47 protein-coding genes and 4 tRNA genes are annotated in these 53,020 nt (G+C 73.1%); 35 read left to right on the top strand and 16 right to left on the bottom strand.

From position 1 onward, the window contains the following. Positions 1-1,338, top strand: a 1,338-nt coding sequence (locus tag QRN56_RS21210; RefSeq protein WP_502928823.1) for a lipase family protein, incomplete at its 5' end; no start/stop codon positions are given. Between the two features lie 11 nt (positions 1,339-1,349). Here QRN56_RS21210 and QRN56_RS21205 read toward each other — a convergent pair. Continuing rightward, entirely contained in the window at positions 1,350-1,757 is a 408-nt protein-coding gene (locus QRN56_RS21205) for a phage holin family protein (RefSeq protein WP_285106591.1), read from the bottom strand. Between the two features lie 14 nt (positions 1,758-1,771). Between QRN56_RS21205 and hisC the strand changes: the two genes are divergently transcribed. Next, positions 1,772-2,860 carry a histidinol-phosphate transaminase gene (hisC, locus tag QRN56_RS21200; protein ID WP_285106590.1) on the top strand — a complete coding sequence of 363 codons (1,089 nt, stop codon included), beginning with the start codon at positions 1,772-1,774 and terminating at the stop codon, positions 2,858-2,860. Between the two features lie 57 nt (positions 2,861-2,917). Here the strand turns inward: hisC and QRN56_RS21195 are convergent, their stop codons facing one another. After that, positions 2,918-3,817 carry a helix-turn-helix transcriptional regulator gene (locus tag QRN56_RS21195; RefSeq protein WP_285106589.1) on the bottom strand — a complete coding sequence of 300 codons (900 nt, stop codon included), beginning with the start codon at positions 3,815-3,817 and terminating at the stop codon, positions 2,918-2,920. Between the two features lie 102 nt (positions 3,818-3,919). Between QRN56_RS21195 and QRN56_RS21190 the strand changes: the two genes are divergently transcribed. Next, positions 3,920-5,440: an MFS transporter gene (locus QRN56_RS21190; RefSeq protein WP_285106587.1), complete on the top strand. Its 1,521-nt coding sequence runs from the start codon at positions 3,920-3,922 to the stop codon at positions 5,438-5,440. A 44-nt stretch (positions 5,441-5,484) separates the two neighbouring features. Here QRN56_RS21190 and QRN56_RS21185 read toward each other — a convergent pair whose 3' ends face one another. After that, complete coding sequence (locus QRN56_RS21185) at positions 5,485-6,495, bottom strand: acetylxylan esterase (protein ID WP_285106567.1); 1,011 nt, start codon at positions 6,493-6,495, stop codon at positions 5,485-5,487. A 303-nt stretch (positions 6,496-6,798) separates the two neighbouring features. Between QRN56_RS21185 and pdhA the strand changes: the two genes are divergently transcribed. The 3 genes from pdhA to QRN56_RS21170 are packed head-to-tail and all read left to right on the top strand — an operon-like array spanning position 6,799 to position 10,481. Beyond that, entirely contained in the window at positions 6,799-7,968 is a 1,170-nt protein-coding gene (pdhA, locus tag QRN56_RS21180) for a pyruvate dehydrogenase (acetyl-transferring) E1 component subunit alpha (RefSeq protein WP_285106565.1), read from the top strand. Between the two features lie 5 nt (positions 7,969-7,973). Continuing rightward, complete coding sequence (locus QRN56_RS21175) at positions 7,974-9,005, top strand: alpha-ketoacid dehydrogenase subunit beta (RefSeq protein WP_285106563.1); 1,032 nt, start codon at positions 7,974-7,976, stop codon at positions 9,003-9,005. Positions 9,006-9,029: 24 nt separating this feature from the next. Next, the gene (locus QRN56_RS21170) at positions 9,030-10,481 is read left to right on the top strand and encodes a dihydrolipoamide acetyltransferase family protein (protein ID WP_285106594.1); all 1,452 of its coding nucleotides are present in this window, start codon (positions 9,030-9,032) and stop codon (positions 10,479-10,481) included. Positions 10,482-10,724: 243 nt separating this feature from the next. Here QRN56_RS21170 and QRN56_RS21165 read toward each other — a convergent pair whose 3' ends face one another. Continuing rightward, the gene (locus tag QRN56_RS21165) at positions 10,725-11,006 is read right to left on the bottom strand and encodes a WhiB family transcriptional regulator (RefSeq protein ID WP_312877184.1); all 282 of its coding nucleotides are present in this window, start codon (positions 11,004-11,006) and stop codon (positions 10,725-10,727) included. A gap of 158 nt (positions 11,007-11,164) precedes the next feature. On the opposite strand from QRN56_RS21165, the gene QRN56_RS21160 reads away from it, so the two are divergent. Both QRN56_RS21160 and QRN56_RS21155 read left to right on the top strand, forming a co-directional pair. After that, positions 11,165-13,210, top strand: a complete 2,046-nt coding sequence (locus tag QRN56_RS21160; protein WP_285106562.1) for a bifunctional copper resistance protein CopD/cytochrome c oxidase assembly protein — start codon at positions 11,165-11,167, stop codon at positions 13,208-13,210. Positions 13,211-13,258: 48 nt separating this feature from the next. Beyond that, entirely contained in the window at positions 13,259-15,436 is a 2,178-nt protein-coding gene (locus tag QRN56_RS21155; protein ID WP_285106561.1) for a S9 family peptidase, read from the top strand. A gap of 69 nt (positions 15,437-15,505) precedes the next feature. On the opposite strand, the gene QRN56_RS21150 is transcribed toward QRN56_RS21155, so the two are convergent. Then, on the bottom strand, positions 15,506-15,850 hold the full coding sequence (locus tag QRN56_RS21150; RefSeq protein WP_285106560.1) for a hypothetical protein: 345 nt from the start codon (positions 15,848-15,850) through the stop codon (positions 15,506-15,508). Between the two features lie 261 nt (positions 15,851-16,111). Beyond that, positions 16,112-17,167, bottom strand: a complete 1,056-nt coding sequence (locus tag QRN56_RS21145; RefSeq protein WP_285106558.1) for a chymotrypsin family serine protease — start codon at positions 17,165-17,167, stop codon at positions 16,112-16,114. A gap of 258 nt (positions 17,168-17,425) precedes the next feature. Between QRN56_RS21145 and QRN56_RS21140 the strand changes: the two genes are divergently transcribed. Both QRN56_RS21140 and QRN56_RS21135 read left to right on the top strand, forming a co-directional pair. Continuing rightward, positions 17,426-17,641, top strand: coding sequence for a hypothetical protein (locus QRN56_RS21140; protein ID WP_285106556.1), 216 nt, complete (start codon positions 17,426-17,428; stop codon positions 17,639-17,641). Positions 17,642-17,651: 10 nt separating this feature from the next. Further along, complete coding sequence (locus tag QRN56_RS21135; protein WP_285106554.1) at positions 17,652-19,586, top strand: NHL domain-containing thioredoxin family protein; 1,935 nt, start codon at positions 17,652-17,654, stop codon at positions 19,584-19,586. 4 nt (positions 19,587-19,590) lie between these two features. Here the strand turns inward: QRN56_RS21135 and QRN56_RS21130 are convergent, their stop codons facing one another. Then, positions 19,591-20,235, bottom strand: coding sequence for an HAD family hydrolase (locus QRN56_RS21130; protein ID WP_285106552.1), 645 nt, complete (start codon positions 20,233-20,235; stop codon positions 19,591-19,593). Between the two features lie 43 nt (positions 20,236-20,278). Continuing rightward, the gene (locus tag QRN56_RS21125) at positions 20,279-20,764 is read right to left on the bottom strand and encodes a PTS sugar transporter subunit IIA (protein WP_285106550.1); all 486 of its coding nucleotides are present in this window, start codon (positions 20,762-20,764) and stop codon (positions 20,279-20,281) included. Positions 20,765-20,896: 132 nt separating this feature from the next. On the opposite strand from QRN56_RS21125, the gene ptsP reads away from it, so the two are divergent. From ptsP to QRN56_RS21110, 3 genes are all read left to right on the top strand, one after another. Next, complete coding sequence (ptsP, locus tag QRN56_RS21120; RefSeq protein ID WP_285106548.1) at positions 20,897-22,546, top strand: phosphoenolpyruvate--protein phosphotransferase; 1,650 nt, start codon at positions 20,897-20,899, stop codon at positions 22,544-22,546. Positions 22,547-22,604: 58 nt separating this feature from the next. After that, positions 22,605-23,483 (top strand): sugar phosphate isomerase/epimerase family protein, encoded by an 879-nt coding sequence (locus QRN56_RS21115; protein WP_285106546.1) that lies wholly within the window; start codon positions 22,605-22,607, stop codon positions 23,481-23,483. Positions 23,484-23,798: 315 nt separating this feature from the next. Further along, positions 23,799-24,932 carry a magnesium and cobalt transport protein CorA gene (locus tag QRN56_RS21110; protein ID WP_285106544.1) on the top strand — a complete coding sequence of 378 codons (1,134 nt, stop codon included), beginning with the start codon at positions 23,799-23,801 and terminating at the stop codon, positions 24,930-24,932. Between the two features lie 52 nt (positions 24,933-24,984). Here QRN56_RS21110 and QRN56_RS21105 read toward each other — a convergent pair whose 3' ends face one another. Together QRN56_RS21105 and QRN56_RS21100 are read right to left on the bottom strand one after the other, a co-directional pair. Then, positions 24,985-26,331, bottom strand: a complete 1,347-nt coding sequence (locus QRN56_RS21105) for an MFS transporter (protein ID WP_285106542.1) — start codon at positions 26,329-26,331, stop codon at positions 24,985-24,987. Positions 26,332-26,502: 171 nt separating this feature from the next. Further along, on the bottom strand, positions 26,503-27,114 hold the full coding sequence (locus QRN56_RS21100) for a TetR/AcrR family transcriptional regulator (RefSeq protein WP_285106540.1): 612 nt from the start codon (positions 27,112-27,114) through the stop codon (positions 26,503-26,505). Positions 27,115-27,502: 388 nt separating this feature from the next. Between QRN56_RS21100 and QRN56_RS21095 the strand changes: the two genes are divergently transcribed. Continuing rightward, positions 27,503-28,435 carry a hypothetical protein gene (locus QRN56_RS21095; protein ID WP_285106538.1) on the top strand — a complete coding sequence of 311 codons (933 nt, stop codon included), beginning with the start codon at positions 27,503-27,505 and terminating at the stop codon, positions 28,433-28,435. Positions 28,436-28,944: 509 nt separating this feature from the next. Then, positions 28,945-29,985, top strand: a complete 1,041-nt coding sequence (locus QRN56_RS21090) for a pirin family protein (protein WP_285106536.1) — start codon at positions 28,945-28,947, stop codon at positions 29,983-29,985. Here QRN56_RS21090 and QRN56_RS21085 read toward each other — a convergent pair. Then, complete coding sequence (locus QRN56_RS21085; protein WP_285106534.1) at positions 29,954-30,730, bottom strand: NUDIX hydrolase; 777 nt, start codon at positions 30,728-30,730, stop codon at positions 29,954-29,956. The two genes, QRN56_RS21090 and QRN56_RS21085, sit on opposite strands and share 32 nt — an antisense overlap. A 90-nt stretch (positions 30,731-30,820) precedes the next feature. On the opposite strand from QRN56_RS21085, the gene QRN56_RS21080 reads away from it, so the two are divergent. Both QRN56_RS21080 and QRN56_RS21075 read left to right on the top strand, forming a co-directional pair. Next, complete coding sequence (locus QRN56_RS21080) at positions 30,821-31,876, top strand: SPFH domain-containing protein (protein ID WP_285106532.1); 1,056 nt, start codon at positions 30,821-30,823, stop codon at positions 31,874-31,876. Between the two features lies 1 nt (position 31,877). Beyond that, a complete protein-coding gene (locus QRN56_RS21075) occupies positions 31,878-32,771 on the top strand; it encodes a diacylglycerol kinase catalytic domain-containing protein (RefSeq protein ID WP_285106530.1) in 894 nt (297 codons plus the stop codon). Between the two features lie 18 nt (positions 32,772-32,789). On the opposite strand, the gene QRN56_RS21070 is transcribed toward QRN56_RS21075, so the two are convergent. Beyond that, complete coding sequence (locus tag QRN56_RS21070; protein WP_285106528.1) at positions 32,790-33,509, bottom strand: GntR family transcriptional regulator; 720 nt, start codon at positions 33,507-33,509, stop codon at positions 32,790-32,792. 140 nt (positions 33,510-33,649) lie between these two features. On the opposite strand from QRN56_RS21070, the gene QRN56_RS21065 reads away from it, so the two are divergent. The 4 genes from QRN56_RS21065 (at position 33,650) to QRN56_RS21050 (ending at position 35,852) form a co-directional block, all read left to right on the top strand. Continuing rightward, the gene (locus QRN56_RS21065) at positions 33,650-33,949 is read left to right on the top strand and encodes a hypothetical protein (RefSeq protein ID WP_285106526.1); all 300 of its coding nucleotides are present in this window, start codon (positions 33,650-33,652) and stop codon (positions 33,947-33,949) included. Further along, positions 33,946-34,320, top strand: coding sequence for a hypothetical protein (locus QRN56_RS21060; RefSeq protein WP_285106524.1), 375 nt, complete (start codon positions 33,946-33,948; stop codon positions 34,318-34,320). The genes QRN56_RS21065 and QRN56_RS21060 overlap by 4 nt, the downstream gene beginning before the upstream one ends. A 141-nt stretch (positions 34,321-34,461) precedes the next feature. Beyond that, a complete protein-coding gene (locus QRN56_RS21055) occupies positions 34,462-34,962 on the top strand; it encodes a hypothetical protein (protein ID WP_285106522.1) in 501 nt (166 codons plus the stop codon). A 74-nt stretch (positions 34,963-35,036) separates the two neighbouring features. Next, positions 35,037-35,852 (top strand): DUF1206 domain-containing protein, encoded by an 816-nt coding sequence (locus QRN56_RS21050; protein ID WP_285106520.1) that lies wholly within the window; start codon positions 35,037-35,039, stop codon positions 35,850-35,852. A 93-nt stretch (positions 35,853-35,945) separates the two neighbouring features. On the opposite strand, the gene QRN56_RS21045 is transcribed toward QRN56_RS21050, so the two are convergent. Next, positions 35,946-36,019: transfer RNA gene (locus QRN56_RS21045), tRNA-Gly, on the bottom strand. A gap of 156 nt (positions 36,020-36,175) precedes the next feature. Here QRN56_RS21045 and QRN56_RS21040 point away from each other — a divergent pair. The 3 genes from QRN56_RS21040 (at position 36,176) to QRN56_RS21030 (ending at position 38,528) form a co-directional block, all read left to right on the top strand. Continuing rightward, positions 36,176-36,631 carry a TM2 domain-containing protein gene (locus QRN56_RS21040; RefSeq protein WP_285106518.1) on the top strand — a complete coding sequence of 152 codons (456 nt, stop codon included), beginning with the start codon at positions 36,176-36,178 and terminating at the stop codon, positions 36,629-36,631. A gap of 93 nt (positions 36,632-36,724) precedes the next feature. Then, positions 36,725-37,300, top strand: a complete 576-nt coding sequence (dcd, locus tag QRN56_RS21035) for a dCTP deaminase (protein ID WP_285106516.1) — start codon at positions 36,725-36,727, stop codon at positions 37,298-37,300. Positions 37,301-37,406: 106 nt separating this feature from the next. Beyond that, positions 37,407-38,528, top strand: a complete 1,122-nt coding sequence (locus QRN56_RS21030; RefSeq protein ID WP_285106514.1) for a hypothetical protein — start codon at positions 37,407-37,409, stop codon at positions 38,526-38,528. Positions 38,529-38,590: 62 nt separating this feature from the next. Here the strand turns inward: QRN56_RS21030 and QRN56_RS21025 are convergent, their stop codons facing one another. Then, the gene (locus tag QRN56_RS21025) at positions 38,591-39,223 is read right to left on the bottom strand and encodes a bacterial proteasome activator family protein (protein WP_285106512.1); all 633 of its coding nucleotides are present in this window, start codon (positions 39,221-39,223) and stop codon (positions 38,591-38,593) included. Between the two features lie 94 nt (positions 39,224-39,317). Next, positions 39,318-40,295 carry an NAD(P)H-quinone oxidoreductase gene (locus QRN56_RS21020; protein WP_285106510.1) on the bottom strand — a complete coding sequence of 326 codons (978 nt, stop codon included), beginning with the start codon at positions 40,293-40,295 and terminating at the stop codon, positions 39,318-39,320. A gap of 142 nt (positions 40,296-40,437) precedes the next feature. Here QRN56_RS21020 and QRN56_RS21015 point away from each other — a divergent pair, with 142 nt between their 5' ends. From QRN56_RS21015 to QRN56_RS20995, 5 genes are all read left to right on the top strand, one after another. Beyond that, positions 40,438-44,589 (top strand): HAMP domain-containing sensor histidine kinase, encoded by a 4,152-nt coding sequence (locus QRN56_RS21015; RefSeq protein WP_285106507.1) that lies wholly within the window; start codon positions 40,438-40,440, stop codon positions 44,587-44,589. A 36-nt stretch (positions 44,590-44,625) separates the two neighbouring features. After that, positions 44,626-45,075 (top strand): roadblock/LC7 domain-containing protein, encoded by a 450-nt coding sequence (locus QRN56_RS21010; RefSeq protein WP_020017525.1) that lies wholly within the window; start codon positions 44,626-44,628, stop codon positions 45,073-45,075. Positions 45,076-45,085: 10 nt separating this feature from the next. After that, positions 45,086-45,496: a DUF742 domain-containing protein gene (locus tag QRN56_RS21005; RefSeq protein WP_020017526.1), complete on the top strand. Its 411-nt coding sequence runs from the start codon at positions 45,086-45,088 to the stop codon at positions 45,494-45,496. A 91-nt stretch (positions 45,497-45,587) separates the two neighbouring features. Continuing rightward, entirely contained in the window at positions 45,588-46,307 is a 720-nt protein-coding gene (locus tag QRN56_RS21000; protein ID WP_285106592.1) for a GTP-binding protein, read from the top strand. A 119-nt stretch (positions 46,308-46,426) separates the two neighbouring features. Then, a tRNA-Ser gene (locus QRN56_RS20995) sits at positions 46,427-46,511 on the top strand. Positions 46,512-46,572: 61 nt separating this feature from the next. On the opposite strand, the gene QRN56_RS20990 is transcribed toward QRN56_RS20995, so the two are convergent. Beyond that, the gene (locus QRN56_RS20990; RefSeq protein ID WP_285106505.1) at positions 46,573-48,294 is read right to left on the bottom strand and encodes a GMC oxidoreductase; all 1,722 of its coding nucleotides are present in this window, start codon (positions 48,292-48,294) and stop codon (positions 46,573-46,575) included. A gap of 239 nt (positions 48,295-48,533) precedes the next feature. On the opposite strand from QRN56_RS20990, the gene QRN56_RS20985 reads away from it, so the two are divergent. The 6 genes from QRN56_RS20985 (at position 48,534) to QRN56_RS20960 (ending at position 52,665) form a co-directional block, all read left to right on the top strand. Continuing rightward, positions 48,534-48,625 (top strand) — tRNA-Ser (locus QRN56_RS20985). Positions 48,626-48,811: 186 nt separating this feature from the next. Further along, positions 48,812-48,884, top strand: a tRNA-Arg gene (locus QRN56_RS20980). A 333-nt stretch (positions 48,885-49,217) separates the two neighbouring features. After that, a complete protein-coding gene (locus tag QRN56_RS20975) occupies positions 49,218-50,012 on the top strand; it encodes an IclR family transcriptional regulator domain-containing protein (RefSeq protein ID WP_285106503.1) in 795 nt (264 codons plus the stop codon). 72 nt (positions 50,013-50,084) lie between these two features. Further along, positions 50,085-51,278 carry a thiolase family protein gene (locus QRN56_RS20970; protein ID WP_285106501.1) on the top strand — a complete coding sequence of 398 codons (1,194 nt, stop codon included), beginning with the start codon at positions 50,085-50,087 and terminating at the stop codon, positions 51,276-51,278. Then, on the top strand, positions 51,275-51,988 hold the full coding sequence (locus QRN56_RS20965) for a 3-oxoacid CoA-transferase subunit A (protein ID WP_285106499.1): 714 nt from the start codon (positions 51,275-51,277) through the stop codon (positions 51,986-51,988). The genes QRN56_RS20970 and QRN56_RS20965 overlap by 4 nt, the downstream gene beginning before the upstream one ends. Next, on the top strand, positions 51,985-52,665 hold the full coding sequence (locus tag QRN56_RS20960) for a 3-oxoacid CoA-transferase subunit B (RefSeq protein ID WP_285106497.1): 681 nt from the start codon (positions 51,985-51,987) through the stop codon (positions 52,663-52,665). The genes QRN56_RS20965 and QRN56_RS20960 overlap by 4 nt, the downstream gene beginning before the upstream one ends. Positions 52,666-53,020: the final 355 nt, after the last annotated feature.

Here is a 53,020-nt window from a genome sequence, read left to right as displayed (position 1 = left end):
GCCTGGCCGGGCGCGACCGGGTGCGCGCCCGGCGCCCCCGCGCCGGCGGCGCCGGCGGCACTGGCCCTGGACGAGGCGGTGCGGGATGCGGCACGCTCCCTGGCGGAGCGGGCCGACCGGTGCGACCTCCTGGGCTGGCGGCTGCTGCGCGCGGCGGGCCTGTACGAGGAGGCGGAGTCGACCGCGCACCGCCTGGTCGGTGCGCTCGTCACGGCCGGCGCGTTCGGTACCGGGGTGGCGTTCGGCAGCCTGGGCTGGGCGGCCCTCGTGGGGGTCGGCGCCGCGGGCGGGGCGGAGGTCGCGGTGCGCATCGCCGGCGGTGCGGTCACCCGAGGCCTCTCCACCTCGGTCACGGGGTGGGCCGGGGCGGGTGCGACCCGTGGTCTGGCGCCCTGGTCGGACGAGGTGTTCGCGGGTCTGGGCGGCGGCGTCGCGCTCACCAGGCCAGGGCTCGCCCGGGACCGTCCGGGCGTCGCCGGAGGGGCCGGTGTGCTCGCGCACGTGGCGCGCGAGGTGCCGGTGCTCGGCAACGACGGTGAGGGGCTCCGGCTCACGCGGCTCGGGCCCCAGGACTTCGCGCACGGCGCCGTCCCGGCGTGGTCGACGAGCGGGGCGCGGTCGGTGCAGGAGGCGCTGGCCAGGATCGACGACCTCTACCCGGGCCCCGGCGGCGCGCCCACGGCCACGATCGCGGTCCAGCGCGTGACGGCGGCGGACGGCGCGGTGTCCTGGACGGTGCTGGTACCGGGCACCCAGTCCGCGCTGCCCGCCGACCACCCCTGGGACGGTCGGACCGACCTCGAGCTGGTCGCGGGCGAGCTCGACGGCGCCACGGCCGCGATCGAGAGCGCGCTGGCGGACTCCGGCGTCGGGTCCGACGAGCCCGTCACCCTCGTGGGCCACAGCCTCGGCGGGATCGCGGCCACCGCGCTGGTGTCGCGGGCGGGGTTCGCCGAGCGCTACCGGGTGGGCGGGCTCGTCACCGCCGGTGCGCCGACGGGCCTGCTGACCACCCCGCCCGGCGTCCCCGTGCTGCACCTGGAGACCCCGGAGGAGCTGGTCTCGCACACCGACGGCCGGTCCGCCGTGGAGAACCCCCGCACGCGCGACCGCCTCACCGTGGTCCGGTCGCTGCGGGACTCGGCAGCGGCGGGCGACCGGGCGGCGTCGGGCAGCCTGCCGCAGGCACACGCTGTCTCAACGCACGTCCGGACCCTGGACCTCGCCGTCGCGTCGGGCGATCCCCGGGTGACGGAGACGGCCGACCGGATCGGCGCACGGCTGGACGGGCCGGCCGCGAGCACCGTGTTCTACCGCGCGGAACGGACCGGGTCGTGACCCGGGACGGATCAGTCCGAGATCCGCTTGGGCAGGAGGGCCAGCAGGATGGTCTGCACCACCGAGATCACGATGGCCGCCAGCACGTACCACCAGAAGCCGCCGTTCACCTCGAGGCCCCAGTTGGGGGTGTCCGAGAACCAGGTCTGGTTCGTGATGAGCGTGGTGATCCACAGCATCAGCGCGTTGATCAGCACCGACACCAGGCCGAGGGTCAGGATGTAGAGCGGGAGCGAGATGAGCTGGACGATCGGCTTCACGATCATGTGGACCAGGCCGTAGACGATGGCGACCACGATCACGGCGAGGGTCGTGCCGAGTGTGGTCCCGTTGCTCACGACGTCCATGTGAGAGCCGAGGATCAGGGCCGACAGCCCGATCGCGAGTGCGGTGATGAGGATGCTGGCCACGAGCTTCATCCGGTCATCGTGGCATGCTGACCCCCGTGGAAGAAGCATTCGTACCGCTCCGCGCGGCCGTGTCGGCCCTCCCCGCCTACGTTCCCGGCGCCCGGGTCGCCGCCGGCGCCCAGGCCTGGAAGCTCTCGTCCAACGAGAACCCGTATCCGCCGCTGCCGTCCGTGCTGGACGCCATCGCGCGTGGCGCGGCCGAGGTGAACCGTTACCCGGACATGTACGCCGGCGAGCTCGTCGAGGCGCTCGCGGCCCACACCGGTGTGGCGCCCGAGAACGTGGTGGTCGGCAACGGCTCGGTCGCCGTGCTCGCGCACGTGCTGCAGGCCGTCGTCGAGCACGGGGACGAGGTAGTGTTCCCGTGGCGGTCCTTCGAGGCGTACCCGATCGCGGTCGCCGTGGCAGGCGGCAGGGCGGTCACCGTCCCCGTGCAGGAGGACACCGGCCGGCTCGACCTGCCCGCGATGGCGGCCGCCGTCACGCCCGCCACCCGCGTGGTGCTCGTCTGCACGCCGAACAACCCGACCGGCCCCGCGGTGCACGCCGCCGAGCTCGAGACCTTCCTCGCGGCCGTGCCCCGGGACGTGCTCGTCGTCGTGGACGAGGCCTACCTGGAGTTCGTCCGTGACCCCCAGGTGGCCGACGGCGTCGACCTGCTGCGCCGCCACCCGAACGTGGTGCTGCTGCGCACCCTGTCCAAGGCCTACGGGCTGGCGGGTCTCCGCGTGGGCTACGCCGTCGCCGAGCCCCGGCTCGCCGCGGGCATCCGCGCGGTGTCCACGCCGTTCGGCGTCTCGCACCTGGCCCAGGTCGCCGCGCTGGCCTCGCTCGCGCCCGCCGCGCAGAGCGAGCTGATGGAGCGGGTCGACGCGCTGGTCACCGAGCGCACGCGGGTCACCGGCACCCTGCGGGAGCAGGGCTGGGACCTCCCGGACACGCAGGCGAACTTCGTCTGGTTCGGGCTCGGCGAGGCGACGGTGCAGCGCGCCGCGGAGGCGAAGGAAGCGGGCGTCCTGGTGCGCCCGTTCGCGGGCGACGGGCTCCGCGTGAGCATCGGCGAGACCGAGGCGAACGACGCGTTCCTCGAGATCGCGGCGACCTGGCGCTGACGGACGACCCTGACGGACGACCCTGACGGACGACGCTGCCGGACGAACTGAGCCGGCTCAGCCGATCAGCGCGTCCGCCAGCACACCGTCCCGGGCGGTCCAGGCGGGCGCGGCGCCCACCAGGGAGTCGAGGCGCTCCAGCCGGCGGGCCGAGTCGGCGTCGGCGGGGGTGAGCACGACCATGCGCTCGCCCCGGTCGCGGTCGAGCCACAGGCTCTGGAAGACCGTGTCGAGCCTGCCCACCCGGGAGGACAGGTAGCGGCGCAGCTGTCCGGGCCGGTCGCCGCGCACCTCGTGCTCGTCCCAGTACCGCACGAACTCGGGCGAGTGCTCGCGCAGGCCGCCCAGCAGCCCGCTCCACCTCGGGTGGTCCCGGAACTCGGCCTCCCGGGCGCGCAGCCGGCCAGCGAGGTCGCGGAGCACAACGTCTGGCTCCACGAGGCTGTCGCGCCACTCGTCGTTCATGAACAGGAGCCAGGCGCAGTTCCGGTCGGCAGGATCGACCGCGTCGAGGTCGCCGAACAGGAACCGGTAGCTGCGGTTGGCCGCGACCAGGTCGTACGTCGCGGTCTGGATGGCGGCGGGAAAAGGCAGCAGCCGCTCCAGGAGCGCGATGTGCTCGGGGCGGACAACCATGAGCGGGTTCGGCGCGTCGGCCCTGGTGTCAGCTGCCCGGCCGGCCAGGATCATGAGGTGCCGCCGCTCCTCGGGGCGCAGGCGCAGCGTCCGTGCGACGGCGTCGAGCACCTGGTCCGACGGGTTGGGCGCCCGCCCCTGTTCGAGCCACGTGTACCAGGTGACGCCCACCCCGGCGAGCTGGGCCACCTCCTCGCGGCGCAGTCCGGGGGTCCGGCGCCGGCCGGCCTGCGGCAGCCCGACGTCGGCCGGGGTCACGCGGCCGCGGCGCTCCCGCAGGAAGGCCCCGAGCGCCTTGTGGTCCGGTGCGGTACTCGTCACCGGACCAGTGTCACCCCGCAGGGCGCGGGCAACCAGGTGGTGTCAGTACCCGTATGAACAGGCTCCTGGTACCAGGATGTCGAACGGCGCACGGTCGAGGACATGACGACATCCCTCCGCGCGGCGGTCGACCACGGTGCGCTGCTGGACCACCCGGGAGTTCCGGCCCGGCCCCTCCCCGCCGCGGCGCCGGCGCTGACCGCCGGCGGCCTCGCCGTGCTGCTGCTCGCCTTCCTGCCCGTGAACTTCACGTTCGGCGCGGTGAACCTGCTGGTCCCCGCGATCGCGGCGGACCTGGGCGCCGGCCCGTCCGGTGGGGCGCTCGTGCTGTCCGCCTACACCACCACCTTCGCCGCCGGACTGGTGGTCTCGGGACGGCTGGGTGACCGCTACGGCCGCCGGAGGCTGCTCAGGATCGGGCTGATCGCCTTCGGGGCGCTGGCCGTCCTGACCGGGCTCGCCCAGGACGTGGTCTCCCTCGTGGCCCTGCGCGCGGCACTGGGCCTGGCCGCCGGGCTGTTCACGCCCCAGGTGCTGACGAGCATCCAGGCCACGGCGCCCGACAGGCTCCGCACCCGCGGGATCATCCTGTTCACGGCGGCCGGCGCGATCGCCTCGATTGCCGGCCAGGTCGTGGCGGGTGCGACAACCGTCGCGCTGCCGGAGCACCTGGCCTGGCGTGCGGTCCAGGCGATCACGGGTCTGATCGCCCTGCTGGCGCTGCCCGGCCTGCGCGCCGTCCCGGAGTCCCGCTCGCCGGCGCCGCTCGGACTCGACCTGCGGGGCGCGGCGCTGCTCGGGGGCGGGCTCGTGGCGCTGGTCGTACCGCTGACCCTCGGCCCGACGGCGGGGTGGCCGGCCTGGTCGCTCGGCCTCCTGGCCGTCGCCGCGGTCACCCTGACGGCCTTCGGCCTCGCCCAGCGCGCCACCGAGCGACGGGGCGGGCTGCCCGTGGCGCCGCCGAGCGTGCTGCGGGTCCCGGTGGTGCGGATCGGCCTGACCATGACGCTGCTGTTCTTCGTCTCCTACGGTGCGTTCCTCTACGAGGTCTCGGAGTACTCGCAGACCGCCTGGGGCGCCGACGGCTGGGACGTCGCGATGCTGACGCTCGGCTTCGGCGGAGGATTCTTCGTCGCCGCGCTGCTGCTGCCGGGCGTCCTGCGCCGGGTGGGGGCGCGCATCATGGTCTACGCCGCCACCGGTCAGGCGGCGGCGCTGCTCGCCATCGCGCTGGTCATCGGGCTCGACGACGGCCGGACCGCCCCGCTGGCGCTGCAGCCGCTGCTCGTCGGGCTCGGTGCCGCGCAGGCGTTCATGTACGGGCCCGCGCTGCAGACCGTGCTCTCGCGTACCCCCGGCTGGGCGGCCGGCGTCGCGGGCGGGCTGCTGACCACGCTGCAACAGCTCGGGATCGGGCTGGGCGTGGCGCTGCTGGGCGGCCTCTTCCACGCCGTGGCCGGCCTGGCGGGTGGGGCCGCCGGCGGTACCGCCGCGGCGGACGCCACCGGGACCGGGTCGGGTCTCACCGTCGGCCTGGTCACCGCCCTGGCCGTCCAGGCCGGGTGCGCCGTCTTGTTCGCCCTGCTGGCGCACCGCGTCGCGCACCACAGCGCCGCGGGCTGACCGGTGCGACGCCCGGAGGCCCGGAGGCCTGGCCGGCGCCCGGGTCAGCCCGCCAGGCAGCGCGCGATGTGGGCCCGGGTCGCCGCGGCCGCCCGGGCGTCGAGGTCCTGGTCGCCGGGGTAGTCGGCGTGCCCCGCCGGCAGGGTCTCCAGCTCCAGCGTGGGGCAGGCCGGTCCGCCGGCCCGGGTCGCGGCCACCGCCGTCACCGCGTTCGCCACGGCGAACTGCCCGGGCGGCGGCACGGCCGCGTCCCACAGGGCGCACTCGCAGCGCACGGGGATGCGCAGGTACCCGGCCGCCGTCGACGTGTCGAAGTAGCGCAGCACGTCCCGCGCCTCCGGGTGCTCGGCGACGTACCGGCGCACGGCCTCGCCGCTGCCCGTGCACTCCAGGCCGAGGCGCACGTCGTACTGCCCGAAGCTCGGCACCACGAAGGTCGCGCCCACGAACCGGCGGTCCCAGGGCACGGCCAGCGCCCCGATCCCGCCGAAGCTCGCGCCCACGTAGTAGAGCGGCAGGTCCCCGGCGATCTCGACGAGGGCGTCGGCCGCGTGCCACAGGTCGACGGCGCAGCGGCCCAGCGCGTAGGTCTCCACCGAGCCGATGCCGTGCACCACGTGCTCGGCGGCGTTGTCCGGGGCGCCCACACCGACGTTGAGCGCCCCGAGCCCGCGCGCCACGGGGAAGACGACGGCGGCGTCGTCGGGCACGCGGGCGAGGTCCGGCGCGTCCCGGCCGCCGTACCCGTGGCCGTGCACCACGCCGACCCGGGCCGCGCCGTCGGACGGGAGGGCGAGCCAGCCCCGCAGCCGCAGCCCGCCCGCGCCCGTGTGCTCCAGCTCGTAGAGGTCGTGCGCGCCCTGCCGGCCGAGCGACGTCAGCCGCGGCTCGGGACGAACGGCGCGCGAGGCCACGAACCACCCGTGCCACAGCTCGGCGAAGCCCGCGGGCGCCGGGACCGGCTCGACGGCGAGCAGCGCGTCCAGGTCGTAGCCGTAGGTGCCGTCGATCGCGGCGTCGGGAAACCAGGCGTCGTACGGCTCGGGCAGCGGCATCGGACCAGTATCGGCGTGGGGCCCGCCGAGACGCGGACGCCGCGCGGAGCACGCCGCGGCCTGGTCGCCGATACCCGGTCGCACCCTTGGTGGGTTCCGACAAACGGTCCCGGGAGAGATTGGGGGACATCGCGGCAGACCTACCTACGGAGCCGTAGCCTACGCTTGCGTAGGCTACGAGAGCGTAGGTTGCGGATCGGCCAAATTTCCGGCTGGACCCGTGCCAGGATGGAAAGGTCCCCGGAACGGACCGGGCGTCTCCGCATGTGCGGGCGCTCGCGTCCGCAGGTGAAGGAGGAAAGTGTGACTACCACCAACGGCTCCAACGAGGCGATCCCGACGTTGCAGCTACTCGATCCCCAAGGGAACCGCGTCACGACGCGCGGGACCAAGGGCTATCGCGACCGCGCCGCGACCCTGACCACGGAAGACCTCCGTGGCATGTACCGCGACATGGTCCTGACTCGCCGTTTCGACGACGAGGCGACCTCGCTCCAGCGGCAGGGCGAGCTCGCCCTGTTCGCGCCCGCTCGTGGCCAGGAGGCCGCGCAGGTCGGCAGTGCCTACGCCCTGCGGCCGCAGGACTACGTCTTCCCGTCCTACCGGGAGCACGGTGTGCTGCACGTCCGTGGGCTTGACCCTGTCGACCGGCTGCGGTTCTTCCGCGGTTCGGACCACGGTGGGTGGAACCCCACCGAGCACAACACGGCCGTCTACACCATCGTGATCGGCGCGCACACGCTGCACGCCGCCGGCTACGCGATGGGCGTCCAGCGGGACGACACCCCGCTCGACAAGCGCGACGGCACCGCGGTGATCACGTACTTCGGCGACGGCGCCACCTCGCAGGGCGACGTCAACGAGGCCATGGTCTACGCGGCGGTGAACAACGCCCCGGTCGTCTTCTTCCTGCAGAACAACCAGTGGGCGATCTCCGAGCCGACGACCCGCCAGACCAAGGGTCCGCTCTACAAGCGCGGCGAGGCGTTCGGCATGCCGAGCCTGCGCGTCGACGGCAACGACGTGCTCGCCGTGTACGCGGCGACGCAGGAGGCGCTCGAGCGCGCCCGCCTGGGCGAGGGCCCGAGCTTCATCGAGGCGTTCACCTACCGCATGGGCGCGCACACGACGTCGGACGACCCGACCCGCTACCGCACCTCCGAGCAGGAGGAGCAGTGGCGGCGCCGCGACCCGATCGACCGCCTCGGCGCCCTGCTGCGGGCCGAGGGCGGGCTCGACGACGACTTCGAGGCCGAGATCAAGGCCGCGGGGGACGAGCTGGGCGCAAAGCTGCGCACCGGCGTCCGCGCCCTCGACGGCGGCCCCGCCGTCTCCAGCACGTTCGACGACGTCTACGCCACCCCGCACGGCGTCGTCGCCGCCGAGCGGGCCTGGTACGAGGCCTACGACGCCGGTGACCCGCCGGCCCCCCAGTACGCGATCGCGGACTCAGCGCAGGGAGGCGCACGATGACAACCATGGCGGAACGAACGCACACCACCGGCGGCGCCGCGGAACCGGCGTCGGGCACCCAGACGCTGTCGCTGGGCAAGGCGATCAACGAGGGCCTGCGCGCCGCGATGCGGCGCGACGACAAGGTCATGCTCATGGGCGAGGACATCGGCCCGCTCGGCGGCGTCTTCCGCGTGACCGACGGGCTGCAGGCCGAGTTCGGCGAGCAGCGGGTCGTCGACACCCCGCTGGCGGAGTCCGGCATCGTCGGCACCGCCATCGGCCTGGCCATGCGCGGCTACCGGCCGGTCTGCGAGATCCAGTTCGACGGATTCGTCTTCCCGGCGTTCAACCAGATCACCACGCAGCTGTCCAAGATCCACAACCGGACGCGCGGCGCGGTGCAGATGCCCGTCGTCATCCGCATCCCGTACGGCGGCGGCATCGGCGGCGTCGAGCACCACGGCGAGAGCCCCGAGGCGCTGTTCGCGCACACCGCCGGACTGCGCGTGGTCTCGCCGAGCACCCCGCAGGACGCGTACACGATGATCCAGGAGGCCATCGCCTCCCCGGACCCCGTGCTGTTCTTCGAGCCGAAGAGCCGCTACTGGGGCAAGGGCGCGGTCGACCTCGACACCCCGCTCGGCACCGACACGCTCAACGCCGCTCAGGTGGTCCGCCAGGGCACCGACGTCACGCTCGTCGCCTACGGGCCGTCCGTCGTGACCGCGCTCAAGACCGCCGACGCGCTCGCGGAGGAGGGCCGGTCCGCCGAGGTGATCGACCTGCGCGCCATCTCGCCGATCGACACCGCGGCCGTGGTGGCGAGCGTGCGCAAGACCGGCCGCTGCGTCGTGATCCACGAGGCCCCCGTGTTCTTCGGCGCCGGCGCCGAGATCGCGGCCCGGGTCACGGAGGAGTGCTTCTACGCGCTGGAGGCGCCCGTGCTCCGCGTGGGCGGCTTCCACACCCCGTATCCCGTGGCCAAGCACGAGCACGAGTACCTGCCCAGCGTGGACCGTGTGCTCGACGCCGTCGACCGTGCCTTCGCGCACTGACCCAGGAGTGAACCGAGAGTGAGCTTGAACATCCAGAGGTTCCCGCTCCCCGACGTCGGCGAGGGGCTCACCGAGGCCGAGATCGTCGAGTGGCAGGTCGCCGTGGGCGACACCGTCGAGGTGAACCAGACGATCGTCGAGATCGAGACGGCGAAGTCGCTCGTCGACCTGCCGTCGCCCTGGAACGGGACCGTCTCCGCACTCCTCGTGGAGTCGGGCACCACCGTCGACGTCGGCACCCCGATCATCGAGATCACCGTGTCCGACGGCGGTGGCGCGCCCGCCCCCGCGTCGAACGGCACCTCCTCCGCGGCACCCGCGGCGGCCGCCCCGGGCGCCCAGGAGGAGAGCTCCGGGTCCGTGCTCGTCGGCTACGGCACCGCCGAGGCGAAGGCGAGCGGACGGCGTCGCCGGCACCAGGCGGCGGTCGCCACGACGACGGCTCCGGCCGCGGTCGTGGCCGCCCCGCCCGCCCCGGCTCCGGCACCCGCCCCCGTGGCGGCCCCGCCGGCTCCGGCACCCGCCCCGGTGGCGGCCCCGCCGTCGGACACCGGGACGACGACGGCCGCACGCGCCCGCGTGCTCGCCAAGCCGCCCGTCCGCAAGCTCGCCAAGGACCTCGGTGTGGACCTGGCGGGCGTGCACGCGTCGGGTCCCGGCGGCATCGTGACGCGCGAGGACGTGGTCGCCCACGCCGAGCGCTCCTCGGTGCAGAAGCTGACCAGCTACCCGGACGACGAACCGTGGCTCGCCCAGGGCGTCGTCTCACCGGACGGGCGTCAGACGCGCGTCCCGGTGCGGTCCGTGCGCAAGCGCACGGCCGAGGCCATGGTGGCCAGCGCCTTCACCGCGCCGCACGTGACGGTGCTGCACACCGTCGACGTCAGCAGGACCATGAAGCTCGTGGCCGCGCTCAAGGAGGACCGTGACTTCACGGACGTCAAGGTGACGCCCCTGCTCGTGGCGGCCAAGACGGTGCTGCTCGCCGTGAAGCGGCACCCGCAGATCAACGCCTCGTGGGACGACGCCGCCCAGGAGATCGTCTACAAGCACTACGTGAACCTGGGCATCGCCGCGGCGACGCCGCGGGGCCTCGTGGTGCCGAACATCAAGGACGCGCACACGCTCGACCTGCTCGGCATCGCCAAGGCGCTCGCGGGGCTGACGGCGACCGCGCGGGCCGGGCGCACCTCGGTCACGGACATGTCCGACGGCACCATCACCATCACCAACCTGGGTGTCTTCGGCATCGACACGGGTACGCCGATCCTCAACCCGGGCGAGTCGGGCATCCTCGCCTTCGGTGCGATCCGCAAGCAGCCGTGGGTGCACAAGGGCAAGGTGAAGCCGCGCTGGGTGACCACGCTGAGCTTCAGCTTCGACCACCGGCTGGCCGACGGCGAGCTGGGCGCCCGGTTCCTGTCCGACGTCGCGCGGGTCCTCGAGGACCCCTCGCGCGGCCTCGTCTGGAGCTGAGCCGCTCCACCAGAAACGTGTCAGACCCCCAGGTCACCCGGGTGACCTGGGGGTCTGACACGTCTACGGGCTCCTCGGCGGGCCGGGACTCTGGAACGATCCAAGACGCGGGACGGCCGGAGCAGCGCGCCTGTCCGGATCGGTCTGGGCGATCCGCGGTACGGACGGGCGCACTGCTCCGACATTCACGGCAGCCGGACTCGGCCACCGTGCCCCGGGCGACGTCTGGTGCTCACACGGCCGTCACGCCACGCGCATGCCGCCGATCGAGCGCGGGCGTCCACGACGACGCTTGCGGCTGCGTACGGTGCCGTCCACGACGATCTCTCCGCCCCACACGCCCCACGGCTCGCGGCGTGCGAGTGCGCCCGCCAGGCACTGCGCCTTGAGCGGGCAGGCGGCGCAGGCGCGCTTCGCCTCCTCGAGGTCCGCCGGATGCTCCGCGAACCAGAGCTCGGGCTGTTCCGAGCACGGCACGGAGTCGTCGGTCTCGGTGATGATGTTCGCGAGGTCCACACTGGTCACAACGCAGAAGAGGGCTAAAGGGTTGGGTTTGGTGCATAATCCCTCCCAACTTTTCCTGAATTTCTTCGAAAGTCCCGGTGGCGGTATGCCCGCGGTGTGGTCAACGGGACGTCCGCGGGCGGTCAGAACCGCTGCCCGGCGCGCCTAGGCTGGACCGTGTGACACCCACCGACGCCCGGAACGGGACCAGCAGAACCGCCCGGAAGAGCACCGAGAGCGGCCCGACCAGCCCCTCGTGGCTCGGCGTGGCCCTGCCCGTCGCGGGGCTCGTGGCGCTGGCCGCCCTCTTCGCGGCCGGCGCGTTCTCCGGGGCGTTCACCGCGTTCGCCAACTTCGCGGACCCGGGTGTGCTGGTGCGCTGGGGCGTGCCCGTCGCCACCGTGACCACCGAGCTGGCCGTGGCCGTGACCGTCGGCACGCTCGCGCTGGCGGCCTGGGTGCTGCCGCGCGGGCCGCTCGTGGACCGCGCGATCGGGGTCGCGGGCGTGGCCGCCGGAGTGTGGACCGTCGCCGCGCTGGTGCAGCTCGTGCTGCGGTTCTCGTGGTCCACGTACCTGCCCCTGGACTCGCCGACGTTCGGCCCGGCCCTGATGGAGTACGTCTCGACCATACCGGTGGGCCGTACCTACCTGGGGATCGTGATCGTCGCCGCGCTCACCGCCGCCGTCGCACTCCTCGTGCGGGGCTCGGTCGGCGCCCTGTGCACGATGGCGCTGCCGCTGGTCGCCCTCGGCATGCAGTCGTCCACGGGCCACGCCGCCGGCGCCGCCAGCCACGACCTCGCGATCTCGGCCCTGTTCCTGCACCTGGGCGGCGCCGCCCTCTGGATCGGTGGGCTGGCCGCGATCGTCCTCGTCGGGCTGCGGTACGCCGCGACCGCCGACGTGATCCGGCGGTACTCCGCGATCGCGATCTGGTGCTTCGCCGCCGTCGCCGTCTCCGGCCTGGTCAGTGCCTGGATCCGGATCGGGTCGCTCGACCAGCTCGGCACCGACTACGGCATCCTGATCGTGGTCAAGGCCGTGCTGCTGATCGTGCTGGGCGGCCTGGGCTGGCTGCACCGCAGCACCGTCGTCGCGCGCCTGTCCGCCGGCACCACGAGGAACGCGGCGGTCGGCCTGTTCTGGCGCCTCGCCGCGGTGGAGGTCGGGGTGATGGGCGCGGTGTCCGGCGTGGCGGTCGCCCTCGGCTCCACGGCGCCTCCTGTGCCCGACGACGCGATCACAGACCCGACCCCGGCCGAGATCGTCACCGGCCACCCGTTGCCGCCCGAGCCGACGGCGCTGCGGTGGCTCACCGAGTTCCAGTGGGACGTCATCGTGGCGTTCGCGTGCGCGGCCGCCCTGATCGTGTACGTCCGGTGGGCGCTCCGGCTGCGCAAGCGCGGGGACGCGTGGCCGGTGGGCCGCACCGTCTCCTGGTGCCTGGGGATCGTGGTGCTCTTCTGGGCCACGAACGGCGGCGCGGCCGTCTACGGCCACGTGCTGTTCAGCGCCCACATGGTCCAGCACATGATCCTGGCCATGGTGGTGCCGATCTTCCTCGTGCTGGCCGCGCCGGTCACCCTGCTCGCCCGGGCCGTCCCCTCGCGCAAGGACGACTCCCGCGGGCCTCGCGAGTGGATCCTGCTGCTGGTGCACTCGGCCTGGGGCCGGTTCCTCGCGAACCCGATCGTGGCCGCCGTCCTGTTCGCCGGCGGGATGGTCGTCTTCTACTTCACGCCCCTGTTCGAGCTGGCCCTGACCACCTACGCCGGCCACCTGTGGATGATCCTGCACTTCACGCTCGTCGGATACCTCTTCGCGAACGCGCTGATCGGCGTCGACCCGGGCCCGTCCCGGCCGGGGTACCCGATGCGGCTCGTGCTGCTGTTCGCCACGATGGCCTTCCACGCGTTCTTCGGCGTCACGCTGACGTCGGGCACGGCCCTGCTCGTCCCCGACTGGTTCGGGCTCATGGGCCGCCCGTGGGGACCGAGCGCGATCGTGGACCAGCAGAAGGGCGGCGCCGTCGCGTGGGGCATCGGCGAGCTGCCGACCCTGCTGCTCGCCGTCGGCGTCGCGATCTCCTGGACCCGGTCCGACGCGCGCGAGGCCCGGCGCACCGACCGCAAGGCGGAGCGGGACGGCGACGCCGAGCTGGAGGCGTACAACGAGATGCTCGCCAAGAAGGCGGAGCAGGCGGCGCGGCGCGGGGAGGGCTGACGACGTAAATCCGTGCCCGGCCTCGTTCCGGCGTGATAGGACGGCCGCGTGAGCGAATCTCCGCAGACCCCGCAGACCCCGTTCCACGACCTCGACCAGTACGTGGCGATCCCGCGCCTCACCGGCCTCACCGCCAGTCCGGACGGCACCCGGCTCGTCGCCACCCTGCAGACGCTCGACGGCGAGCGCACGGCCTACCGCACCGCCCTCTGGGAGGTGGACCCGGCGGGCGAGGCACCGGCACGGCGGCTGACCCGGTCCGCGAAGGGTGAGTCGTCCGCCGTCTTCACGCGGTCCGGCGACCTCCTGTTCACCTCGGCCCGGCCCGACCCCGACGGCAAGGGCGCCGACGAGCCCAGGTCGGCGCTCTGGCTCCTGCCGGCGGGCGGCGGCGAGGCCCGCGTGATCGCGTCCCCGCAGGGTGGCGTCTCCGGCCCGCTCGTGGCGCGTGACGCCGACACGGTGAGCGTCGGCGCGAGCCTCCTGCCCTCCGCGAAGGACCTGGCACAGGACGCCGAGCTCCGGAAGGCCCGCAAGGACCAGAAGGTCTCGGCGATCCTGCACAGCGGTTACCCGGTGCGGCTCTGGGACCACGACCTGGGCCCGGACGAGGAGCGGCGCCTGGTCGGCGACCTCGCGTCGCTCGTGGACGAGCCCGCGGCCCCGCTGCCGAAGGCCCCGCGTGCCGAGGGAGCCACCCCGGCGGCCGACGAGGAGACGCCGGGCAAGCACCTCCACCTGCGCGACCTCACCGGCGCGGGGCGGCACCTGACGGACCACGCCGCGGACCTGTCCGCCGACGGTACGACCCTCGTCACCACCTGGAACGTGAGCGACCCCGGCGCGGCCGTACGCGGCACCCTGGTCGTGCACGACACCAGCACCGGCGAGCGGCGCGTCCTGGTGGACGACCCGGACGCGGACACCGGCGCCCCGCGCATCTCGCCCGACGGCGCCTGGGTGGCCTACGTGACCGAGTCGATCTCGTCCCCGGACGAGGCGCCCGTGGTCCGGCTCGCCCTGGTGCCGACGGACGGCTCCGCGGAGCCCGTGGTCCTCGCGGACGACTGGGACCGCTGGCCCGGTCGCCCCACCTGGCTCCCGGACGGGAGCGGCCTGCTGGTCCAGGCCGACGACGACGGCCGCGGCCCGGTCTTCCTGCTCACGTTCTCGGGGTCGCTGCCCGGCGCCGACGTGGTCGTCGAGAAGGTGACGTCGGACGACGCGGTCTTCTCGGACCTCTCCGTCACCCCCGACGGCGCGACCCTCTTCGCGCTGCGGAGCTCCTACGCGGCTCCCGCGGAGCCGGTCCGCGTCGACCTGGCGGCGTTCGCCGCGTCGGGTGCCGCGGGGGAGCGGACGCCGGTCGCGGCGACCCTCCTGCGCTCGCCCGTTCCGGCCCCGGCCCTGCCGGGCACGCTGACGGAGGTCGAGACCACCGCCGAGGACGGCACGCGCGTGCGCGCCTGGCTCGCGCTGCCCGCCGACGTCGGCCCGGAGGCCAAGGCCCCGCTCCTGCTGTGGATCCACGGCGGCCCGCTGGGCTCGTGGAACGCGTGGAGCTGGCGCTGGAACCCCTGGCTGATGGTCGCCCAGGGCTACGCCGTGCTGCTGCCGGACCCCGCGCTGTCGACCGGGTACGGCCAGGAGTTCGTGCAGCGCGGCTGGGGTGCCTGGGGCAGGGCGCCGTTCACGGACCTGATGGCGATCACGGACGCCGCGGAGGCGCTGCCCGAGATCGACGAGACCCGCACGGCCGCGATGGGAGGCTCGTTCGGCGGGTACATGGCCAACTGGGTGGCCGGGCACACCGACCGGTTCCAGGCCGTCGTGACGCACGCGAGCCTGTGGGCGCTGGACCAGTTCGGCCCCACCACGGACGCCTCGTTCTACTGGGCGCGCGAGATGACGCCGGAGATGGCGCTGGAGAACAGCCCGCACCTGGCGGTGGGTGACATCCGGACCCCGATGCTCGTGATCCACGGGGACAAGGACTACCGGGTCCCGGTGGGCGAGGGCCTGCGCCTGTGGTTCGAGCTGCTCACGAAGTCGGGCCTCCCGGCGTCCGACGACGGCGAGACCGTGCACCGGTTCCTGTACTACCCGGACGAGAACCACTGGATCCTGACCCCGCAGAACGCCAAGGTCTGGTACCAGGTGGTGTCCGCCTTCCTCGCCGAGCGGGTGCTCGGCGAGACGCCCGAGCTGCCGGCGACGCTCGGCTGACCGAACGTTGCGCCGGGGTGGAGCGGGTGATGCGTCCGCTCTGCTCCGGCGCCGGGCCGGCTCCGGGCGTCAGCCCGCCCGAACGGCGCCCACGACGCGCACGCGCACCGCGACGTCGTCGATCTCCTCGGGGATCTTGTCCACGAGACGGGCGTCCGTCACGTTGACCTGCAGCACCCAGCTACCGCCGGGTCCTGCCACCTGTTCGACCAGCTCGTCCTCGGAGAGCACTTCGACCGGCGACCTGCCGGACGTGCCGGGCTGCGCTTGCTTTCGAGCGAGATTCTCACGTGGTGGCTGGCCGATTGACGCCGTGAACTCTGGGGCGACGCCAACCCCGATCACACCGTCGAGCCCGGCGACGTTTTTCCGCAATGCGGCTTTTGCCGACCGAGCCTCGTCGAGTGTTGCCATCCCGATCACCTCCTGGTCATCCATTGTGTCCCCCGTGTCTACCCCCTTCCACCGGGGCCGGAAGGGGCCGCGGGGCACACCGGGGCACCCTGGGCAGCGCCGCAGGTCAGCAGGGTTGCAGGCCGCGACGCGCCGTGCGGACACGCCCATCGCCCCGGCCGCCGAACGCGACACGCCCGACGGGGGAAACGCTGGTGCGCATGCCGAACATCACCCGAGACGCCCGGGCTCGTCCGGGGTGGATGCGGGCCGTCGCGGACCTCATGCGAACGGATGCGCCTGCTCCCTCGCCAGCTCCACGCCCAGTATCTCAAGGACCTGGTCGATCGGGTTGGCGTAGGTGAGTCCCTTGCCGCTGCGCCCGCCGGACTCCGACCCGGCGAAGAGCAGACCGACGGCCACGCCGTCCTCCCGGTAGACGAGCGCGCCCGAGTCCCCGCCGCGGGAGAACGGCCCGTCGTCGAGGCTCTCGATCTCGATCTGGTCGTCGAAGTTGAGGGCGCCGAGGTCCTCGTAGCCGACGACGACGTCGTCGAGCTCGATGGCCGTGACGCGCCCGCGCGTGGTCGCCGTCGTGCGGCCCACCTTGCCGACGATCTCACCGCCCAGGGCGCGGGCGGTCTTGACCACGCGCCCCACGGGGTAGTCGAAGCTGACCGGGACCCGGTCGAGGCGCGCGATCGCGGCGTCCGTGTACGACGGTTCGGTCGAGTCCAGGTCCACCACCTGCGTGAGCTCGCCGATCCGGTCTCCTGGCGCCAGCCCGCCGTCCGCCGGCCCCGGCTGCAGGACGACGTCGCCGGGCCGCGCCTCCGGGGACCCGGCCAGCACGTGGTAGTTCGACAGCGCGTACAGGTGGCCGTCGCCGGGCACGGCGCGGGTCACGAAGGCACCGAGCGTGCCCGCCGTGACGCCCACGTGGCCGATGGAGATGCCGGGCCGCAGCGGACGCCGCCGGTCGGTGTCGCCGTCCGCCTGCGACGTCGGCGCGGGCGGACGTGGGCCGAGCTCGCTCACCGGGCGGATGCGGCCGGTGCGGCGGACGTCGGCCGTGGGCCCGATCTCTGCCGAGACCTTGCGCACGATCGAGCGGGCCCGGGGTATCCCGAGCCGGTAGCGGACCGCGATGCCGAACTCGCCGTCCCCCTGCGGCACCAGGCCGAGCGCCAGGGTGGGCGCCCGCACGGCGTCCGCGGCGTCGGCCTCCGTCCGCGCACCCGGCGACCGCGGTGTCGCCACGGCCCCGTGCTTCTCGGCTAGCTCTCGGGCGAAGGCTGTGAGCTGCTCCTTCATCTTCCTGGCCTGGTCGCGGTCCATGCCCTGATCCTCTCCTCACCCACCAACACGACACGGCAGCAAGATGGCGACACGCCGATCTGCCCAGGAAAGTCATCCGATAGACGGATATCGCCCTGCCAGGTTTGCGCGGTACGTTCCTCTGCTACACCCAACCATGGCCGGGTGAAAGCCAGGAAGCCCCGAGGTGTCACAAAAGATCCTCGACAGCCTCTTGAAACGTTGGCGGCGCCCGCACCGGACGCCGAAGGACACGAAACGGCGAGAATGATCGGGACGATGGACGAGACGCGGAGCGCGCGGGTGACCCGCGCCGACGTGCGGGAGGCCCTCATGTGGGCCCTCGAGCGGGACCGCGCTGCCCTGCTCGCGCACCGTGCTGCCGTGCACTCCAGCAAGAGCGAGCTCACCCGCCGCCGGGCCGACAAGGCGCTGGTCGAGCAGTGGCGTGCCCGCAGGGCGGACGGCGGCAAGGACGCCTCGCCCCGGGAGTGACAATGGGCGGGTGAGCACCACCGTCCAGAACTTTCCCCGGGTCCGTGCGTCCGAGCTCGTCGGGCGCGGCTGGCTGAACACCGGAGGCCGTACCGTCACGCTCTCCGAGCTGCGCGGCAAGGTCGTGGTGCTCGACTTCTGGACCTTCTGCTGCATCAACTGCCTGCACGTCCTGGACGAGCTGCGCGAGGTCGAGGAGCGGCACCGCGACGAGCTCGTGATCATCGGGGTGCACTCACCGAAGTTCGAGCACGAGGCCGACCCCGACGCGCTCGCGGCCGCCGTCGAGCGGTACGAGGTGCGGCACCCCGTGCTCGACGACCCCGAGCTGGTCACCTGGGGCGCGTACACCGCGCGGGCCTGGCCCACGCTCGTGGTCATCGACCCCGAGGGCTACATCGTGGCGCAGATGGCGGGGGAGGGGCACGGCTCCGCGATCGCGGCGCTGGTGGACGACCTGGTGGCCGAGCACGCGCTGAAGGGCACCCTGCACCGCGGCTCGGGCCCGTACGTGCCGCCCGCCCCGGCGTCGGGCACACTGCGGTTCCCCGCCAAGGCGCTCGCCCTGCCGAACGGCAACCTCCTGGTCGCGGACGCCGGGCACCACTCCCTCGCGGAGCTCGCGCCCGACGGCGAGACCCTCGTGCGGCGCATCGGGTCGGGCGAGCGCGGCCTGGTGGACGGCGGCCCCGACGAGGCGCGGTTCTCGGAGCCGAACGGGCTGTGCCTGGTGCCGGAGGACCTGCGGTCGTCGCTCGGGTACGACGTCGTCGTCGCCGACACGGTCAACCACGCGCTGCGCGGCGTGCGGCTGTCCGACGGCGCCGTGCACACCGTCGCGGGCACCGGCCAGCAGTTCATGGTGGGTGGCCAGGAGAACGTGGCCGGCACCGTCGGCGCGTTCGACGCCGAGGACGCGTACGACGCGCTGAGCGTCCGGCTCTCCTCGCCGTGGGACGTGGAGTGGTCCGCCGAGCGCGGCGTGTTCGTCGTCGCGATGGCCGGGAACCACACCCTGTGGGACTTCCACCCCGGCCCGCACCTCGACCAGGTCTCGCTGCTCGCGGGCACCATGAACGAGGGCCTGGAGGACGGCCCGGGCGAGGGTGCCTGGTTCGCACAGCCCTCGGGCCTCGCGGCGGCGCCCGACGGCGTGCTCTGGCTCGCCGACGCCGAGACGTCCGCCCTGCGCCGCGTGGTGCCGGTGAGCGAGACCGAGGTGACCCTCGAGACCGCCGTCGGGCAGGGCCTCTTCGACTTCGGGCACCGTGACGGCGCGGCCGGCCAGGCCCTGCTGCAGCACCCGCTCGGGGTGGCGGTGCTGCCGGACGGCAGCGTCGTCGTCGCCGACACGTACAACGGGGCGGTGCGCCGGTACGACCCGGCCTCGGGCGAGGTGACGACCCTCGCGAAGGACCTGGCCGAGCCGTCCGACGTGCTCGTCGAGGTAGCGGACGACGCCGTGCACCTGCTCGTGGTGGAGTCGGCGGCGCACCGGCTCACGCGGGTGGCGCTCCCGGCGGGCCTCGCGGGCGAGGTGCTCGACGGCGGCGCGCACAAGGTCGCCCGGCCCGCCACCGACGTGGCCGCGGGTGCGCTCCGGCTCGACGTGCCGTTCGCGCCCGCTCCGGGCCAGAAGCTCGACGACCGCTGGGGCCCGTCGACGTCGCTCCAGGTCAGCGCGACCCCGCCGGAGCTGCTGCTGTCAGGGGCCGGGAACGGGACGGACCTGTTCCGTGACCTGGTGATCAACCCCGAGGTGACCGAGGGCGTGCTGCACGTGACCGCGAAGGCGGCGTCGTGCGACCAGGTGCCGCTGCTGCCGAACGGCGAGCCGGACCCCGACGTCTTCCCCGCCTGCCACCTGGCCCAGCAGGACTGGGGCGTGCCGGTGCGCGTGGCCCCGGACGGCACCGCGGAGCTGACCCTGCCGCTGCGCGGCTGACAGGTCAGCCGGCCAGCACCGCCGGCAGCTCGGTCAGCGAGTCGATCACGGTCGTGCGCGCCGCCTCGGGACGCAGCGCGTGCAGGTATCCCCACGGTCCGCGGCGGAGCAGGACGGGTCGCATCCCGGCGTCGGCAGCGGGGAGCACGTCGTTGTCCAGCCGGTCGCCCACATAGGCGATCTCCGACGGCGCGACCCCCGACAGCTCCGCGACCCGGGCGAAGAACTCCGGCTCCGGCTTCTGCACGCCCCACTCGTCGGAGGTGCGGATCGCGCTCGCCGGCAGGTCCATCGCCTCCAGGGCGGCGCGCGCCTCGGGTGGCTGGTTCCCCGCGATGACGACGTCGAAGCCGGCCTCGCGCAGAGCCGCCAGCGCGGGGCGGACGTCGGGATAGAGGTCGTCGGCGTCGAACCCCGTGCGCAGCCCGTCCGGGTCGTCCAGCGCCCAGGCGGCGGCCTCGGCCTGGTAGTCCAGCCCGGGTCGCAGCAGCTCGAAGGCCTCCCGGTGCGAGAGGTCGAGGGCGGCGCAGCCGCCGAGCACGCCCAGGAACGTGAGCGGCGGGACCCCGAGCCGCTCGGCCCACCGGAGCCAGATCCGGGACTCGTCGATCAGAGTCTCGCCGACGTCGAACACCACGGTGCGCACCATGGCCCCGACCCTAGGACACGCACGGGGGTGCGGGGCTGGCGGGTCACGCCAGGCGGAACAGCGGGTCGCCCGCCCGGACGACGGCGCCCGGCCGGACCAGCTCGTCGAGCGCCCCGGTACCCAGGTCCAGGGCGACGACGGGCACGAGGGGCGACCGGCCCCCGTCGGCCACCGTGGCGGGGGACCACGCGACGAGCTCCTGGCCCGCCGCGACGGTGTCGCCCTCCTCGACCAGCAGGGTGAAGCCCTCGCCCCCCAGCTGGACGGTGTCGATGCCGAGGTGCACCAGGACGCCCCGGCCCCCGGCGGGCTCTGCGCCCCCGGAGGGTGCCAGCAGCACGAAGGCGTGCGGGTGCAGCTTGACCACGACGCCGGCGCACGGCGCCACGACGCGCCCGCCGGTCTCGGGGTCGGGCTCGACCGCGAGGCCCGGCCCGACGATGCTCTCGGCGAAGACGGGATCCGGCACGTCGCGCATGGCGACCACACGTCCGGCGACGGGAGATCCGACGTTCAGGGCCTCGGCCATGCGGTCATCTTGTCAGACCGCCGCACCGGGCGATCGTCGGATCGCCGCACCGGGCGACCGGGTCTCGCTCGGCCCGTCGGTCGCGTGTAACGTTCCGAGGACACTCGACGACGAGCCCGAGGGAGCGTACGGATGACGAGCGAGAGGCTCACGGGAGTCCCGGCGAGCCCGGGCCGGGCGGTGGGGACCGTGGTCCGGATGCCGGCCCGGGTGCCCGAGCCGAGCACGAGCCGCCTGTCGGGTTCCGCGGACGACGCCGTCCGTGCCGTCGAGGACGCCGCGGCCCAGGTGGAGGCCGATCTCGCGGAGCGCGCGGGCCGGGCGTCGGGCACCGCGGCCGACGTCCTCGCGGTCACCGCGGCCATGGCCGCCGACCCGACCCTCGCCGCCGCCGCCGCCCGCCGCGTCCGCGACGACCACCTCACGCCGGAACGCGCCGTCTGGGACGCCGCCGGGGCGGTGGCCACGCAGCTCGAGTCGCTCGGTCCGCCCCTGTCGGAGCGCGCCCGGGACGTGCGCGACGTGCGCGACCGCATCGTCGCCGCGCTCACCGGTGCGGCCCCGCCCGGCGTGCCCGACCCGGGGCACCCGTTCGTGCTCGTCGCGAGCGACCTTGCCCCCGCCGACACCGCGATGCTCGACCCCGCCGTGGTCACGGCGATCGTCACGGCGCGCGGCGGCCCCACCTCGCACATGGCCATCCTGGCGCGTGCCCTCGGCATCCCGGCTGTCGTCGCGCTGCCCGGGGCGAACGAGCTGGCCGACGGTGAGGAGCTCGTGGTCGACGGCACGCTCGGCACGGTCCTGCGCGGCCCGTCCGCCGACGACGTCGCCGGCGCCCGGCGCCGGGTCACCGCCGCCACGTTCGACGGCCGGGGCGTGACCCGCGACGGGTCCGAGGTGGAGCTCGTGGCGAACGTCGCCGACCCGGCGGCGGCGGAGGCGGCCGCGGCCGCGGGTGCGCGCGGCGTCGGCCTGTTCCGTACCGAGTTCTGCTTCCTGGGCCGGGGCGAGGAGCCCAGCGTCGAGGAGCAGGTGACCGCCTACCGGGCGGTGCTGTCCCACTTCCCGGGCCGTCGGGTGGTGGTCCGCACGCTCGACGCGGGCGCCGACAAGCCCCTGCGGTTCCTCACGCCGGACCACGAGGACAACCCGGCGCTCGGCGTCCGTGGCCTGCGCACCGCAGTCGCGCACCCGGACGTGCTGGACCGGCAGCTCGACGCGATCGCCCGGGCAGCCGCCGCGGAGACCGCCGAGGTCTGGGTGATGGCGCCGATGGTCGCGACCGTGGACGAGTCCCGCGACTTCGCGGCGGCGTGCGCGGCGCACGGCCTGGAGCAGCCGGGGATCATGATCGAGACGCCGGCCGCCGCGCTGCAGGCACGGCACCTGCTGGCGGAGGTGGCGTTCGCGAGCCTGGGCACCAACGACCTCACGCAGTACACGATGGCCGCCGACCGGGACCTGGCCGGGGTGGCCGTCCTGTCGACGCCGTGGCAGCCCGCCGTCCTCGAGCTCGTCCGGGTGGCGAGCGAGGGCGGGGCGTTGCATGGTGCTCCGGTGGGGGTGTGCGGCGAGGCCGCGGCCGATCCCCTGCTCGCGCCCGTCCTGGTGGGGCTGGGCGTAACGTCGTTGTCCATGACACCTCGTGCCCTGGCGGACGTCGCAGGTACCCTCGCAACCGTGTCCCGTGACGAGTGCGTGGAGCTCGCACGGGACGTCCTCGAGTGCTCGACCGCCCAGGCGGCGCGCGACCTGGCGCGGGAACGTCTCCTCACGTGAACCTCATCTGAACCCCTCGGTCACATCTCAGTTACGAAGGCGCTCTAAGGTGGCCCGCATGCCCGAACCGATCCGGACCGAACCGCAGGAGCCGGCCGCACCCGATGTGCAGGTCACGCTCTCGACGGCGTCGGTCTTCCCTCGCCGTGTGCCGCTGGCCTTCGAGGCCGCGGCCGAGCTCGGCTACGACGGCATCGAGGTGATGATCTGGTCCGAGGAGGTCACCCAGAACCCGCGCTCGCTCGCGAAGCTGTCCGCCGACAACGGCATGCCGGTGCGCTCGGTGCACGCGCCGACGCTCCTCGTCAGCCAGCGGGTCTGGGGCCGGTCCCCGGACGCGAAGCTGGAGCGGACCACGGAGATGGCGCTGGAGCTCGGCGCCGGCACGGTGGTGGTGCACCCGCCGTTCCGCTGGCAGTACAAGTACGCGCGGCAGTTCCAGGACCAGGTCCGCGAGCTGAGCGAGACCACCGGCGTCACGATCGCCGTCGAGAACATGTACCCCTGGCGGGGCGGACGGCGCGAGTTCCAGGCCTACCTGCCCGGCTGGGACCCCGCCGAGCACGACTACGACGCCGTGACCCTCGACCTGTCGCACGCGAGCGTGGCCCAGCAGGACGCGCTCACGCTGCTGCACACCTTCGGTGACCGGCTGCGGCACGTGCACCTCGCCGACGGCAACCACGGCGCGCGGGACGAGCACCTGGTCCCCGGCCGCGGCAGCATGCGCGCCGAGAAGGTGCTGGAGGAGCTGGTGGCGCGCCGCTGGAGCGGCGACGTCTGCGTGGAGATCTCGACCCGGGCGGCGCGTACGGCCGCCGAGCGGCACGACGACCTGGCCGCCTCGCTGCAGTTCGCACGGGCCTACCTCTCGCCCACCCCGCACGAGTTCCACACGCCGCCGGGGGCGCACCACCGGCCCCATGACGCATGGTGACGGCTTTCTGTGACCTTGCTCTCGAACTGTTTCGATCCTGAGGGAGGACGGGGCTAGACTGGCCTCCGTCGAGCAGGTACTGGTGCGGCGGACCGCCGCAGGACGAAGGAGGTGGCGCGCATGACCCGTAGCGAGCCTCCGAGTAGTCCGAACCGCAGCTGAGCTGACGGTTCCCCTGCCCGCGGGTCCGCGGGTTCTCGCGCGCCGGTGCGCTCCGCCCCCTGCCGGGGCGTGAGGTCCACCGGTCGTCCGGCCGTCCGCTGCTGCGGTGTGCGTTCGCAGTCCTTTTCCTGCGCTCGACCCCAGGAGTTCCCCATGGCCACGTTCCTGCCCTCCCGTCCTGCCCGTCCCCTGCTGGGCGCGCTCCGCCAGCGCCGCACCGTCGGCGTGCCCGACGTCGCCCCGCGCCCCGTCGCGCCCGAGCCGCGTTCGGCGGTGGTCGCCGCCGCGATCTACGACGACGGCGTCCGCACCGCCGGCTACGACAACCTCGCCGAGACCTTCAGCGCGCTCCGGTCCCGCCCCGGCGGCATGGCCTGGATCGGGCTGGAGCGTCCCGAGGAGACCGAGCTGACCTCGCTCGCGCGCGAGTTCGACCTGCACCCGCTCGCGATCGAGGACGCCATCCAGGCGCACCAGCGCCCCAAGATCGAGCGCTACGGCGACACCCTGTTCGTCGTGCTGCGCGCCGCCCGCTACCTGGACGACGCCGAGGAGGTCGAGTTCGGCGAGCTGCACGTGTTCGTGGGCCCCGACTTCGTGGTGACCGTGCGGCACGGCGCCTCGCCCGACCTCGCCGCGGTGCGCACGCGGCTGGAGGCGGACCCCGAGATGCTCGCCCGCGGCCCCGAGGCCGTGCTCTACGCCATCCTCGACAGCGTCGTGGACGGGTACGCGCCGGTCGTCGCCGGGCTGGACCACGACATCGACGAGATCGAGTCGGACGTCTGGGGCGGTGCTCCCGACGTGTCGCGGCGCGTCTACGAGCTGTCCCGCGAGGTGCTCGACTTCCAGCGGGCGGTGCGGCCGGAGCAGGCGCTGTGCGCCTCGCTCGCCAAGGGCGCCGACAAGTACGGCGTGGACCCGGAGCTGCAGGCCTACCTGCGCGACGTCGCGGACCACCTCACCGAGGCCGCCGACCGGATCGAGGTCTTCCGGGCCGCGCTGCGCGACATCCTCACCGTGGCCGCGACGCTGGTCGCGCAGCGGCAGAACGAGGAGATGAAGCACCTCTCGGAGGTGAGCATCCGGCAGGGCGAGGAGGTCAAGAAGATCTCCGGCTGGGCGGCCATCCTGTTCGCCCCGACCCTCGTGGGCACGGTCTACGGCATGAACTTCGACACCATGCCGGAGCTCGGCTGGGCGTGGGGGTACCCGGCGGCGCTGGTCGCGATGCTCGCCGTGAGCGTGGGCCTGTTCGGCGTCTTCCGCTGGAAGCGCTGGATCTGACCGGCCGCGCGGGGGCCGGGCCCACGGGCCCGGCCGCGGCCCGTCGCCGGGCTCAGGCGGGGTCGAGGGTCTCCGGGTCGGGCAGGCCGGCGATGTACCGGTGCCCGACGGCGGCGACGACCAGGCCGGCCGTCGCCCCCACGAGCAGCGGGGTGCTGTAGCCCGAACGGGCCAGCAGGCCGCCGACGAGCGAGCCGAGCGGCATCGCGCCCCACAGCGCGGTGCGCCAGGTGCCGTGCACCCGGCCGAGCAGGTGGTTCGGCACCGCGGCCTGACGCAGGGACATGACCAGCACGTTCCACGTCGTCGTGCAGCCGAACGAGACGAAGATCGCGACCGCGCCCACCCAGACCAAGGGGAACGCGCCGGCCAGGAACCAGGCCCCGAGCCCGACGGCGTTCGCGACCGCCATCACCGGCCCCGTCCGGAAGCGCGCCTTGAGCCGGTTCGTGGTGGCCGCGGCGGTGAGGGCGCCCAGGGCGCCGGCCAGCATGAAGGTGCCGAACCAGGCCTCGGGCACGTCGAGTCGTTCCAGGACGAACAGCACCAGCGTGGATGTGACGGCGGCGTGACAGATGCCGATGAGCACGCTCACGATCCACAGCGGCCGCAGCATCGCGCTGGCCCAGATGAACCGGAATCCCGCGACGAGCTCGGCCCGCCAGCCCGGGGTGGGTTCGGGCTCGTCGCCCTGGCCCGGCTCGGCCGTCGTCGGCTCGGCGCCCGGCTCGACCGCCGTCGGCCCGGCAACCGGCTCGGCGCGGCGCCGCCGCGCGGCGATCCCGGAGGCGACGGCGGGCAACGCCAGCGCCAGCCCGCCGGCCACCGCGTACGCGGCGGCGTTCAGCCCCAGCGCCCAGGCCGCGGAGAACGCGAGCAACCAGGACGTGAGCGGCTGGGAGAGGAACTGCTGCACCACGATCTCGGTGGCCTCGATGCGCGAGTTCGCACGGGGTAGGTCCCCCCGGCCCACGAGGGACGGGACCACGGCGCGGATGGCGCCGTCGTACACCGTCTCCAGCACGCCGTACAGGAGCACGACCAGCAGCAGCCACCAGATGGTGAGCGCGCCCGTGAGGTGCAGGGCGAGGAGGCCGCCGGCCACGAGGGCGCGGACCCCGCCCGCCAGCGCGAGGGCGAGCCGGCGGTCGATCCGGTCCACGAGCACGCCGGCCGGGATGGCGAACAGGAGCCAGGGCAGCAGTGCGGCGACCGCGACGAGCGACACGAGCAGCGGGTCGTCCGTGAGCTGCACGGCCAGCAGCGGCGCGGCGACGCGCGCGATGCCGTCACCCAGGCTGGAGCTGAGGTTGGCGGCGACGACCCGGGTGAACGCCCCGCCGAGCGGCGCCGGCCGCATCGCGGGCGCGGGCTCGGAGTTCACGGCGGTGGAGGACACGCGCCAGAGGCTACCGCGTCGGCGGCGGGGGTTTTCACCCGATCTTCCGACGGTGAAGGTTCTGCTCAGGCTCTGCTTGTCGGCCGCCTGAGCCCGCGGTTCCGCTCCGGGCGCGTGCCTCGTTCCTCGGCCCGCACCCTGCGCTGCACCTCCGGCTCAGGCTCTGCCCGCTCAAGCGGGGACGCGCTCCGGCACCCGCGCACCGACCGCGCGGAGCACGAACGACTCGGCCGCGCGGATCGTGCGCTCGCGGGCCACGGGTTCGTCCGGGATGAGGCGCCCCGACAGGCAGGCGTTGACGAGGTGCACGGTGGGCTCGATGTCCTGGGGCGGGAACGTCCCCGCCTCGATCCCCGCGGTGAGGATCCGGCGCAGGATCGCCTCCACGATGTCGGCGTGCTCCCGCAGGCGCTGCTGCGTGGCGCGGGACAGGACCGTCCGCAGGTCCGGGCCGGGGGCGAGGTGGAAGACGCGGGTGAGCTGAGCCTGCTGGCGGATGTAGGTACGCAGCTGTTCCACGGGATCGCTGACGCCGTCCAGCGCCCGCTCCAGCGTGTGGGCGTACTGCTCCGTCTCGTGCGTGATGAACCCGAGGAGCAGCGCTTCCTTGTCGTGGAAGTGGTTGTAGACAGCGGTGCGGCCGACGTTCGCCGCTGCGGCGATGTCGGCCAGCGTGATGGTGTCGAACCCGCGCTCCGCCATGAGGGTGGACAGAGCGGTGAACAGCTTGTGCCTCGTCATCTGGCGGTGCTCGTGCAGGCTCTTGCCGATGATCTTGGGCATGCTGACATCATATGCCCGCGTCGTCAGTAACTGGAACGCGGGATCGGCGGCGTGCGGAGGCCGCATGCGCTTTCATCGGACAGATAGCGTTAAGTTCGGATAGATCCTGTTTGTGTGGTGCGGTGAGATCACCTTCATGCATTTGCACTGAGACTCAGTCGCCCAGAAATGCCCAAGGGGCGCCCGTGACGGTGCGGTTGAAATACGCCGTCCCGTGCGCCTAATGACGCGAGCCCTTCGTCACGAGCGTGTTTCCTCTCTGTAACATGCCCGCATCATGGGCGAAAGTGCTCGGCAGTAAGGTGCCCGCATGACATTTCTGGCGGGCGTGATTCCTGCGGAACACGCCTCGGGTCACATTCTGATCCTGCCCAGTACGAATGGCCCCGTGGCGGTCAGCGAGCTCGCCGCCGCATGGTTCTCGGAGATCACCTGGCTCCGAGAACCGTCCCGCGCCTCGGGCACGCGGCGCATGGCCGGGTCCCGGTTCCGGGGCATGGCGCAGCCCGACTCGCTCGTTCCTGGTGTCATGCGTCTGGGGGAGGCGCACGTCGCGACCGGCCCCTTCGAGGTGGGCGAGGCGCACCTCGCCGAGCTGTCGATCCCCGCCGCCAAGGCGGAGGCGTACTCCATCGCGCGCAGCGACGGCCTGCGCGACGTGCGCGGCGCCGCCCCGACGTCGTACGACGACCGGGACGGGATCGCCCGCGCCTTCCCGCACGCGCTCCCGCAGGGCGAGGAGCTGCGCATCGTGCAGTGGATGGTCGCGGCGGCGCGCAAGACCGCCGGTGGCGTGCTCGCCGACGGCCGGCAGCCGCTGGTCCCCGACCCCGCTGCCTCGGTCAACCTGTCGCTCTACTCCGCGCACGCGCTGCGGCCCGCGGACGTGCTGCCCATGCTCCGGTCGTTCATCGCCACCGCCGACGTGACCGCCGAGCAGGTCACACCGGACGGGTCCCCGCGCTACACGCTCGCGGGCAGCACCGCGTACGACGGCTCGATCGTGGTCAACGTCGAGCGCGTCGACCGGGTGCCGCGCGCCCTCGGGGCGCTGGACTGGCGCAGCTACGGACCGTTCGCCTACCGCCTGACCTGGATGCCGGCCGACCCCTACGAGCTGGAGCTCGAGCACGGGTCGGGGCTGCACGTCATCGCCCGGGCGCGCATGCGCGTCTCGCTCGCCCGCCTCGCCGTGTCCCTGCACGGCCGCATCGCCGGCATCCTCGTGGACGACGGCGGCTTCATCGCCACCCCCGAAGAGCTGGACGGGCGCAACGACTCGGCCACGGGCGGCGCTCCGGGATCTCGCGCCTGGGTCTGATGGAATTGGTTATCCACAGATTTGGTCCACAGCCCTGTGTGTTGTGTGGGAAATCCAGGGCTCTTCCTGTGGATAAAACTGTTGAGAACCGCAGGGTGAAAATTACAACGGTGGAGCGGTTGCCGCTTGTGCGGCACGCGGATAGAAACGTTGGCAATGGTTCGACGATCCGGGTGCAGATGCGGTGCGCTGCAGCAGTACCGACCGGCCCGGGCATCGGACACATGGTCGACCGGAGAACGACAGGACGTCCCGTACCGCGGTGCGGGCTGTGGATGACGCCACAGGTGCCTGTACGGGGCCGGAAGACCGCCCGCGTTCGAGGTGTTCGTGCAGAACAGGCCTGGCGATCCGGGTCTGACGAGCGCATCGGAGTCGTGACGTCGACACGGCGCCCCTGGCACGCGCCGAGCGCGGGCCACGGGTATGCGGTTCGCCAGGGCCCCCGGCCTGCCCCGGGGGCCCTGGCCCCTCTCCCGGGGAGCGTCCGGTGGATCTAGGCTCGGCGCATGAGCAACCTCGAGACCCGGCCGACCGAGCAGGTCTGCGTCGCGGGTGAGCAAGGCGACGGCATCGAGCTCCTCACGCCGCGCGACGTGCCGCTCGGCGGGCCGCGGGCGATGAACGTGCGGCGCACCATCCCGCAGCGCGCGCGGTCGCTCGTGGGGGCGTGGTGCTTCAGCGACCACTACGGCCCCGACGACGTCTCCGGCAGCGAGGGCATGCAGGTCCCGCCCCACCCGCACACCGGGCTGCAGACCGTGAGCTGGCTCTTCGAGGGCGAGATCCTGCACCGTGACTCCGTGGGCTCGCTGCAGACGGTCCGGCCGGGCGAGCTCAACCTCATGACGGCGGGCATGGGCATCTCGCACTCGGAGGAGTCGCCCGCCGGGGTGCGTCCGCCCCGGCTGCACGGCGTGCAGCTGTGGACGGCGCTGCCCGGCTCCGCGCTCGGTGTCGACCCGCACTTCGAGCACCACGGGGACCTCCCGGTCGTGCGCGCCGACGGCGCCGTCGTGCAGGTCTTCCTGGGACGGCTCACCGTGGCGAGGGAGGAGCTGGCGTCAACCGCGACGACCTACACGCCGCTCGTGGGGGCGCAGATCGACCTCGAACCGGGCGCCGAGGTGCGGATCGGCGTCGACGCGGAGCACGAGCACGCCCTGCTCGTGGACGCCGGTGACGTGACGTTCGAGGGCAGCGCCGTGCCGCCGTCGAACCTCGGCTACGTGGCGCCGGGCCGGTCCACGCTCGTGGTGCGGGCCGGGGCGGGGGCGCCCGCGCGGGCGGTCCTGATCGGCGGGCTGCCGTTCGACGAGGACGTCATCATGTGGTGGAACTTCATGGGCCGCACGCACGAGGACATCGTGCGGGCCCGCGACCGCTGGATGGCGCAGATCGCCGAGCTCGACGGCGGCGCGACCGGGTACGCGGCCGGCGCCGAGGGGCGGCTGTTCGGCCGGGTGCACGGATATCCGAGCGGGCCGCTGCGCGCGCCCGCGCTGCCGGACCTGCGGCTCAAGCCGAGGGCGCGCCCGGGCCAGGGCTGACCGGCCGCAGCAGCGGCGGGTGCAGCACGGTCGCCGTCGGGTCCACACCGGGCGCCAGCCGGAACAGCTCGGCCGGGCGGCCGGGGCCTCCTCCGCCCAGGCGCCCCGTCGGCTCGAGGAAGCCCGGGGTGCCCGTGGCCTTGCGGTGGAAGTTGCGGGCGTCGAGCTGCGTGCCCCACACCGCCTCGTAGACGCCGCGCAGCTCCGCGACCGTGAACTCGGGCGGGCAGAACGCGGCCGCCAGGGGCGAGTACTCGATCTTCGCGCGGGCCCGCTCCACGCCGTCGGCCAGGATGCCGTCGTGGTCGAAGGCGAGGCCGGCGCTCCGCTCGCCGACGGGCACCCAGCGGGCCTCCGCCGCGTCGCCGCCCGCGGCCGGCAGCCCGAACGCCGGCGCGAGCAGGAGGTAGGCGACGGAGAGCACCGGGCCGCGCGGGTCACGGCCGAGGGGGCCGTACGTGCGGAGCTGTTCCAGGTGCCACGGGCCGGTGCCGGTCGCCCCGGCCGGCACGGTCAGCCGGGTCTCCTCCTCCAGCTCCCGCCCCGCTGCCTGCTCCAGGGTCTCGTCCGGCAGCACGAACCCGCCCGGCAGCGCCGCCCGGCCGCGGTACGGCTCCAGGAGGCGGTCGACGACGAGCGCCTGCAGGGCGCCGTCGCGCACCGTGAGCGCCACGACGTCGACGGTGACGGGGAAGGCGCCCGCGGAGTCGGGTACGGCGGACGGGACGGGTGCGGTGCGGGCCATGACATCGACCGTACATTCTCGTCACCTTGACGAAAAGCGGAGGAGGTAGATATCGTCAATCTGACGACAACAACGAAGGAGAGGCCGACGATGGCGACGATCAAGCGCTACCCCGGGATCCGCCAGTTCCTGGGCTCCGCGAGCGACTACGTGGTGCACCTCAGCAACGGCGCCGTGCGGCACGAAGGTGTGGGCCAGGCGTTCTGGTTCCGCCCCGACACGTCCGTGCTCAGCGAGGTGCCCGCGACCGACCAGGAGCTCCCCGTCCTGTTCCACGCCGTCACGCGCGACCAGCAGGACGTCAGCGTGCAGTCGAACGTGACCTACCGGTTCGGCGACCCGGTGCTCGCGTCCCAGCGCCTGGACTTCGGCATCTTCCCCGTCACGGGCAAGGGGCAGGAGGCGAGCGGTCGCCAGCAGGTGGGGGCCATCGTGGGCCAGCTCGCGCAGAGCCTCACGGTCGACCTCATCGCCACGCTGGACCTCGCGGAGGCGCTGGAGTCCGGCGTCGGCCGCGTGCGCACGGCGCTCGGCGCGCTCGGCGAGGACGCGCGCCTGGCCGCCACCGGTATCGAGATCCTGGGCGTCCGGGTGCTCGCCGTCCGGCCTGAGGGCGACGTCGAGAAGGCCCTGCGCACGCCCGTGCGCGAGCGGCTCCAGGCCGAGGCCGACCGCGCGACCTACGAGCGCCGCGCCGTCGCCGTCGAGCGGGAGCGCAAGATCGCGGAGAACGAGCTCGCGAGCCAGATCGAGCTCGCCTCCCGTCGCGAGCAGCTCGTGGCCCAGGAGGGTGCGAACAAGCGTCGCGAGGCGGAGGAGGCCGCGGCCGCCGCCCTCGTGTCCGCGAAGTCCGACGCCGAGCGGCGCGAGATCGCGGCGACCGCCCAGGCGGCCTCGCTGCGCCGGCTCGGTGAGGCCGAGGCCGCCAAGGAGGCCGCGCTCATGGCGGTCTACGCGAACGTGGGACGCGACGTGCTCACCGCGCTCGCCCTGCGCGACGCCGCGCCGCACCTGCCGAACGTGGGCTCGCTGACCGTCACGCCCGACCTGGTGAGCGGACTCCTGGGCGCGCTGACCGCCCGGGCGGGGGAGCCGACGTCGGACGGCGCCGCCGCGGCGAACGGCGCGCCGGCCGCGGAGCGCTGACATGGCCCTCCGTACGCGCGCCGTGCTGGTGCACCGGCGGACGGAGCTCGACGAGCTGCTCGACCGGCACGCGACCCGCGGCCAGGCGGAGTTCTTCCTCCGCACCCGGGGCCGCACCCTCGCCGACGTCGAGGCCCGGCACGACGCCGCCGCGACCGCCCGCAAGGTGGTCGCGGCGAGCGTGCCGTCCGACTGGGCGCTCGCGGAGGTGGAGCGCGCGGACCTGGACCGGTTCCTCTTCGCGCCCGAGGACGTCGTCCTCGTGGTGGGGCAGGACGGGCTGGTCGCGAACGTGGCCAAGTACCTGGACCGGCAGCTCGTGATCGGCGTCGACCCCGAGCCGGGCACCAACCTCGGGGTGCTCGTGCGGCACGACGTCGGCGACGTCGGGGAGATCATCGGCAGCCTGGCCGCGCCGCGGGGCGGTGCGAACGAGGCGTCGTTCGCAGCCCTGCTCCACGACGAGCTCACGATGGTCCACGCGCGGCTCGACGACGGCCAGGAGCTCCAGGCCGTGAACGAGCTGTTCCTGGGGCACCCCAGCCACCAGTCGGCGCGCTACCTGCTGGGGGTCGACGGCGGTACGGAGCGGCAGTCGTCGTCGGGGCTGATCGTCAGCACCGGGACCGGCGCCACCGGCTGGTGCGCCTCGATCGCGCACGACCGGGGTGGCCGCCGGCTGCCTGGGCCCACGGACCCGGCCCTGGCCTGGTTCGTCCGGGAGGCCTGGCCGTCGCCCGTCACCGGCGTCACGATGACGGAGGGCGTGCTCGGGGGGCGACGGCGAGCTCGTGGTGACCGTCCAGTCCGACCGGCTCGTCGTGTTCGGGGACGGGATGGAGGCGGACCGGCTCGAGGTCTCCTGGGGGCAGGAGGTCCGGATCGGCGTGGCTGAGCGGAGGCTCCGGCTCGTCTAGGGGATGTCGTAGCGGAGCATGAACTCGCCCGCGTCCAGCACCACGTGGCTCACCTCGACGGCCGACCCGTCCTTGGTGAACGCGGTGCGCGTGACCGCGAGCACCGGTGTGCCGGGCTCGATGCGCAGCTCCTCGATCTCCTCGATCGTCGGCATGCGGCCCACCACGTCCTCGCGGAACCGCACCGGCGCGTGCCCCGCCTCGGTCAGCCGGGCGTGCGTGCCGCCCGGCCCGACCTCCTGGTCCGCGATCGGCGTACCGGCCGCGATCGACGCGGGCAGGTACGACGTCGCGAACAGGACGGGCTTGCGCTCCCGCAGGTGGAGGCGCTCGCGCACGGTCACCTTGTCGCCCTCGGCGAGGCCGAGGGTGGCGCGGATCTTCTCGGAGGGCTCGGCCTCCGCCGTGACGGCGAGCGTGCGGACCGTGAGGCCGGCGCCGGTCTCGTCGATCTCGGCGGTCACCGTGGACTCGCTGACCTGGCCACCCGTGCTGTCGCGGACGATCGGCTCGAAGGCGCGCACGAACACACCGGAGCCGTGCCGGGTCACGGTCAGGCCCTCGTCCTTGAGCATCGACAGGCCGTGGCGCGCGGTCATGCGGGCCACGCCGTAGTTCGACATGAGCGCTGCTTCGCTCGGGAGACGATCGCCCGGTTTGTAGGTCCCGGAGCGGATCGCGGCACGAAGATCCTTGGCGATGCTTGCGGCAGTCACACGTCCCTCTCTAGACACGGAACCCACCTAACCCGCAGCCAGTGCGTATACGCAACTTTTCCGCGTAGCGGTTGCAACCCCCAGTTAACCCGCAACAGGCTGTCTATGCGCCTAGAGGTAGGTGCAGAGAGGTGGGAGAAATGGCAACGATTGCGGGCAACCTGGCGGATTCTGCGACGGGTGTGACGCTCCTCCTGGCGGAGATCGGGGATGCGCGGGTCAAGTGGATCGAGGTGTTCCGCGATCATCTGGTGGTGCATCCGACGCGGCGTTCGGAGGGTGCCGCGATCGCGGCGCAGCTGGGCATCACGGTGGCGACGGACTATCCGGCGACCAGGCCGGGCTTCACGATGTGGACCGGGTGCTGGAACGACATGGACCTGTATGTCTACGGCGACCTGCGCGGCAGCGTCGGCGAGGTCAGGGCGTGGCCCACATGACGGCAGGATCGTGCAACGCGGGCCTCGGCCCGGAGGGCTGCCCGACGCCGGGTGCGCACCTCGCGGAGCTCGTGGAGGTCACCGCGCTGATCGCCCACATCTTCGACATCCACACCCTCGACGTACGGGCAGGCGTGGACCACCTCGACCTCGAGGAGGACGTCGTGGGCGTGCTGACGGTGGACGTGGTCGCCGCGCGCGTGCCCGACGCCGCGCGGCTCGCCCGGATGCTCCACCTCACCGAGCGGCTGGGGCACCACGACGGCGAGGCGCACGGGCGCACGGTCTGGCGGTGCTGGAGCGGCTGGGTTCCCGCCGCCGGGGAGGGACTGCCGGTGTCGCTGCACGTGACGGCGCCCGTCCGGGGATGAGTGTGCTCCCCCCACGAACGAACGCCGCGGGCCGGACGGTGGGTCCGGCCCGCGGCGTTCTTGCGTCACCCCGTGTTCATCCCGGCCCGGCAGACTGTGCCGATGACGTCTCGGTCGTTCCGTCCCGGCCTCCCTCGCGGCATGCGCACTGGTGTGCGCCCTGGTGCGCGCGACGCCGCGCACCTCGTGACCGCGGTCCTGGCCGTAGGCCTCGTGGCCGCCTGCTCGACGCCGCCACCCGCAGGCGCGCTGCCCGGCATGCCACCCGGGGTGACGGCCCCGGACGAGTATGCGTTCGGGGACGACGTCGCCTCGCGTGACCTGCGCGCCTCGGGTCCCGTCTACGACGCCCTCGCCCAGGAGGTCGACGACGAACGGCTGCGCAACCTGCCGCTCGTCCTGGAGGTCGACGCCGACGTGGCGGCGGTGCGGGACGCCTACGACACCGAGCTCGCGGGCGAACGAGGCTGGTCCGCGCTCGCGGACCTGCCGGCCGCGGACGGCGCCTGGACGGAGGGCTGGATCAGCGCCGACGGGCGGGACGCGCTCGTGCTGGTCGGCCTCGAACCGAGGGCGGGGGAGACGCACGTGCCGCTGACGGTCCTGACCACGCTGCCCGACGAGGTCACCGGCAGTTCGTGACCGCCGTGCGAATTACGGCGAAATGCGCGAATCTGTAAGCGTCGCGATCCGCGCGGCCCGACGGAGGTGCGCACATGTCCCAGAACTCCTCTCCGCCTGGAGCCGACGCCGTCCGGCGGGCCAGGAACAGCCGTGCCGTCCGCGGCCTGGCCCGAGGCGGCTACGTCGCCTCGGGTGTGCTGCACCTGTTGGTCGGCTGGCTCGCCGTCCAGCTCGCGCTCGGGCAGTCCGAGGGCCAGGCGGACCAGACCGGTGCCTTCCGCGCGGTCGCCCGGATGCCGGGCGGGGACGTGCTCCTGTGGCTGGTCGCGGTGGGCTTCGCCGCGCTCGCGTTCTGGCAGCTCGCCACGGCCGTCGTCGGCGTGCCCAACGCGGAGAGCCAGCTGGCCGCGCGGGGCAAGAGTGTGGCCAAGGCCGTGCTCTACGGGGCGCTCGCGGTCACGGGCGTCCGGTACGCGCAGGGAACCGGTGGCGGCAGCGGCGGCGAGGAGAGCCTGACGGCCCGCGTCCTGGCCGTGCCCGGGGGCGCCTGGCTGGTGGGCGCCGCCGGCCTGGTCATTGTCGGCGTCGGTGTGTACCACGTGGTCAAGGGCATCCGGAAGAAGTTCCTGGAGGACCTCTCGGGCGCCGGCGGGAGCGCGGTCCGGCCCGTCGTCGTGCGGCTGGGGCAGGCGGGCTACATAGCCAAGGGGATCGCGCTCGGCGTCGTCGGCGGCCTCGTGGTCGCCGCCGCGGTGACCACGGACCCCGAGCAGGCCGGTGGTCTCGACGAGGCGCTGCACACGATGCGCGACCAGCCGTACGGCACGGCGCTGCTCCTGGTGGTCGGGCTGGGCATCGCGGCGTTCGGCGGCTACTCCTTCGCCCGCGCCCGGTTCGCGCGGCTCTGAGGCAGGGCGGAGGCATCCACGCGGCGCGAGACACTGCGCCGGAAACGACGGAGCCCCAGGTCAGAAAACATCCTCTGACCTGGGGCTTCGTGCTGGAGCGGGTGACGGGAATCGAACCCGCGCTATCAGCTTGGGAAGCTGAAGTTCTACCATTGAACTACACCCGCAACGTCCGGTTCTGACCGGGTTTCTGCCGTTCCGGAATCCCGCTAGGGTTCCGCAACAGCGCCCCCTGAACCTGGCGCGCGACCCGATCATACCCAAACTCGCCCGGATGCCCGAACCGGTTTCCGCGCGAGTGCCGCCGAGCAGCCGGAGCAGCAGTGAGCGAGCACCCCAGCGAGAAGCCGACCGAGCCGATCTACCAGGAGACCAAACCCCTGCCGCCGCGGCCGCCGCAGCCCCCGCAGCCGCCGCGCGAGACGCGTGCCCTGCAGAAGCCGAAGTCCTCGGCCGGGTCCACGCCGAAGGCCGGCCCCGCGAACTACCAGCAGCAGTACGACTACGACCGCCCCACCCCGCCGCCGGAGCACGTACCGGGCCGCAAGTCGCGCATCACCGCGGGCCTGCTCGGGATACTGCTCGGCGTCGTCGGGGCGCACCGGTTCTACCTGGGCTACAAGGGCCTGGGCTGGATCATGCTCCTCATCACTGCGGTCTCGCTGGGGCAGGCGTGGTTCGTGCCGGCGATCTGGGGCGCGATCGAGGGCATCCTGTACCTCGTGATGCGCAAGGGCTACTGGTCGGTGGACGCGAAGCACCGTCCTCTGCAGTGGTGACGGCCGCACGCTGACGCGCGCCGTCGCTGCCGGTGCGGACGGCGTCGCCCGGACGGGGCGGCGCCGGCCCGCGGTGGCCAGTACCGTATCCGGGTGCTCCTCTCCGACCGCGATATCCGTGCCGAGCTCGATGCCGACCGCGTCGTCCTCGACCCGTACGACGCGTCGATGCTGCAGCCGTCGAGCATCGACGTGCGCCTCGACAAGTTCTTCCGGCTGTTCGACAACCACAAGTACCCCTTCATCGACCCCGCGACGGACCAGCCGGAGCTGACCCGCCTCGTGGAGGCCGAGAACGGTGAGGCGTTCGTGCTGCACCCGGGGGAGTTCGTGCTCGGGAGCACCTTCGAGGCGGTCACGCTGCCCGACGACGTCGCGGCCCGCCTCGAGGGCAAGTCCTCCCTCGGCCGCCTCGGCCTGCTGACGCACTCGACGGCCGGCTTCATCGACCCGGGCTTCAGCGGGCACGTGACGCTGGAGCTGAGCAACGTCGCGACGCTGCCGATCAAGCTGTGGCCGGGCATGAAGATCGGCCAGCTCTGCTTCTTCCGGCTCTCGTCGGCGTCGGAGCACCCGTACGGCTCGGACCTGTACGGGTCCCGCTACCAGGGTCAGCGCGGCCCGACGGCGTCCCGCTCCTCGAAGAACTTCCACCGCACGACGGTGTGAGCGGGGCTCGCCCACGGGCGGTCCCGGCGCCCCGACGGGCGTTCGCCGGGAGGTAGGCTCCGGGTGCCCGGCGCGGACCGGGCACCCGGACCGAGAAGGGACCCCGATGGCCGCTCCCCAGCTTCCTCTCCTGCCGCGCACGGTTGCGCAGGCGCACCAGGCCCGGCACGTGCTGACCGTGCCCGGTGACGTGGAGCTGGACGAGATCGAGGTCCTCGCGCTCTCCCGGTTCTCCGCCACCCGCTGGGACGTGGTCCCGGCCGGGATCCTCCCGGGCAACGTGGCCGGCGCCCCGCAGGGCCGCCGCGCGCAGGGCCGGGAGCCGGGCGTGCTGCGGGTCTCGCGGCACGCGGTGATCAACGGGCCCTACCAGCCCGTGGGCGACGGCTTCGACCTCGGCGTGCCGCCGGGCGCCGAGATGGCCTTCGACATCGTCTGCCACCGGGAGCGCGGCGAGCCGCCGTTCCCTGCGGGTGACCGCGACGGCGTCGGGCGGGCGTTCGCCGCCGGCATGCCCGAGCGCGAGGAACGCCGTCTGGTCGAGTGGCTCGTCGCCGTCGCGCGGCGCCTGGGCGGCTCCCTCCGCCTGGACGTGGGCGGTCTGTGGGACACCGCCCCGGACGGCCCGACGACGCGTCCGGGCGCCGGCGTCGTGCTGACTCCCGACGCCGGGGCCGCGATCGACATGACCGTCTACTCCGACGTCTGGCTCGACCCCCAGGCCGCGCACACCATCCTGCAGAAGGTGCACCCCCGCGCCCGGCTGCACATGGACGGCAAGGAGTGGGGCGGGCCGCCGGACGGCATCGCGGACAAGCCGCTCTACCGCGGCGAGACCATGGACCCCGAGCTGCGCAAGAAGCTGCACGCGGCCGCCGACGAGTACGACATCAAGGCGCTCACCGGGCCGCGTGTGCTGGACGGGTACGGCCTGGTGGTGGAGCTCGGCGTCGACGGCATCGTCTCGGTCGAGATCAGCGGCGAGGAGAAGCTGCCGCGCCTGCTGCGCGGCCTGCCGTGGGCCGAGCAGGGGGCGGTCTGCTACTGGGTGCACTGGGAGCCGCAGGACCTCGTGGAGTCGCAGCGGGAGTTCCCCAACATGGAGCTGCGGATCGCACGCAAGCGCGCCGCGGAGCTGGTGGCCCGGCTCGCGAGCGCGATCCACGGTGCCGCCGGCGGCGAGATCGCCGACGAGGACGGTTTCCTCGTGGACCCGGTCGACCTGTAGGCGCCCGGGCCTTTACCCGCCGCGCTGCCTCCGGAGGTCGCACCCCGGAGGCAGCGACGAGGTCAGAGGTACTGGCCAGGGGTGCGGCGCTCGCCCGACTCGTCGTCCGCGGCGCCGGGCAGGGTGGGCCCGCCGGGGCCGGTCTGACCGAAGGCGCCGGTACCGGGCGGCAGGGCGCGCCGCATCTGCGACAGCTGCGCCTGCGCCGCCATCTGCTGCGCGACGAGCGCCGTCTGGATGCCGTGGAACAGGCCCTCGAGCCAGCCCACGAGCTGCGCCTGCGCCACGCGCAGCTCGGCGTCGGACGGTGCGGAGTCGTCCGAGAACGGCAGCGTGATGCGGTGGAGCTCGTCGACCAGGTCGGGGGAGAGCCCGTCCTCGAGCTCGTGGATCGAGCGCTCGTGGATCTCGGCCAGGCGGGTCCGGGCGGCCTCGTCGAGCGGGGCGTCCCGCACCTCGTCGAGCAGCCGCTTGATCATGCCGCCGATGCGCATGACCTTGGCCGGCTCCTCGACCTGGCCCACGACGGCCTCGGCCTCGTCGACCTCGCGCTCGTCGCCGGCGCTCTCGGGCTCGCGCTCCGGCGGCACGGCCGCGCCGTCGGGCGTGACCACCTGGGGGTGCACGGCATGCGTCTGGTCACGGCGCTCGTCGGGCCGCTCGGCGGACTGGGGGGTGGATCGGTCGTCGTTCATGGGTCCAGTCTTGCCCGAATCGGCGGTCGCCTGCATTGCATTACCGGGTGGGGAACGAAATTGTCGGCCATGCCTATATATAGGCACGCGTTGATCAGGGGACCAGGAGCACTTTGCCGAAGGCCTCTCCCGACTCCAGCAGATCGTGCGCCGACTGCGCTTCCGCGAACGGTATGCGAGCGTGAATGACCGGCCGAACAGTGCCCGCGGCGAACAGTGGCCAGAGGTGTTGTTCGGTATCGGCGACGATGCGCGCCTTCTCCTCCGGCGGCCGGGACCGGAGCAGCGTCCCGGCGATGGTGCCGCGCCGGGCCAGGAGCGCGCTGAGGTCGAGCTCGCCGCGGCGCCCCTGCTGCATCCCGATGACCACCAGGCGGCCGCCGCGGGCCAGGACGCGGACGTTGTCGCCCAGGGCGCCCCCGCCGAGCAGGTCGAGCACCACGTCGGCCCCGCGGCCGTCCGTGGCGGCACGGACCGCCTCGACGAAGTCCTCCCGCCGGTGGTCGACGACGACGTCCGCACCGAGCTCGGCGCACCGCGCGGCGCGCTCCGGGCCGCCTGCCGTCGTGGCGACGTGCGCGCCGAGCGCCTTGGCGACCTGGATCGCGATGCTGCCGATGCCGCCGGACCCGCCGTGGACCAGCACCCACTCGCCGGCGCGCAGCCCGCCGACGTCGACGAGGTTGTTCCAGACCGTGCACGCGGCCTCGGGGAGGGCGGCGGCGTCGACCAGGTCCATGCCGTCCGGCACCGGGAGCACCTGGGTCTCCCGGACCGCGACCTCCTCCGCGTAACCGCCGCCCTCCAGGAGCGCGACGACCCGGTCCCCGGCGCGCCAGCGCGACACGCCGAGTCCGACACGCTTCACAGTTCCTGATATCTCAAGACCTGGCCAGTCCGGGGCATTCGCCGGAGGGGGGTAGTATCCGGCCCGTTGTAGCAGGTCAGCACGGTTCACTCCGGCGGCGGCGACGGTGATCACCACGTCGCTTTGGCCAGCATTCGGGTGATTCAGGGATGAAATGGAGAGTTTCCCTGATGGCCCCGGTCCGGATATCGTGACGGCTCGCACATCGATGAAGCCTACTTCCGTGTGGCCTCACGAAGGTCGCCAGCGGAAACAGGGTGCCGGTAACTTGTACGCAGCACCGAGGGGTGTTCGGCGGGCACCACGCACGCCACCCCTTCCGGATCAGTGATGGAGAGAGGTACGCATGTTCCGCAGGTTGGGAGTGCGCGGGAAAGTTCTTGCGACACTGGTCACGCCTGCCGTCGTCCTGGTCATCGCTGCGGCGTACATCATCGGCCTCTCTGTGGCCGACGCGATGCGCGCGCAGCAGACCGCTGATCTCGTCGCAGCGCTCGAGTACCAGGACCAGGCAGGCACGGCGTTCGCGCAGGAGCGGGCGTACAACATCGTCGCGATGATCGACAGCAGCGCGACGGGTGACCAGGCCCGCGTCGCCCTGCTGCGGGGAACCCCGGAGATCGGGGAAGACGGCAAGCAGGTCATGGACAAGGACGGCAACCCGAAGTGGACCGCCCCTGCCGCCCAGGCGCAGACGATCACGGCCCTCGACGCCCGTGACGACGAGCTGCTGGACATCGACATCTCGATGCTGGACCAGCGCGTCAAGGACGCCGTCACGCAGACCATCGAGGACCGCGCGGCCATCACGGACGTGCAGAAGAAGGTCGCCGAGGGCCGGCTCACCGAGCAGGTCGCGACCGACGCCTACGGGACGTACATCGACGGCGCCCTCGAGGTGATGGACGCCATCGCGGACACCTCCGAGGACCGCGACCTGGGTACCCGCCTCGAGGCGTACTACTCGATCGACCAGCTCATGCTGACGAACACCTACGAGCGCCCGATCGTCGGCCTGACGCTCGGCGTCGTGGCGAACCACCCGCAGCACGAGCTCGCCGCCAGGTCCCTCGCGCTCCGGGCCGCCGACCTGGTGAACCTGGGTGACCGCGAGTGGGACAGCACGCAGGACCTCTTCGACCGCATCCCCGGCGAGTACCAGGTGCCGGGCATGGACGGCGTCTACGGCACGGTGCGCGGCTACGTCGCACGCGGTGACCTCACGTCCATCCAGCCGGCCCAGGCCGAGGCGTTCCAGGGCGAGTCCGCGAAGTGGGTCGAGGAGAGCCGCATCGTCCGTGACGCCGTCCGCGAGGACACCGCGGGCTTCGCCCAGGAGCGCGCCGACGTCGCCGCGAACCGCGCTTACCTCACCGGTGGCGTCGCCATCGCGGCCCTCGGCTTCTCGGTCATCATGGCCCTCGTCATCGCCCGCCGCCTGGTCTCCCCGCTGCGCCGCCTCACCCAGGCGGCCGGTGTGGTCCGTGACCGCCTCCCCACCCTGGTGGAGCAGGTGTCGGTGCCGGGCCAGGGGCCGAGCATCGACCTCGACCCGATCACCGTCGAGTCCTCGGACGAGATCGGCCAGCTCGCCGCGGCGTTCAACGACGTCAACAGGACGACCATCGACGTCGCCCGCGAACAGGCGGCCCTGCGTGGGTCGATCGCCGAGATGTTCGTCAACGTGGCCCGCCGTGACCAGGTGCTTCTCAACCGGCAGCTCGCGTTCCTCGACGACCTCGAGCGGTCCGAGGAGGACCCCTCGACGCTGTCGAACCTGTTCCGCCTCGACCACCTCGCGACCCGTATGCGACGCAACGCGGAGTCCCTGCTGGTCCTCGCGGGGATCGACTCCGGTCGTCGCGTGCGCCAGCCGATGCCGGTCTCCGACGTCATCCGTACCGCGTCGTCCGAGATCGAGCTGTACGACCGGGTCCGCCTGAACCTCGTCGTCGACCCGATGATGCTGGGCCACAACGCGCTCAACGCGGCGCACCTGCTGGCCGAGCTCCTGGAGAACGCGACGATGTTCTCCGAGCCGCACACGCCGGTCGAGGTCACCACGGCCCGCGACGAGCAGTTCGTCACCGTCGTGGTCCGCGACCACGGCCTCGGCATGAACCCCGAGGAGGTCGCGGAGGCGAACCGCAAGGTCGCCAGCCACGCCGCGTCGGACGCCGTCGGCGCCCAGCGCCTCGGCCTCTACGTGGTCGGCCGCCTCTCGGACCGTCTCGGCGCCCAGGTGGCGTTCGGTCCGGGCGAGGGCGGTACCGGTACCGAGGTGACGGTCCGCTTCCCGGCGGTGCTGTTCATGCCGGACAACGCGATGCCGCTGCCGATGCCGACCGACCCGCTGGAGGCCAACACGCAGGCGGCCGCCTCGCAGTTCAACGGCGGCGTGGCCACCGGTCCGGGCACCGGCGCGATGCGGAGCGCGGGTGCACCCACCAGCGGCTTCGGCTCGCCGGCCGTGACGGCGGCGTCCCCGGCCACCACGTCCGTGCCGCAGCAGGGCGGCATGCCGGTCCCGACCGGCACGTCGCAGATCGCCGCGGCCGCGTTCGCGGCCCAGCCGGCCCCGGTCGCGCAGCCGGTGGACCTCAACGCTCTCACCGACGGCACGACGGCGCTCGGCCTGGCCCGGCGTCGCAGCTCGACGGCGGCCCTCCCGGTGGCGGAGACGACGCCGACCGGCTCGATCGTGCTGCCGGAGATCCAGACGCCGTCGCTCCCGCAGGAGTACCAGGCCGACGACAACGCCTGGGCCCCGCCGTCGAACGTGTCCGAGGGCAGCTCGCTCCCGAGCCGCCAGCGCGCACCGCAGCCGGTCGAGCCGGTGGCCCCGGTCTTCGAGGACACCACGCCGGCCGCGGTGGACGTGGACCAGCGCAGCGCGCTCTTCTCGAGCTTCCGCTCGCTGAACACGATCGATCCCGTCGAGGGCAGCACGCAGTCGCTGCAGCTCGACCCGGTCACGCAGGACCCGGCCGCACTGCCCGGCATGTCCGACACCGACGTGATGCGGTTCCCGGCGGCGGGCGGTGGCAGGCCCCCTGCCGCCCCTGCTCCGGCGCAGAGCTTCGGTGTACAGCCGGAGCGGTTCGGCGGGTTCCAGGACCAGCCGCAGTCGCAGGGCTTCGGGGCCGAGGCCCCGGAGGGTCCCGACTCGTCGTTCGAGGCGCTGCCCGCGTTCGAGGAGCTCATGGCGGACCTCCCGAGCCGTCGCTCGACGGCCTCGGGTGCCCAGCAGGGTGGCAAGCCGGCCCAGAAGCGGGGCCTGTTCGGCCGCCGCCCGGGGCAACCCGCCACCGGCGAGCTGCGGGCCTACCAGCCCCAGGAGCAGCGTCCGGCGTCGCGTCCGATCCAGACCGTCGCGAGCCCCGTGGCCGGTCCGCCGACCTTCGGCGCCCCGGTCGTGCCCGCCCCGAACGTCGAGACGCAGGGCTTCCCGACGCAGGGCATCCAGACGTCGGGCTTCGCCACGCAGAACTTCCCGACCCAGAACCTCCCGGCGCAGAACTTCCAGGCACCGAGCGGTCCGCCCCAGGGCAGCCCCGCTCCGCTGACCGGGACCTTCCCGGCTCAGGCCCCGGAGGCTCCCGTCGCGGACCCGACCTACCAGCGGGGTTACCAGGAGGGCTACCAGAAGGCGGTCCAGGAGTCGCTGACGTCGGCGCTGCCGGCTCTGCCGGCCCCTCCCGCGGGTGGCACCGTCCCCCTGCCCGCCGCACAGGCGCAGGCCCCGGCCCTCGCTCCCGGCACCAACCCGTTCGTCGACGCGGCGCCCCGCGCCGCCGCCGCACCGCTGGCTCCGGCCCCGGCGGCTCCCGCCCCGGCCGCACCGGCTCCCGAGCGGGTGCCCACCTCGTTCGCCTCGGCACCGGCCACGCAGGCCGTGCCCGTGGCGGACGTGCAGCAGGCCTTCGAGCAGCAGGCCTTCGAGCCTCCCGCCCGCGAGTTCAGCGAGCCGTACCCGACGGGCGCCGTGTACGACCCGTCGTACGGTTCGTCGGCCCCGCTCGCCAAGCGAGCCGCCGGGACCGACGGCGACGGGAAGGACCCACTAGACCCCGAGTACGTGCGTGACTCGGTGGAGGCACGGTCGGAATGGACCGCCTCGGCAGTGCTCTACGAGGAGATGACGAGCCTTCTCCGTCGAGGGGCTTATCAGGAAGATGATGTGAAAGAGAACGACTCGTACCGTCCGGCAGCCGTCAACACGGAGGTTGCCAGCGGTGGGCTGACCCGCCGTACCCGCGGTGCCTCCGGCACCGGTGCGGACCCAGCTGTCGAGCGGCTCTCGGCTCGCATCGACCGTGATCCCGAGCAGCTTCGCTCACGTCTCTCGGCGTTCCAGTCGGCCACCGCACGTGGCCGGTCGGAGTCCGTGGACGAGGGCAAGTCGGAGCACGAGAACGGCAAGAACGGCGGTGGGGACTCGACGTGGGCACCCTCGACCGTGAATCATGTCCCTGACTCAGCGCCGCAGTCGCGGTGACAAGCGCGTCTGTGGATTCTGACTAGGAGGAACAGAGTGACCCTCAGCACCGAAGCAACCAATTTCGGTTGGCTGCTCGACAACTTCGTGCGTACCGTTCCCGGCAGTCGGCACACGCTCGTCGTGTCGGCAGACGGACTGCTCATGGCGATGTCCGACCAGCTCGACCGCACCAGCGGCGACCAGCTCGCGGCGATCGTCTCCGGTATGTCAAGCCTCACGCGTGGAGCTTCTCGGCAGCTCAACGGCGGTAACGTCCGTCAGGCGATCATCGAGATGGACAACGGCTTCCTCTTCCTGATGAACGTCTCGAACGGGTCCGTGCTCGGCGTCGTCGCGGAGGCCACGTGCGACATCGGCCTCATCGGCTACGAGATGGCTCTCCTGGTGTCGCGCACCGAGGCCACCCTCACGCCGCAGCTCATCTCGGAGATGCGCGGCAGCCTCCCGGTCGATGGGCAGACCAGAGCCGCCAGCGTGGGATGAGGACTCGACCATGACGTACGCACCTTTCGGTTCCCAGGGGCAGGGGGACGTCCGCGAGACGTCCACCGTGCGCCCCTATGCGGTCACCGGAGGCCGGGTGCGGTCGGAGCTGTCCGACCTGCCGCTCGAGGCCCTCGTGGAGGTTCTTCCCGGGGCAGTCAGCAGTTTCGGACTGCCTCCCGAGAAGCGCGCGATCCTCCAGCACGCCGCGCACACGTACGTGTCGATCGCCGAGCTCTCGGCCCTTCTGCGGCTGCCCCTGGGTGTCGTCCGGATCCTTGTGGCGGACATGCAGGAGGAAGGGCACGTCACCGTGCACACCTCGACACCGGTTAACGTCCACACAGGCCACGGCAGCTCGAACTCGGGCCTGTCGCTGAGCGTCTTGGAGAGTGTTCTTAATGGCATTTCCGCCCTCTGACGGCGGGGCCCGCAGCGGTCCCAACTGGGCCCCGGTGTCGGGTAACGCCGGCACTGCGACCGCTTCCTCGAACGCGCCCGCGCGCCAGAGCGTGCTGGGTGGCGGCGGTGGCGCCTCGGCGCCCACCGCGCAGGCGTCCCGTCCGGCGCAGGCTCAGCCCGCACCGCCGGTGATGCAGCAGGCGCCGGCGGCCAACGCCGGCGCGCAGGCCGCTCCGGGTGCGCAGCCCGCGGCCGAGCGCACCGCGCCGACCGTCGTCAAGATCGTCGTCGCCGGTGGCTTCGCGGTGGGCAAGACCACGTTCATCGGCTCGATCTCCGACGTCGAGCCCCTGAACACCGAGGCTGCCATGACGGAGCACTCGGTCGGCGTGGACGACGCCGGTGGCGTGACCGACCGCAAGACCACCACCACGGTGGCCATGGACTTCGGCCGCGTGGAGCTGCCGGGCAACCTGTGGCTGTACCTGTTCGGTACCCCGGGCCAGGACCGCTTCCTCTTCATGTGGGACGACCTGGTGCGCGGTGCGATCGGTGCCGTCGTCCTGGTCGACACGGACCGCCTGGAGCAGTGCTTCCCGGCCATCGACTACTTCGAGTCGCGCAACATCCCCTTCGTCGTGGGCGTGAACTGCTTCGACGGCGTGGCCAAGCACCGGCTCGAGGACGTGCGGGAGGCGCTGCAGATCCCCTCGCACGTGCCGATGCTCTACACGGACGCACGTTCGCGTGCGGCGACCAAGCAGACGCTGATCGCGCTGGTCCAGCTCGCGATGCGCCAGCTCCGCTCCGGCGCGCAGGCGCAGGGCTGAGTCGCTCTCCAGCACCTCGCGGACGGCGGGCCACCCTGGGGGCGGCCCGCCGTCGCTGTCTTGCCGGACGATAGACTGTGGGGCCGCGCCGGCCCTGCCCGCAGGGGTGAACGGCGCGAGGAGGGCTGACAGAGCGGCCTAATGTGACGGTCTTGAAAACCGTTGTGCGGCAACGCACCGGGGGTTCGAATCCCTCGCCCTCCGCAGCACACAGGACGACGGCCGGGATCCAGGGATCCCGGCCGTCGTCTTTTGCCGTCCGAGGTCAGCTGATCCCGACGATGGGCAGGCGCAGCGCCGCGGGAGCTGCCTCGGGCACCACCGGGGCGACGGGACGCACCGGCTCGACCGGCCGGTAGGCCGACCCGAGGGCGGGCCGCCCGTCCTGGTCGCCGGCGTTGGGCCACAGCGCGCATGCCCGCTCGGCCTGCGCCGTGATGGTGAGCGACGGGTTCACCCCGAGGTTCGCGGTCACGGCGGAACCGTCCATGACGTGCAGGCCCGCGTGGCCGAACATCCGCAGGTACGGGTCGACGACGCCGTCCGCGGGATCGGAACCGATGGCGCAGCCGCCGAGGATGTGCGCGGTCAGCGGGATGTTGAAGGGGTCGCCGACCGTGCCGCCCGCGATGCCCTCGACGCCGTCGTCGCCCATCTTGTCCGCCATGCGGCGCACCGCCTCGTGGCCCTCCGGGATCCAGCTCGGGTTGGGCGCGCCGGTGCCCTGCCGGGAGGTCATGTACCGGCCGAAGGGCGACCGCCGGGTCAGCGTGGTCAGCGAGTTGTCGTGGGCCTGCATGACCAGGGCGATGACCGTCCGCTCGGACCAGCGGCGCCAGTCCATCAGCACCGGCAGCCACTTGAGGTTCCTGCCCATCTCGCCGAACCAGCGGAAGAACCGGTACGGCCCGCCGTCGACCAGGATGTGCTGCAGCGCCGCCATGACGTTGGAGCCGTGGCCGTAGCGCACGGGCTCGATGTGGGTGCTCTCGTTCGGGTAGAACGACGACGTGATGGCGAGGCCACGCGAGTAGTCCGTCGAGCCGACCTTGTGCGTCATCGCGCCCAGCAGGGCCTCGGAGTTGGTGCGGGTGAGGTGCCCGAGCCGGTCCGACAGCGACGGCAGCGTGCCGGTGTCCTTCATGGCGTGCAGCAGGCGCTGCGTGCCGAGGGTGCCTGCGGCGAACACGACCTGCCTGGCGGTGAAGGTCCGCCGTCCGCCCCACCTCTTGCCGGTGCGGTGGGTACGGATCTCGTAGCCGCCACCCTCCGTGTCAGGACGCGGCCGGACGACGTCGGCCGTGGTCAGCGGGTGCACCACGGCGCCCGCGCGCTCCGCGAGGTAGAGGTAGTTCTTGACCAGGGTGTTCTTGGCGCCGTGCCGGCAGCCCGTCATGCACTCGCCGCACTCGATGCAGCCCGTCCGCTCAGGCCCCGCCCCGCCGAAGAACGGGTCGGCGGCCCGGCAGCCCGGCGACGGCGCCTCCGCGCCGCCCGGGCCGAAGTACACGCCCACCCGCGTGGGCCGGAACGTCTCGCCCACGCCCATGTCGTCCGCGACGCCCCGGACGACGTCGTCCGCGGGGGAGCGGCCGTGGTACTGGACGACGCCGAGCATGCGCTCCGCCTGGTCGTAGTACGGGGCGAGCTCGGACTTCCAGTCGGCGATGTGGGACCAGGCGGGGTCGGCGTAGAACGGGTCCAGCGGGCGGTAGAGGGTGTTGGCGTACACCAGAGACCCGCCGCCCACACCGGCCCCCGTCAGGCACAGCACGTTGCGCAGCAGGCGCACCCGCTGGATCCCGTAGCACCCCAGGGCGGGCGCCCACAGGAACTGCTTGAGGTGCCAGGAGTTCTTGGCGAACTCGTCGTCCTCGAACCGGCGGCCCGCCTCGAGCACACCGACCCTGTAGCCCTTCTCCGTGAGGCGGAGGGCAGCCACACTGCCGCCGAAACCCGAGCCGATCACCAAGACGTCGTAGTCCATGTGCGCGAATGTACCGCTTATTGACGCTGTATGAAATATGCTGCCGGACGCCGTCGAGGCCCCTGCGAGGGCGTCCGGCGCGCGTCCCGGACCACCTCGGTCCGGACGGAAAATCGGCAGGATCACGCGGATGTCGCACGGTCCGGCGGGCCGCCGACCGTCCCACTTTGCTCAGGCCGCCATGCGGCAGGTAGCCTGGGCCGCGCGGCATCGCCCTGCCTGGGTAGAGGCTGTCGCGAGGAGACGTCGCATAGTCAGGTCTAGTGCGCCACCCTGCTAAGGTGGTAACGGGGCAACCCGTTCGAGGGTTCAAATCCCTCCGTCTCCGCCAGGAAGGTCCCGGCCGCGCGTGACGCCCGGGGCCTTTTCTGTGAGAGGCTTCGGCACGCAGGTTCAGGGCTGTGACGGAGTTCTCCTCGGGAAGCGCGGATTTGAGTTTGGGCCCGCGCCGAACAGGCGGTAATGTTCTCGTCGGTCGGCCGTGTGAACGGCAGGCAGGCAGCACGTAGTACGACCAGCGCCCGTAGCTCAACGGATAGAGCATCTGACTACGGATCAGAAGGTTGGGGGTTCGAATCCCTTCGGGCGCACAGTGACAGAGCCCCTCACCGGCACCAGCCGGTGAGGGGCTCTTCTTCTTGTCCACGTCGCGATCCGGTCACGGTTGCGACCAGGGCCACCGAACCATTGACCCGACCTCCGGCCGATCGCTACGTTCACCTGCGGCACACCCGTTCGGAGAACGACCAGGGTCGCGGGCGTCGGAGCTCAACGGTGCGTTCCGTCGTCGGACCAGGGGAGGCCCGGGCGGGCGTGCTGCCAAAGGCGCGGCTCCCAGGACGCACGCGGGCGACCTGGTGCGGACGACCGGATGCTCGGCCAGGATGCGAAGCGGACGCGCCGACGGCATGGAGGAACCCGAGATGAGCGAGACCGCGCAGGACGCCGGAACCCGGTCGGGCGAGTTCGTGCAGTCCCTCGAGCGCGGGCTGGCCGTGATCCGCGCGTTCGGCCCGGCCCGAGCACGCATGACCCTGAGCGAGGTGGCCCGCGAGGCTGCGCTCAGCCGCGCGTCGGCGCGACGCTTCCTGCACACCCTGGTGGAGCTCGGCTACGTCGTCACCGACGGGCGGGTGTTCGCCCTGCGCCCCCAGGTGCTCGAGCTCGGCTACGCCTACCTGTCGAGCCTGACCCTGCCGGAGGTGGCCCAGCCGCACCTGGAGCGCCTCGCGGAGGACGTCGGTGAGTCGTCCTCGGTCGCGGTGCTCGACGGCGCGGAGATCGTCTACGTGGCCCGGGTCGCCACGCGCCGGATCATGTCGGCGGCGATCCAGGTGGGCACGCGGTTCCCGGCGTCCGCCACCTCGATGGGGCGCGCGGTCCTGGCCCACCTGCCTCACGGCGACCGCGACGACTTTCTCGGCGCCGTCGCCCTGGAGCCGCTCACCCCGCACACGATCGTCGACCGGGACCTGCTGCGCGCGGAGCTGGACCGGGTACGTGGTCAGGGCTGGGCGCTCGTCGACCAGGAGCTGGAGGAGGGCCTGCGGTCCCTGGCGGCCCCGTTGCGGGATCGGGCCGGCCGCGTGGTGGGCGCGGTGAACGTGTCCGCCCCCGTGCGCCGTGGCGCGGTCGACGAGCTGGTGTCCGAGTTCCTGCCGGCGCTGCTCCGTGCGGCCGGCGAGATCGAGGCGGATCTGGCCCGTACCCGCGCCTGAGCCCGGCTGTTACGGTGGGCGTACGCATACGGAACTTGTGTGCGCCCTGCGAACAGGCAGAGGTGTGAATCGATGAGGCAGGCATTCGTCTACGACGCCGTGCGAACACCCTTCGGCCGCTACGGCGGCGCGCTCGCGGGGGTGCGGCCGGACGACCTGGCGGCCTTCGTCGTCGGCGAGCAGACCCGCCGGGCACCCGGGCTGGACCCGGCCCGGATCGACGACGTGATCCTCGGCAACGCGAACGGCGCCGGCGAGGAGAACCGGGACGTGGCGCGGATGGCGGTGCTGCTGGCGGGCCTGCCGCTGTCGGTACCCGGGGTGACGGTCAACCGGCTGTGCGGCTCGTCGCTCGACGCCGCCGTCCAGGCGGCCCGCGCCGTGGAGACCGGCGACGCCGACGTCGTCGTGGCCGGCGGGGTCGAGTCCATGAGCCGCGCGCCGTGGGTGCTGCCCAAGCCAGAGCGCGCCTACCCGGCCGGCGGGGCCGAGCTGGTGTCCACCACGCTGGGCTGGCGCCTGGTCAACGCGCGGATGCAGCCGGACTGGACGGTCTCCCTCGGCGAGGCGACCGAGCGGCTGCGCGAGAAGTACGGCGTCACGCGGGAGCGGCAGGACGAGTTCGCCCTGCGCAGCCACCGCCTGGCGCACGAGGCCTGGGAGGCCGGCCGGTACGACGACCTGGTCACCGCGGTGCCCGGGACCGACCTGCACCGCGACGAACCCGTCCGCCCGGACGGCACCCTGGAGAAGCTCGCCGCGCTCAAGCCCTCCTTCCGGTCGGACGGCGGCACCATCACGGCGGGCAACGCCTCCCCGCTGACTGACGGCGCCAGCGCCGCCCTGATCGGCTCCGAGGCTGCGGCGGGCCTGACCGGCCTCGAACCGCTGGCCCGGATCGCGGGCCGCGCCGCGGTCGCCAACGAGCCGCAGTACTTCGGCTACGCCCCCGTGGCGGCCGCCGAGCGCGCGCTCGCGAAGAGCGGCATCGGCTGGGCCGACGTCGGCGCCGTCGAGCTCAACGAGGCGTTCGCCGCGCAGTCGCTCGTCTGCGTCGACGCGTGGGGCGTCGACCCGGCGATCGTGAACGCGTGGGGCGGTGCGACGGCGCTCGGGCACCCGCTCGGCGCCTCCGGCACCCGGATCCTCGGCACGCTCGCCCGCCGGCTGCTCGCGGAGCACCAGCGCTGGGGCGTGGCGGCGATCTGCATCGGCGTCGGCCAGGGTGTGGCCGTCGTCCTGGAGAACGTGCGGGCCGCCGGATGACCGTCCAGGTCGCACGGACCGCCCTGGAGGCGGTGGGCGACGTCGTCGACGGCTCGACCGTGATGATCGGTGGGTTCGGACCGGCGGGGCAGCCGGTGGAGCTCATCGAGGCGCTCCTGGAGCAGGGCGCCGCCGGCCTCGTCGTCGTCTCCAACAACGCGGGCAACGGCGAGGACGCGCTGGCCCGGCTGATCCTGGAGCGTCGGGTGCGCAAGATCGTGTGCTCGTTCCCGCGACAGGTGGACTCGTGGCACTTCGACGCCGCGTACCGCGCGGGCGAGATCGAGCTGGAGCTGGTGCCGCAGGGCAACCTGGCCGAGCGGATCCGCGCGGCCGGTGCCGGCCTGGGCGGCTTCTTCACACCCACCGGCTTCGGCACGCCCCTCGCGGAGGGCAAGGAGACACGCGTGGTCGACGGCGTCCCGATGGTCTTCGAGGCGCCGCTCGCCGCCGACGTCGCGCTGGTCAAGGCCTTCCGGGCCGACGGTGTCGGGAACCTCGTCTACCGCAGGACGGCCCGGAACTTCGGGCCCGTCATGGCCACGGCGGCCCGGCGGACCGTGGCGCAGGTGCGGGAGGTGGTGCCGACCGGGTCGATCGACCCGGAGGCGGTGGTGACGCCCGGCATCTACGTCGACGCCGTCGTGGCGATCGACAGCGTGACGACGCTCGCGGGTGCGCCGGCCGGCGCGCAGGGCTCGGCCTCATGAGCGCCGAGACGGTCCCGCCGGGCCCGCGGAGCGGCTCTCCTCTGTCGCGAGCCGAGCTGGCGGCCCGCGTGGCCGCCGACATCGCGCCGGGTTCCTACGTGAACCTGGGCATCGGCCTGCCGACGCTCGTGGCCGATCACCTTCCTGCCGGCTCGGGCATCACGCTGCACACGGAGAACGGGCTGCTCGGGATGGGCCCGTCGCCGGAGGCGGACGCCGCGGACCCCGAGCTCATCAACGCGGGCAAGATCCCCGTGACCGAGCTCCCCGGCGCCTCGTACTTCCACCAGGCCGACTCGTTCGCCATGATGCGCGGCGGCCACATCGACGTCTGCGTGCTGGGGGCGTTCCAGGTGTCGACGTCGGGGGACCTCGCGAACTGGTCCACGGGCCGGCCGGGGGCGGTGCCCGCGGTGGGCGGGGCGATGGACCTCGCGGTGGGCGCCAGGCGGAGCGTCGTCATGATGACCCTGCTGACCAAGGACGGTCAGCCCAAGCTCGTCGAGGAGTGCACTCTGCCGCTCACGGGCGTGGGCTGCGTGTCCAGGATCTACAGCGACATCGCGGTGATCGACGTCGGGCCGGCGCTCCCGGGCGACGGCGCCGCGCACGTGGTCGAGACGTACGGGGTGACCCACGGGGAGCTCGAGGAGCTGCTCGGCCTCCGCCTGGCCTAGGGGCCCGGCCCCCGCAGCGTCCTGCCGCGTGGACGTCGGGCCTGACGGCGCTGTGGAGCCTTGCCGCACGGCGGATGGCGAAATCTGAACCAAAGATTACGCAGACATGGCCGACGGGCGGAGTTCTTGGTCTACGCCGGGCCAACGAACCGCGGACGGGGGCTGCTGGGCCGGTCCGACATGGCTCCGGCGCGGGCGTGCCTGATGGCTTCTTGGAAAAACACGCGGTGAACAGCGCCTCTGTGTCCGCTGTCACGCCCCCTGGCTTTGACGGACCCTGCGGGCTCACGTAACGTTCTCGTTGTTCGCCCGGCAGGGAGAGACGGACAGGGAGCGCGAAGAGCGTGACTGGCCG

This window comes from Promicromonospora sp. MEB111 (assembly GCF_030209445.1).
GTDB lineage: Bacteria > Actinomycetota > Actinomycetes > Actinomycetales > Cellulomonadaceae > Promicromonospora.
Note: the sequence above shows the minus strand (reverse complement) of the source record. Positions and strands in the feature narration are given on the sequence as shown.

What these genes read in the sequence shown, in the direction of transcription:
- QRN56_RS21085 (WP_285106534.1), bottom strand. Translation starts at nt 30,730, where the DNA reads ATGGCCCGCACCGCACCCGTCCCGTCCGCCGTACCCGACTCCGCGGGC.
- QRN56_RS21025 (WP_285106512.1), bottom strand. Translation starts at nt 39,223, where the DNA reads ATGAACGACGACCGATCCACCCCCCAGTCCGCCGAGCGGCCCGACGAG.
- QRN56_RS21090 (WP_285106536.1), top strand. Translation starts at nt 28,945, where the DNA reads ATGAGCAACCTCGAGACCCGGCCGACCGAGCAGGTCTGCGTCGCGGGT.
- QRN56_RS21015 (WP_285106507.1), top strand. Translation starts at nt 40,438, where the DNA reads ATGTTCCGCAGGTTGGGAGTGCGCGGGAAAGTTCTTGCGACACTGGTC.
- QRN56_RS21190 (WP_285106587.1), top strand. Translation starts at nt 3,920, where the DNA reads ATGACGACATCCCTCCGCGCGGCGGTCGACCACGGTGCGCTGCTGGAC.
- QRN56_RS21130 (WP_285106552.1), bottom strand. Translation starts at nt 20,235, where the DNA reads ATGGTGCGCACCGTGGTGTTCGACGTCGGCGAGACTCTGATCGACGAG.
- QRN56_RS21175 (WP_285106563.1), top strand. Translation starts at nt 7,974, where the DNA reads ATGGCGGAACGAACGCACACCACCGGCGGCGCCGCGGAACCGGCGTCG.
- QRN56_RS21065 (WP_285106526.1), top strand. Translation starts at nt 33,650, where the DNA reads ATGGCAACGATTGCGGGCAACCTGGCGGATTCTGCGACGGGTGTGACG.
- QRN56_RS21050 (WP_285106520.1), top strand. Translation starts at nt 35,037, where the DNA reads ATGTCCCAGAACTCCTCTCCGCCTGGAGCCGACGCCGTCCGGCGGGCC.
- QRN56_RS21150 (WP_285106560.1), bottom strand. Translation starts at nt 15,850, where the DNA reads ATGGCAACACTCGACGAGGCTCGGTCGGCAAAAGCCGCATTGCGGAAA.
- QRN56_RS21145 (WP_285106558.1), bottom strand. Translation starts at nt 17,167, where the DNA reads ATGGACCGCGACCAGGCCAGGAAGATGAAGGAGCAGCTCACAGCCTTC.
- QRN56_RS20990 (WP_285106505.1), bottom strand. Translation starts at nt 48,294, where the DNA reads ATGGACTACGACGTCTTGGTGATCGGCTCGGGTTTCGGCGGCAGTGTG.
- QRN56_RS21030 (WP_285106514.1), top strand. Translation starts at nt 37,407, where the DNA reads ATGGCCGCTCCCCAGCTTCCTCTCCTGCCGCGCACGGTTGCGCAGGCG.
- QRN56_RS21005 (WP_020017526.1), top strand. Translation starts at nt 45,086, where the DNA reads ATGACGTACGCACCTTTCGGTTCCCAGGGGCAGGGGGACGTCCGCGAG.
- QRN56_RS20960 (WP_285106497.1), top strand. Translation starts at nt 51,985, where the DNA reads ATGAGCGCCGAGACGGTCCCGCCGGGCCCGCGGAGCGGCTCTCCTCTG.
- QRN56_RS21115 (WP_285106546.1), top strand. Translation starts at nt 22,605, where the DNA reads ATGCCCGAACCGATCCGGACCGAACCGCAGGAGCCGGCCGCACCCGAT.
- QRN56_RS20965 (WP_285106499.1), top strand. Translation starts at nt 51,275, where the DNA reads ATGACCGTCCAGGTCGCACGGACCGCCCTGGAGGCGGTGGGCGACGTC.
- QRN56_RS21205 (WP_285106591.1), bottom strand. Translation starts at nt 1,757, where the DNA reads ATGAAGCTCGTGGCCAGCATCCTCATCACCGCACTCGCGATCGGGCTG.
- QRN56_RS21125 (WP_285106550.1), bottom strand. Translation starts at nt 20,764, where the DNA reads ATGGCCGAGGCCCTGAACGTCGGATCTCCCGTCGCCGGACGTGTGGTC.
- QRN56_RS20975 (WP_285106503.1), top strand. Translation starts at nt 49,218, where the DNA reads ATGAGCGAGACCGCGCAGGACGCCGGAACCCGGTCGGGCGAGTTCGTG.
- QRN56_RS21100 (WP_285106540.1), bottom strand. Translation starts at nt 27,114, where the DNA reads ATGCCCAAGATCATCGGCAAGAGCCTGCACGAGCACCGCCAGATGACG.
- QRN56_RS21060 (WP_285106524.1), top strand. Translation starts at nt 33,946, where the DNA reads ATGACGGCAGGATCGTGCAACGCGGGCCTCGGCCCGGAGGGCTGCCCG.
- QRN56_RS21080 (WP_285106532.1), top strand. Translation starts at nt 30,821, where the DNA reads ATGGCGACGATCAAGCGCTACCCCGGGATCCGCCAGTTCCTGGGCTCC.
- QRN56_RS21140 (WP_285106556.1), top strand. Translation starts at nt 17,426, where the DNA reads ATGGACGAGACGCGGAGCGCGCGGGTGACCCGCGCCGACGTGCGGGAG.
- hisC (WP_285106590.1), top strand. Translation starts at nt 1,772, where the DNA reads ATGCTGACCCCCGTGGAAGAAGCATTCGTACCGCTCCGCGCGGCCGTG.
- QRN56_RS21110 (WP_285106544.1), top strand. Translation starts at nt 23,799, where the DNA reads ATGGCCACGTTCCTGCCCTCCCGTCCTGCCCGTCCCCTGCTGGGCGCG.
- QRN56_RS21055 (WP_285106522.1), top strand. Translation starts at nt 34,462, where the DNA reads ATGCGCACTGGTGTGCGCCCTGGTGCGCGCGACGCCGCGCACCTCGTG.
- QRN56_RS20970 (WP_285106501.1), top strand. Translation starts at nt 50,085, where the DNA reads ATGAGGCAGGCATTCGTCTACGACGCCGTGCGAACACCCTTCGGCCGC.
- QRN56_RS21185 (WP_285106567.1), bottom strand. Translation starts at nt 6,495, where the DNA reads ATGCCGCTGCCCGAGCCGTACGACGCCTGGTTTCCCGACGCCGCGATC.
- ptsP (WP_285106548.1), top strand. Translation starts at nt 20,897, where the DNA reads ATGACGAGCGAGAGGCTCACGGGAGTCCCGGCGAGCCCGGGCCGGGCG.
- QRN56_RS21075 (WP_285106530.1), top strand. Translation starts at nt 31,878, where the DNA reads ATGGCCCTCCGTACGCGCGCCGTGCTGGTGCACCGGCGGACGGAGCTC.